Below are 57,671 nucleotides of genomic sequence, written 5' to 3'. Positions count from 1 at the left end.
GCTCGGGGGGCCAACCCGCGACGCGTTTCATCACGGCGGCTCGGGCTCTCCAAGAGCTATTAGGGACCCATCAGGACGCCATTCAAGCGGAACGGCAGCTCCGACAGTTCCTCCAGGACTCACCCAGCCCTCGCGCCGGGTTTGTGGCCGGACGCATGGTTGAACGGCAGCACCACCGACGCCAGACCGTGCGAGAGACGATGGCACCACTCGTGAAGACGCTGCTGAAACGGGGGAAGCAGGTCTGGGGATCAACAGGGTCAAGGCACCGACACACTTATTGATGAACAGCCCATGATAAGCCCACCGTCGGCTCTCAACCGGTAGCCTCCGACAAACCTTCACGCCTTTTGGCATGGGCTTGCTTACCGAAGGCCCGCAACTGCATCGGCTGAAGCCACCAGACGAGCCGCCCCTGGCTCACATTGACACGACCTTCCGATTTGACGCGCGCAGCCCCGGCCTTTTTCAGTGGAAAGTTCGAAAGGGGTTTGCCACAGAGCAACAGACTCACGACTTCGCCGAGCTGAGGCTCATGTCCCACACAGACCACGACCGCATCGGACGGGAGCGTGCGCAGAAACGTCACGACTTGCTCTGGCTTCGCTCCGACCGCCAACTCCTCTCGCGTCTCGATCTTGAGCGTCGGACCGATGACCGCCCGTAGGAGTCTGGCCGTATCGTACGCCCGCACGAACGGGCTCGTAAACAGATGGGTCGGCTGACAGACAAGTGCCGCCAATCCTTTGGCCATCTGTCGGACACGTCTTTTCCCTTTCTCTGTCAGGGGGCGATTCTCCTCTTCACCTTCCCATTCATCTGGCTCGACAGCAATCCCATGGCGAACGAACATGCAGTCCATAACCCCTCCTCCACATCCTGTGGCATGAGCCTACCACAGAGATGCCATAGAGTTAACACAGGTTTTACCTGGCCGTGACCGAGCCAGAACGATAATCGGATAATCTCATGTGTAGCTAGAATAGGACGAAAGGACCCCATGCCGGCACTCGAAGCGAATCATCTGTTTGACCGTGAAGTCCTGAGACAACGGCTCGCTCATCTCGATCTCCTAGAAGTCTGGAATCGAGGCATAAAAGGGGTGCTCAGTCTGGTGATTCTGACGCTGTTGACTGCTCTCGCCGGCGGCGCAATGAAGACGTTTTGGGAAATTCGACTCCTCATGGATCATTCAGCCGAAGTTGTCTTACGCCAGGTCATCGTCAACATCCTCATGCTGCTGGCCCTCGTCGAGGTTTTCAAAACCACCGTCACCTACTTCCGCGAGGGCCGTGTCAAAGTGACATTCATCGTGGATACGATCCTGGTCGTCATGCTGACCGAAGTGATCTCTCAATGGTTCAAAGGAGGGGACTGGCAACCACTTGCAGTCCTCTGTGGGGTTCTGCTGATTCTTGGCATTATTCGCGTCATGGCCGTTCGGTGGAGTCCAACGCTGAGGACAGGGGCTCACGATGCTGGGCGCGTCGATCTCTAATACGAGGAGGCACAATGAACCAACAACCTGCGAATAAACTACTGGCCATCGTTCACGAGCGGAAATGCATTCCACTTGAAGAACTTTTGGCCTATTTTCCTGAGCTCACCTGGAATCAGGTGTTTTCACTCGTGGATGACCTCAGTCGTCGGGCATTGATTTGTTTGCGACGACGTGGATTTGAGTATGAATTGCAAACGCTTTTGTGATTTCCCAAACGGCATCTGGTTCCCTTGGTCGTGCTGGAGGTCCCGCCCGTTTTGACACGATTGCCTGCGGCATCGTAGGTATAAGTCAAGGTCCCCAGCGTCGTGAGTTCACTCGCCGCGTTGTGGGCGTATTCCACTTTGTTGGTGTTGGGATCGGTCACACTGGTTCCGTGCTCGGCAATGTCATTGTCGAGCGTCACGACCTGATGCCTTGCTGAATGTTGGTCACGCATCGAGCTTCTCTTCAGTTTCAGCCACCTCCTCCTTCAGAATACTCGACACGACTCTACCCTAGCGCTTTTCCACCCACCTTTGAATGAGCTCTGTTGAATCGGACGCCATTGCGATCTCCTCGACCCACTCGAGGGTCCGGGCTTAGCAGAGGTCTCAATTGCAAGGAAGTGGGATTCACCTTTGCACGCATCTGACTTATCAGCGAGTAGCTGTGGCCGATACGCCAAGGATAAATACGAGAAGTTTCTGGCCAGAGAGAAGGCTCTGGAGTAGGGTGGAATACCATGCCCTTCCTGAGATGTCATGCTGGATGGGATGGTAACAATAGCAGTGGAGACAGTTAATGGGTTCTACTGCACAGGACGCTCCTAATCCATGCCCTAGAAGATCGGCAGTTAATCCCATTCCCTTCTCCCGTACCCACGTCACATGACTCGAGGGCAATACAGAATCATTGAGTCCAGAATGCTTTCATTGGCTTAGCTATGTGCGGAATAGCCGGATTCGTGACACAGAATAACGTGCCCTGTGACCAACAGGTCATCCAGCGGATGATTGCTCTCGTGAATCATCGTGGGCCTGATTACTCGGAAACGTATGTGGATGGTTCGGTTGGGCTTGCCCATGCGCGACTAAGCATCCTCGACCTTGGCGGGGGCAACCAGCCGATGTGTAACGAGGATAAGACCGTCTGGATCACTTTCAATGGAGAAATTTTTAACTACATTGAATTGCGTGAAGCTCTCATCAAGAAAGGGCATCGGTTTCATACTCAGTCAGATACGGAAGTGATAGTCCACTTGTATGAAGAAAAGGGGGAGTCCTGTGTCCAGGATTTGAATGGGCAGTGGGCTTTTGCTATCTGGGATTCCAGGCATCGGAGACTGTTCCTGTCTCGTGATCGACTGGGGGTCCGCCCGCTCTTTTACACCACAACCGGCGAGGGGTTTCTGTTTGGATCTGAGATCAAGTCGCTGTTTGCCGTCCCCTCAGTACGACGGACCATTGATTTGGAGGCACTCGACGAGCTGTTTACTTTTTGGGTAACGCTCCCCCCTCGAACGTTTTTTTCAGGCATCTCGGAGCTTCCTCCTGGCCATTCTCTGGTGCTTGAGCAAGACGAGGTGCGCGTTCAACCCTACTGGGCCCTGGATTACCATCCTTCCCAAAAAACGGAAAACGAAAAGGATGCCTGCAAAACATTGCTCGATCTCTTACTTGATGCAACCCGCATTCGTTTGCGGTCGGATGTGCCGGTTGGGGCTTATCTGAGTGGTGGGCTTGATTCGACGCTCATTACAGCTCTCGTGAAGAGGCTTGGGATGACTCATCTGAGGACCTTTTCCGTGGGGTTTGAGGACAAAACGCTCGACGAGAGCAGCTTCCAGAACGAGGCCAGCGAGTTTCTCAAAACGGAGCACCGGAGCATCTCTTGTTCCCCGAAGGACATCGGCCGGGTATTTCCTGATGTCATTTGGCATACGGAGAAGCCGGTGCTGCGAACGGCACCGGCGCCGCTGTACCTATTGTCAAAGCTGGTGCGCGAGCAGGGATACAAAGTCGTCCTCACTGGCGAAGGGTCGGACGAGGTCTTTGGAGGGTACGATATTTTCAAAGAGGCCAAGATCCGCCGATTCTGGGCCAGGTACCCGGAGTCGCAATTCCGTCCGATCCTGCTACGGCGGCTCTATCCCTACATGAAGAATCTGCAATCGCAGCCCGATGCTTACTTACGTGCCTTCTTCCATGTCAAAAAAGGCGACAGAGCCAACCCGTTTTTCTCGCATTTGCCTCGCTGGGAGATGACGTCCAAGCTCAAGAACTTCTTTTCGAAGGAGATCAGTGACCATCTCAAGCACCGTAATACGTTGGACCATCTGGAAGCGAAACTGCCCTCCCGCTTTTGGCAATGGGATAACTTCTCGCAATCGCAGTATCTCGAGGCCGCCTATCTGTTGCCCGGCTATATTTTGTCATCACAGGGTGATCGGATGGCAATGGCTCATTCTGTCGAGGGTCGATTCCCGTTCCTCGATCACCGGGTCGTTGAGTTTGCGTCATGCCTCTCTCCACGGTTCAAGATGAAAGTCCTGAACGAAAAATACCTGTTGAAAATCGCCGCTGGAGACTTGATTCCTCGCAGCATCAGATGCAGGCCCAAACAGCCGTATCGGTCGCCTGAGAGCCAAAGCTTCTTGGTTGGACCGCACACGGACAGGCTATTTGACTACGTAGAAGACTTGCTGGATTCAACAGCCATACGAGAGGCGGGATTGTTTGATGCTGGAGCCGTCGGAAAGCTGTTGGATAAGACGCGACACGGACACGTGGCAAGCGTCAAAGACAATATGGCGCTGGTGGGAATCCTCTCAACGCAGATCGTGGTGAACCAGTTTATCAAGAATTTTCCAAGGAGTCTGTGACATGGCCTCGATCGAAGCGGAAGTGCGGCGATACGTGATGGACAATCTGCTGTTTGGACGGACAGCGGTTGTGCTTAGCGGAGACACCTCGTTTCTTGAGTTAGGCATCATTGATTCAACGGGCGTACTGGAATTGGTCCAGTTTCTGGAAGAGACATTCCGCGTCAAAGTGGAGGACGAGGACCTCATTCCCGCCAATTTGGATTCGGTGAATGCGCTCACCCGGTTTGTGGAAACCAAACATGACGCCTCGGCACGAATTAGGAGTTAACTTCCCTTGCGGCTCACATTCTCCAGCCAAACAACGGGGGCTGTCGCTTGGTTCAGGACGCCGACGGTTGCTCCCAATGCGCCACCCATTATTCATTCAACGGAGATTCTGATACCAGATGCGCGTTGAACAGGTGATTAATGAAACGATAGCGTCTTGTGGTCAGAAGACAGCCATTGTCTATCAAGCCACTCGGTGGAGCTATGCTGATTTACGTGTTCTCGTCGACGCCAAGAAGATCCAGTTGGTAAAGGCTGGACTGTCTGAGCACGATCGGGTAATCGTCTGGATGGAAAACTCCCCGGAGTATGTCGCTGCCTATTTAGCGATATTGGAACTTAGTGGAATTGTCGTCGCGCTCCATCCTCTGACCACCGCAGAGGAGGTGGAACGGATCATCCGGCACGTTGGTGCCGCGGGACTGATCGTGTCTCCGACGGTCAAGCATTGGACGATGAGCCAATTTGAGTTGGCTGGCCTCCGGTTCATGCTCATCGAAGAGAACTTGTACCGCATGCACTATCGATATGTGGGACAGATGGTTCCAGAGGATGTGGCGCAAATCATCTATACCTCCGGGTCGACCGGGCGGCCCAAGGGAGTGGTGCTTACGCATCAGAATTTGATTGCGAATACCCGCTCTATTCTTTCTTACTTGCGACTGACCACCGACGATTCCGTCATGGCTGTACTGCCGTTCGTATACGCCTACGGCAACTCCGTCATGCTGACGCACTTATTTTCCGGAGGTACTCTCGTCATCGAGAATACTATGCTGTACCCACATGTTGTGTTGGACAGCATGATCAAGTCGGAGGTCACCGGATTGTCAGGGGTCTCCACCACCTATGCGCTGCTGCTGAATCACTCTAATCTACAATCGTATGCCTTTCCTACCTTGCGCTATCTGACGCACGCCGGAGGGCCGATGCCCTCAGAATTGTTGAGTCGCATACGGGCGTCGTTTCCTGATCGACGCATCTTTCTTATGTACGGGCAAACAGAGGCGTCGGCGCGTCTGACATATCTTCCTCCCGACCTCCTTGACTTGAAAAAGGGATCGGCGGGGCTGGCAATTCCAGGTGTGTCGCTGAAAATCATTAAGGAAGGAGGTGAATCGGCAGGGCCGGGGGAGGTGGGAGAAGTGTGGGCTTGTGGCGACAACATCATGCAGGGGTATTGGCAGGATCCGGAATTGACCGCCGGAGTGCTTCGTGATGGATGGCTCCGTACAGGAGATTTGGGAAGGCTGGATGCCGAAGGCTATCTGACCATCGACGGGCGCACTAACGAAATGATCAAGTCCGGCGCCTATCGAATCAGTCCACAAGAGATCGAAGAGGTCTTGCTGCAGCATCAGGACGTAGCGGAAGCCGGCGTGATCGGCATCGATGATGCCATACTGGGGCAGAAGATCTGTGCGGTCGTCGTGCTCAAAGCGACCGGGGCGCTGACGAATCAGGATCTGATGGCCTACTGCGCACAGCGGCTTGCGCAGTATAAGCGGCCAAAAGTGATCACGATCGTGTCAGCTTTACCCAAATCTCCGTCTGGCAAGACCTTGCGGCCACGCCTGCGTGAGATCGCCTCACTCACTGTTCCGGCGTCGGTAATTTCGTAGCACGCTGCCGGTCGAAAGTTTCCGCGTTGTACAGCATCAAGCCATGTAATTCTTAGGAGGAACGACATGGGGGAAGCAGAAAACCCATTGTCAGCCGATCGGCTGAAACTGGATGCCGTGGCCGAAGTCGAACGAATCGGCGCCTTTATCCAAAATGGCGTATGTACACAGCTTAGAAGAAAAGGACTGGTCATCGGTCTTTCAGGAGGCATCGACAGCAGCACAGTTGCCGCTTTAGCCGTCAGTGCACTGGGGCCTGATCGGGTGGTCGGCTTATTCATGCCTGAATCCGACTCATCGGACGACAGCTTGCGGTTGGGGCAACTGTTGGCGAAGCAGCTAGGCATCAAGACGTTCACGGAAGATATCTCCGGTATTCTCACCGGCGCCGAGTGTTACCGACGCCGCGATGCGGCGATTAGGGCGGTGGTCCCCGAGTATCACGCCGGATATAAATCGAAGCTGGTGCTCTCGTCGCTCGACAGCTCGGAATTCCGCATCTCCTACGTAGTAGTTCAGTCGCCGGACGGAGTGCAGCGCAAGGCGCGGCTAACAGGCGACGCCTTTTTGGCACTGGTGGCCGCAACGAATTTCAAGCAGCGCACAAGGAAAATGATGGAATACTACTATGCTGATCGCTTTCTGTATGCCGTCGCTGGAACGCCGAATCGCTTGGAGTATGACCAAGGATTCTTCGTAAAGAACGGCGATGGTTCCGCCGACATCAAGCCGATCGCACATCTCTATAAGTCACAGGTGTATCAACTGGCTGCTTTCCTTGGCGTCCCGGATGAAATCCTCACGAGGCCTCCCACCACGGACACCTACTCACTCTCACAATCTCAGGAAGAGTTCTATTTCTCTCTACCTTACGACAATATGGATCTCTGTCTCTACGGGAAGAATCACAACCTCCCGGCCAAAGAGGTAGCTGGGTATTTGGGGCTCACCGAGGCCCAAGTTGAGCGGGTGTACCGTGACATCGATGCCAAGCGCGCGGTCGCCCGATATCTTCATATGGAGCCGTTACTAGCGCAAAGCATCTGCGACGCATCCGTCTAAACGAGGGGGTAGAAGGCCATGACATGGAGAACGCTCACCTTTCTGGCAGGCGTTTTGGTTTTCGTAAGTGCGAGCGGCAGTCTAGGAGGAGACATGCAAGCAAGCAGAAATACATCTGCACAATCCGATGGAACTGTGACGGTCTCGGTGTTGCAAAAAGTGGCCGAAAAGAGAATCTATTTCGGCCATCAATCAGTTGGCCTCAACATCATAGATGGCATACACGACATTGAAAAAGACCATCAGGGTGTTGCATTGAAGATAGTGAAAACGACGGACCCGCTGGCATTGAACAGTCCGGTGTTTGCCCATTCAATGGTCGGTGAGAACGAAGATCCGATATCAAAAATCAATGAGTTCGTTCGTTCTATGGACTCTGGTCTTGGCGAGAAGGCAGAGATTGCATTTTTAAAGTTTTGCTACGTCGATATTACGAGAAATACCGATGTTGAAAAGGTCTTTGCTGCCTATAAGAGCGCCATGCAACGTCTCAAGGAGACGTACCCACACACCCAGTTTGTCCATCTTACCGCTCCTCTGTCGTTATCTCTTCCCTCTCTGAAAGGATGGATCAAAGGTATGCTTGGCCGGGAAGACAACAACGTGAAGAAGAGTGCCTTTAACGCCATGCTGAGACGTGAGTACGGAGGAAGCAATCTGCTTTTTGATGTGGCGGCAATTGAATCCACATATCCTGACGGGAGAAAGGCCACCTTCACAAGTAACGGAACCACTTACGATTCTCTCGTGCCGGAATATACCAATGACGATGGGCACCTCAATGAAACTGGACGAAGAATAATGGCTGGCCACCTGCTCAAGTTTTTATCCAAGTTGTAATAGGTAGGAATAGCGCTATGGGTAGCTTCCAATCAATAGCTGTGACCATGTGCGGGACCATTAAGAAAATCGCGGAAGATCCGCGATCGGCTATCAGCGTCCTTGAGGCGTTAGTGAGAGGCTGTTTTTATACGCTCTATTTTAGTGCGGTTCGACGGAATGTCCGGATTCGTTTGCCTTTTAAGGCATTTGCGAAAGTCACGATAATAGGACCTGGGACGGTTACTCTCGGCAAGAATTGTACTGTTGCTCATAGCGCGTTTAAGGGTCTGACGATCATTACATTGTCCGAACATGCCACCGTCCATATTGGGGAGAACTGTCATCTCGCAGGTCTAACCATCTCTTGTTGCAACCATATCGAGTTGGGCTCGAGATCCATGACCGCAGTATCTCTGATCCAAGATTGTATGTTTGTCAATCAGAGTTCCGTCAGGACGAGGAGTCAGCACTCTGTCAATGAATGTGGGCCGATAGTAATCGGGTCTAATGTATGGCTCAGCAATGACGCTATTATTTTATCTGGTAGTAAGATTGGAGCGGATTGTGTAGTCGGTGTTGGGTCTGTTTGTAGGGATATGGAAATCCAACCGTATTCACTTGCCCTGGGAAATCCTATCAAGAGGGGATTGCCCATAGCAAACGTGATAAGAATGGCAGGATCCTCATGAGAGATACGCTCGCATGTTTTCGAGGGTACCTATATCGAGTTATCTGTCGACTGTTTCGTCGGAATATTGAAATAGGGTCAGGTCTTCGTATGTACAAGAGGTTGAGCATCGTGGGGAAAGGGAAAGTCGTTCTTGGGAGCAATTGTTTAATTGGGGAAGCTTTGGGAGATAGTAGTCAGTTTGTCACCCTGTATACCCACGACGAGAGTGCAATTATTCAGATAGGTGCAAATGCTGCCTTGTATGCGGCAAGGGTTTCATCAAAATACGAAATCACGATAGGGGATGATGTATTGATCGAGCAGTCTGGCTTGCTCGATACCGATTTTCACTCCATTGATAAAAGCCGAAAACATCCGGAAGGTGAGACGCGAGAGCGATGTCGGATTGTCGTCGGAAATCGCGTGTGCATTGGTGCAAGGAGTTTTGTAACCAGAGGGGTTCAGATTGAGGATGATGCGGTGGTCTTTCCGGGGTCAGTTGTGACCTCTCTGATAAAGGCAGGATCGTGTGTTGGAGGCAATCCTGCCAAACCAATCATGTCTAACTCAGGACTTTCTCCGATAGGCTGCACGTCTTCCTTGGGTTAGGTCAAATGACGCCTGCCGCTCCTCCAGTGTAAGATTAATTGTGCTCTAGGACACTACACAAATTTGGCAAACCTGAAGAGGGCCCTCACACAGAACGTTGGACTCTCCCTACCATAGCAAACTGGTCAGTTGAGTGACACAAGAAGGGGGGAGAACTGAGCCTACTTCACTTTCGACAACTCGGCAGGAATTCTGATCTCTTGTCCGTCTTGAAGGTTAACAACAAACACTGAGGTCGCATTGGGATCGAACTGTTCATAGGCGAAGACAGAGGTGAAGCGGGATCGATAGGCTGGACCGTTACCTTCGTTCTTCCGTCCCCGTTCAGCCTTGCCGATATCGATAGGCTTAACCCGTTTCGAACCCTGGTGTAGCTCGATCAGAGCCCCTTCGGCGAAATACTCATCATCGCCGCACAACTGTACCTCCAGCTCCATATTCGGCATGTCCATTACTTTCTGAATAAACTCTTCGGGCATGCGCACATCCGTCTTTCGTTTCTTCGACTCTGCCGCCTCCTGTCGGCCAAAGGCTTCCAGTCGGTAGTGCTTGGTGCGCAGAATTGCGCTTGCCCCGCATGGCTCCTTCTCCGGATCGGCGCCGACGCGACTTTCTAACGAGGCTTGCTGCAAGACTTTTTTCACATCTTCTGGAGAATTGGCCTTCTCCATCGGCACTCGGCCGGTTTCGAGCGCCTTGCGCGCATCCTCTAACGACAGGTTCACCTCGATCGCCAAAACAGGATGGCTCCCGATCGACAGACCCGCCATCAGTCCGAGTATCAGCCCAATCTGCGTACGACCCGTCATACGTTCCCTCTCTTGCGCGGCCATGTGGACATTTTTATTGAAGCACCCAGACGAGATAGCCCTTGGCATTGTAGGCAAACCGACCAGCCTTTGCAATCACACCGCAAAGCGATTCCAGTTCGCATAGGGCTTGCGTTGGTACACGTCGTCGACATTTATGGAAACGGGATAGCCGGCCGATCGAAGGAGACGATCAACGAGTTTCAGCGGGAGTCCCACCACTGTTGTGTAGTCGCCATCAACGCGATCCACCAAGTCCCCGCCAAACCCCTGTATCGCATAGGCCCCGGCTTTCCCCAACGATTCGCGCGATGCGAGATATCGGTCATACAGGTCCGACAGATTTGATTTCATTTCCATGCGTGCGGTATCGATCTCGACGAACTCGGTGCCCCGACCACGGTTGCATAGAGCAACCGCCGTGTGGACCAGATGAGACCGGCCGGCCAACCGCATGAGCATGGTACGTGCCTCCGACAGATCGGCTGGTTTTCCCAGGAGCTGCCCATCAAGCTCAATGACGGTATCGCTGCCCAACACCAAGGCATCCGGCTGCCGATCAGCAACAACTCGCGCCTTGTCAAGGGCGAATCGCCTGACCTGCTCAATCGGTGATAACCCGGCCGTCGGGTGCTCCCGGACATTGGGCGACATGACTTGGAAGGATAAACCCAACAACACCAGCAGCTCTTGGCGGCGCGGTGAACTTGACGCCAGGACTAACTGCATCGGGAGACCAAGAGACTGGGGTCATCAATCACGTCGGAAGGAGGAAATGCGTTTCGATCTTGATCCGCGACTCGTCGTTGGAAGTCATCGAGCACCTGTTTCAACTCATCGACGGAAGAGACGCGCACCATCTGTGCGCGCAGTGATGCGGCATGTGGAAATCCCTTGCAATACCAGCCCAAGTGCTTTCGCATCCGATAGAATTGTTTCCGACCGAAGAGCTCCTGGAACTGTTGCGCATGGTCCATCAGAACGGCAAAGCGCTCTTCCTGTGGCATCACGAGCGGAAGATCCGTGATGTCCCCAATTCCGAGCGATCCGGACAGCAGCCTCCGAACCTGTTCATTGGAGCGAAAGAACCATGGCGCACCCAGAGCGCCGCGTCCCACTAACACGCCGTCCACTCCCGTCTCACGAACCCGCGCCATGATGTCCCCTTGGCTTTGAATATCGCCGTTCCCTAACAATAACGTCCCAGATCCCTTAACCAGGGCGGCGGCTCGCGCGATGGCTGACCAATCGGCTGCTCCTCGATACATCTGCTTGAGCGTTCGTCCATGAAGGGAAATCACGGTCGGCTGTTCTCGCAAGATCGTTTCCATCCACGCTTCGACCATCACCTCGTCGTAGCCAATTCTGGTTTTCACGGACAGCGGCAGCTTGTACCGCTGTGTGGGGCTGATGCTTCCTCGCCGCTGATTCAACCGGTGGAATGCCTCAATGCGGGCCTGCTTGAACCCGGCTTGCTCGAGCGTTTGTCCGTTGGTCCAATCATCGATGCCTTGCCTAGCCGCCTGGATGATGGCGCAAGCCAGTGCTGGGGTGCGAATCAGTCCCGCACCAGATCCTGAGGCAGCGACGCTCTTCGACGGGCAGCCCATGTTGATGTCCAACCCATCAAATCCCAGCTCACAGACGGCATGGGCGGCCTGGTAGAACAAATCCGGGTCTTTTCCATACAGCTGAGCAATAATGGGACGCTCGATGTCACTGTAGATAAGGGTCTCCAGATGGACCTCTGGTCCACGGCAGACGTCATGCACATGGGTAAATTCCGTAAAAGCGATATCCGGCTTCCCTCGACGGGCGACCACTGATCGGAAGCAGGCATCCGTGACGCCATCCATCGGCGACAACCCGATGATCGGACGTGGAAGATTGGACCAGAAACTCATCGCATCATAACTCGGCCGGAACGGTCGGCTCGTTGACTAGTTGATAGGAGCGGCGAAGCTCACTGGCTTCTCGATCGACCATGTCCTGTAGGTCGGGCGCGATCTCGCATACGAATTCCACAAACCGTTCGACTTTGAGCAAAAAGAAGTCATACGATCCCGACGGACATCGTGGTTCGCGAAACCAAAAAGACACAAATCTCTCGAGCAACAGTCCTCGTTCCCTGAGTTGACGGCAGGATTCGACGAACATATCCTCCACGTCTCCTCCCCAGTGAAGGATCTCATGCGGAAGATATTCGGTTCGATAGCGGTCCAACTCTTCAGCATACGCTGAAGCTTCTTCCCATTCAGGCCCAGCAGGTTCGGCCTTGCCTGTTAGCACACAGACATAGCGATCATAGCCAGCCTGCAGAACCTGCTTGGTCGTCGTTGCGCTCTGTTCCTCGGGCAATGCTGAACCTTCAGGACCAAACGGGGGAACATGGCTCATCGGGATCCGAGGAAAGGCCGACTTGTAACGTTGTGAGAACCGAGTGAACTCTTCCACGATCAGTTCAGCTGGCTTCATGTCCACTTCTAACGCAAGGCCTTTCAGGTTGGTGAGACGTGGAAGGCTCAAAATCTGATCGAGCATCTCGAACAACACCGCCGGAATGGGGGCCTCGTGTGCATCGATCCATGCAGGCAGTACCGCCTCGCTCGAATGGCCCGACGAAATTGAGACAGGACTTCCGCTTGAATCATGAACATTAAGACCTGCGATATGAATTTCTACCACACGTTCCAGGGGGAATTCGTCGAGAAACGTACTCACGAATTGCGCGCGCGACTGAGTCTGCCGTGCCCACGAATAGCGAAAAACGGTCCAAAGGTGACCGATATCCAACACCAGCCCACAAGGCGACTGGTCACAGACGGTCTTAAAAAATCCTGGGAGGGACAGAGTCCCGGCGACAAAGTAGGTGAGCGGGGGCATTTCGAGCAACAACAACGGCGTGTTTCCATTCGCCAGTCCACACCGTTGATCGAGCAGACGTTGGATCTGTCTGACATGTTCGCTCACCATGTCTGCGCTTGATTTGGTATAGAGGGGAGGCAGATAGGTCCCAAAGTAGTGGCCGGCGAGGAACTTCGCCGCACATTCGTGATTCAACCAGGCACTCTGCAATACAAGCAGATGTTCGACTGTTTCGTGGAAGGCTTTCTGGAAATCGCCCATTTCCGTCATCCCAGGTTGGGTGACCCACAACCCCTCACCGTGATACGCTATCGGGCCATTGTCTACGTCCTTCTTGACGCTTTCCAAGGCCGTCGTGGTCGTACGGAACACTTCAAGATAGCTAGGCGGAACACCACGGTCCCGGAGATTTTGCCGTAAGCTCGCAAGGGGAGGAGAATGAACGTCTACAGAAAGACCCAATCCATGCGCAGGAATGGCTTCGAGTCGACGCATGAATTCATAGTGGTACGCCCCTCGATCCATCACTTTTCTCCTCATTTCGGCGGTCGAAATATGCATCCAGTGTATGACTTCAAACCATTGAATAACAAGACTTTCACCTCTTCATGGCTGTACAAGACCTTCTGCTATACTTGGCATACGTTGCGGCGGCCAGGTGAACAAATTGCCGAAGAAAAAGGACCTGGCTGAGACATGCTGAATAAGGACGATCAGCGGCAGAATGAGACGGATCAGCAGGTTACCCTGGTTGCACACATGATGACACCCGGCGTTGTGCAGATTCCCGGAGATGTATCGGTCACTGAAGCCGCTTCTCTTCTCGCGCGTGAACGGATGCCCTGTCTCCTCGTCAAAGACTCCGAGTCGCGTTTCGGACTCATGACGCCGACCGACATTGTCAAGAAGGTCGTCGCTCAGGGCCTTGAGCCGGATGATATTGAAGTCCGAACGATCATGACCCGACCGGTCCAATTTATCGAATATGATCGGGCCATAGAAGAGGCATCGACTCTCATGATGTCCACCGGGATGCCGATCCTGATCGTCACCAAACAGGAGCAACCGGTCGGGGTTCTGACCGCACGGGACCTCGTGCTGTCGCCGAAGCGGTGCGTGACCAATATGGCAGCCACCATCAGCATTTTAGATGGAGGGGCGGTGAGTGCGGCCCATCAGGTGACCGTCACCCGACTCAGCCATGCCGGTGCGTCGGTGACCTCTCCAGCTCTCCTGCTTTCAGGAACAACAGTCATCCTGAGCTTTTCTCTCTCTGAAACCCTGAGTCCGTTGACGATCCGAGGAACAATCCTCAACAATGCTCAGATCGAGCAGGTCTCCGGCGCAATTCGTTCGCTTACCTCTTCTGGTATAGAGATCCAGTTCACCGAGCTCTCTCCTGCCGATCAGTCCAGAATCAAAGCGTGGGTGCTGGCAAACCTCCCAAAGTCGTTCGACGCGTCTTAGGCCGGTCCAGATCCAGTCATTCTTTGACCAACCCCTGATCCACTGATACAATTTCCCCACTCAGCATGAGGATGTACTATGAATACAACTGGTAGATCGCCACAGAATCGATCCCGTCCGGTCTTGTCGCGAGAAGAGATTCTCCATCAAATCAGCACTCTCCTAAATAGTCCGGAGGATGACCTGCATGCGGGACTCATGCGAGAACTTCTCACGGGGCTATTGAAGCTCAACGACGCACACCTCGACCTCCTTGATATCAAGATTGTCAATCGTGCTGTTAAAGAGTTACGCCATGCGTTCGGCGTTTTTCATGGCTATCGTAATCGCCAGAAGGTCAGCATCTTCGGCTCGGCGCGGACCCCATCACACGACCCCAACTATAGCCTCGCCTACCAGTTCGCCCGTGCGATTGTGCAAGATGGATTCATGGTCATCACCGGAGGGGCCGATGGGATCATGCGCGCCGCCCAAGAAGGTGCCGGGCGTGAGAACAGCTTCGGCGTCAATATCATGCTGCCGTTTGAGCAAGGACCGAACTCGACCATCGCCGATGACCAGAAGCTGATCACGTTCAAGTATTTTTTCACGCGAAAGTTGATGTTCCAAAAGGAAGCGAACGCCATTGCGCTCTTCCCAGGTGGGTTCGGCACTCACGATGAAGGCTTTGAGATTCTCACTTTGGCGCAGACCGGAAAGAGTGATCCTCAGCCCATCATCTGCTTACAGGCTCCAGGGTGCGACTACTGGGACGATTGGTCGGCGTTCGTGGTGAGACAATTGTTACGACGGAAACTGATCAACGAAGAAGATATGGATCTCTTTGCCATCGTGGACTCTGCGGATGCGGCCGTAAACCATATCCGCCGTTTCTATCGTCGATACCATTCGATTCGATTTGTCGGACGACAGCTTGCGATTCGACTCAAACAAACTATTTCTTCAGAGCAACTTGAGCAGATCCGTGAGCAATTCACAGACCTGCTTTCTGACGGCACCTTTGACTTGCGAGGCCCCCTCGATGAGGAGCTGGATGAACCGGCCTTATGCGACCTACCAAGACTCGTGTTCAACTTCAATCGACGCAGTGCCGGCAGACTGCGCCAACTAATCGCTCACCTGAACGGACTCTGATCGAACCCGCCTTCTCGTAGAGACTCGGCAAACACCTTTCCGTCGAGACCTAGTCATGATATCCTCTCCCACCACTATGGGTATTGTATCGTCTGCGCCTCCTTTTCGTGGCTCTCCCGACATCGTCCTCTACCATGCGGACTGTTCCGATGGATTTGGAGCCGCCTGGGCTTTGTGGAAGAAATTCCCAAACGCACGCTTTGTTTCGGTCAAACATGGACAGCCTCCACCACCCGACCTCACAGATCGCCGGGTCGTCATGGTCGATTTCAGCTATGACCGCCAGATTTTGGAAGCCATGGCCTCCGAGACCAAGGAACTCCTGATCCTGGACCACCACATCACGGCAGAGAGAACCCTCAAGGGCTTTCCCAATGCCTACTTTGATCAAACAAAATCCGGTGCCGTGTTGAGTTGGGAGTGGGCACATGGCACCACTGCACCCTGGTTGCTTCAATACATTCAAGATAAAGACCTCTGGACGTGGGCCTTGACGGGAAGTCGTGAGATCAATGCAGCGGTCGCCTCCTACCCATTCGATTTCACCGTGTGGGACCGCTTTACACAAGCCTCACTGGAGCAAGAAGGGCGGGCGATCTTGCGCTATGAACAAGAGCTGGTCGGCAAACTTGCGGCACAAGCGACAATGGTGGAATTCCAGGGCATGGTCGTTCCCTCTGTACAAAGTTCGATTCTGACGAGCCAGATCGGCGAACGGCTTTCACCACAACACCCGTTTTGCTTGATCTGGCATGATCGCGATGGTCGTCGCTATTTCAGCATGCGCTCCCGTAACGATGGGGCAGACGTGGGTACGATTGCGGCCTCATTCGGCGGCGGAGGCCATACCCATGCAGCGGGATTCTCTGTTCCTCTGCAGGATGACGGGACGCCGCTGGCTGATCCAAGATTGCCTCGCCACATCACCCCTCGCCGCCCAATTACCTAGCCAGGGGCTATCGTGATTCCCCTCCACGACGACAATCCCACCCGACTCACACCCCTCGTCACGATGACCGTTATCGCCGCCTGCGTGGTGGTGTTTCTTTATCAAGCAACACTCCCCGAAGAACCCGGTCAAGTCTTTGCCTTTCAATACGGTGCCATTCCTGCCGTCATCTTTGGACAGGCCTCGCTTCCGGATGAGGCGCAAGTCGCGTTTCCCTCCACCCTAACCCTGATCACAAGCATGTTCCTTCACGGAGGGTGGATGCATCTCTTGGGAAATATGCTCTATCTCTGGATCTTTGGAAACAACATCGAAGATGCGATGGGCCATGCGAGATTCGTGTTCTTTTACGTGCTATCCGGCATTCTCGCAGCACTGAGCCATGCCCTTACCGATCCTTCTTCCCACATTCCCATGGTTGGAGCCAGCGGAGCGATCTCAGCCGTGCTGGGCGCCTATCTCTTGCTCTTTCCACGCGCCCACGTGCTGGTCTTGTTGCCGGGTATCGGAATGACCCGGGTGCCTGCAGGCCTCGTACTGGGAATGTGGTTTATCACGCAGCTGATCAGTGGGGGAATGAGTGTCGGAGCCGCCGGAGGCGGCGTCGCCTTCTTCGCCCATATCGGAGGATTTATAGCGGGAATGGCGCTGATCGGATTGTTCAAGCGGTCCGACGTGAAGTTTTTTGCCCCAACCCGATCGACTTGGCATAACAGGTACTGAGTGCACTGTGCTAGTCGGAGGTTACGCTGCATCCAAGACTTCTCTCACCTTTTCAATGAGACCGAATTGGCGGTAAGGAGATTGGAGGACAAACCGCTGATTGATCCGATGTTGCTGAATCGTTTCATCATCGTAGCTGGACACAAACAGCGCCTTCATCTTCGGATGCTGATGTATGAGACGACGCGCCAACTCCCGCCCACCAAGCTCCGGCATCACCAGTGGACTCACCGCAAGATGAAGGATACCGTCATACCGTTGCGTCACCATCAGGGCCTCAACGGACGATGCTGCTTCCAGGACATGATAGCGACATCGTTGCAAGGCCGAGAGCGCCAGCTTTCGCCCAATCTCGTTTTCCTCCACAAGCAGAATCGTTTCATTTCCTTTGGCTGATAGGGATTTCGAACTGGGCTGTTCCCGTATGTTCGATGTCGAGACAGCGGGGAAGAAGAGACGGACGGTTGTGCCTTTCCCAGGTCGGCTATTGACATCGAGAGTCCCGCCGTTTTGTTTAACAATTCCAAACACCGCCGTGAGCCCAAGCCCGATGTTGGTTTCTTTCGTGGAAAAAAACGGTTCGAACATGTGGCTCTGCGTGTCCAGATTCATCCCAGTCCCTGAATCAGTGAGTTGGATGAGAATCTGCGGAGACGTCAGCCCCGTTGGGAAAGAACGATTCGATTGTGAATTCTCCTCAATCAGCCGGAGTTCGACCAGCAAACGCCCCCCGTTCGGCATGGCATCTCGTGCATTCACCACGAGGTGTAAGAGCACGGTTTCCAATCCTTCACGATCCACTTCGGCATAGGAGGCCCGTTGGTCTGTTCGAACAATGAGTTCGATATTCGCCGGAAGAAGACTCTTTATCGCGTCTCGTATATCCGTCAGAACCACGTGCACGGAAACCGTATGCCGAACGAGGTTCCCTTCGAGATTGAGTGCGATCAGCTGAGCCGTGAGAGTGGCAGCTTTTTCTCCGACCTTGAAGATCTCATCAGCCGACAATCGAAGTGGGTCCTTCGGCTCAAAGTGCGATAACATGATACCCGTATGCTTTCCGATGACCGTGAACAACGCTCCGAATTCCTCAGCGATTCTTCCTGCCACTCGACCTGCTGCTTCCATTTTTTGGGCATCCTGAAGTCGGCGCTCCAATCCCTGACGAGCCACTTGACCTTCGCGTAACTCTGTATTCGCCTTCGAGAGATCTTCCTTGAGGATCTTGATCCTTGTTTCCAACAGAGCCTTCTTGATCACCAACTCATCTTCGGTTTTCTTGAGGCCCTCCATGTCTTTAAGCAACGAAGCATTTTCTTCCTTCACGATCGCCGTCCCTTCCAAGGCGAGGCCATAAAAGACCGCCATCACGAGGAGAACAGGAATCCCCAATAATTGGCCCGTGACTAGCGTTCCCGATTGAAGACTAGTTTCGTAGAGGACGAGTGCATACCCGACGCTCAAGAGGAGAGAGAGACCAAGTACATGGCGCAACCGCCTGACTGAGGCCGCAATGAGCACCAGGACGAAGTACGTGATGTAGAGGTCCGATCTAGCATTCCCCGACAGATAAATAGTCGAGGTCACGAGCAGCGTATCGACTGTTACAAGACCGGCTGCGAACCACGTCGACGTGAGAACGGCGGCAGGGAGCATGGCGAGTGCAGCCATACCCAGCCATAGTCCCATCACAAGGGTATTGCTCATGACCCGACTAATCACGGAGTCGCTGCCGAAGAGCAATTCATAAGAGAGGATGATACTGACGAGGCCCTGTAATACGAGATATCGAGACGTTGTGTTAGTGAGTAACCGGTAGAGCCTATTGGAGGCCTGACAGAGCCCTGGGTTCTGTGTGATGTCTGACATGTCGCGAGGCCGTCTTCGTGGGACAAAACACCAAAACCAGCAACTTCCATACCGTTCGATACATACAAAACCACACCATTTGATGTGTATTCTTCTTGGACTATGGCCCAGTACAGACGATCGGGGGACAATTTCGGACGGATAGGTGACAGAGACGGGCCGGTGCATGACCGGCTGGTAAAGATGAGCTACGCGGGCCTTCCGAGGTTGACCATAAACTTCTGGGCCGCGGCTTCTACCAACTCCTCTTGTGGGCCAGTGAATGTGACGTGACCCATTTTTCTGCCTGGACGAATCATTTGTTTGCCATAGAGATGGAGCACGGCGCCTGACGTCGAGTGGAGGCTGGAACAACCCTCCGCCGACGTCACAGATCGGACCTCCTCACCGATGAGATTCACCATAACTGCCGGACTCAGGAGTCTCATCTCTCCGAGGGGCAGGCCACAGGTCACACGCACCTGCTGTTCAAATTGAGATACCGAACACACATCCAAAGTATAGTGCCCTGAATTATGGGGGCGTGGTGCGATCTCATTGATCAGCAGATTCCCATCTTCGGTGTGGAAGAGCTCGACACAAAACACACCGATGCCTTGCAAGGCCGCGACAGCTTGCAAGGAAAGTTTCTTGGCCTGTTCAGCGACGGCGGAATCGATGGGTGCAGGCACGTGTGTCGCGCGCAAGATGCCCTGCTCGTGCCGATTCTCAACGACAGGATAAAGTCGAAACTCCCCACTCGCATTCCGCACCACCAGAACGGAGAGTTCTCTGGCAAATACAATAAACCGTTCGACAATCCACCGCTGACTCGACCCGGCTTGTTTCAGAATCGTTTCCAGCTGTTTCACATCAGCGGTAGTTCGCAGAATCCACTGCCCCTTTCCGTCATACCCGCTTGTCGCCGTTTTACAGACAACCGGAAACCCAAGACAGGCGATCGCTTCATCCAACTGATCGTCAGATTCCACCATGGCAAATGGTGCGACCGGCAGTTGTCGAGACGACAAGAACTGCTTCTGTGCTATCCGATCTTGGAGTGTGCCGAGAACCGAGCTGGAAGGCATCATCGGGCGACGCTTCTCCAGCCACCGACACAGCTCTGCCGGAACGTTTTCCCATTCCATTGTCGTGGCTTGGACCATGCGTGCAAACTGTTCACGGCTGGAAAGATCGGAGAAGAGCGTCGTAAAAGAATGCCTGGCGATCTGATGCGCCGGAGCTTCAGCATCCGGATCCCAAACAGCCACATGATAACCCATTCGGCGTGCAGCCGAGGCGAACATTGCACCCAACTGCCCTCCCCCCAGCATACCGACCACAGCCCCTGGCTCAAGGATGTGTTTTGTCACAAGCGTTTCTTAGCCTCGACCTTTCCTTTGGCCTCCGGGGAATTCAAGACGCTCGCTGTTTGGTCTGCCCGATAGCGCTGAATACGCCGGACGATATCAGGATTACACAAAGAGAGAATTTGTGCAGCGAGGAGGCCGGCATTCTCTGCACCACCGATCGCAACCGTCGCAACAGGAATCCCCTTGGGCATCTGAACAATGGAAAGCAAGGAGTCAAGGCCGCGCAGGTTTTCCGTTGGAATGGGGACACCGATCACCGGTAGATGCGTCTTGGCCGCCAACATGCCGGGGAGATGAGCTGCACCTCCTGCTCCGGCAATGATGACCTTGATTCCACGACCGGGAGCACTAGTCGCATATTCAAACAGACGGTCCGGCGTTCGATGGGCTGACACGACTAAGAATTCATATGGAATGCCGAGTTGAGACAGTATGGTGCCAGTTTTTTCCAAGATCGGGAAATCCGATTTACTTCCTCCGAGTACGCCGACAACGGCCCGAGGACCCTGAACCTTTCGCGGAGATCGGCTTCCTGTCCGTCTCACCTTGGTCATGCTGTACGTCCTTTCTTTCTTGTTCGCAATCGTCACGACATGAAAGGCCTGTCTGCAGCACCTTATCGGGTCTGTCTGAGGTGGTCAAGAATGAGACTCGTGGTCGAACTATAGAAAACCATCATGAGGAGGCAACCGAGAACAGCTTCGTTGCGAGCATCGGCTGTCTCGTGTGAACAGTGTTCTGGAAGTCTAACGCACGCCTAAAATACAAAGATGACTCAGAGGAAATCCCCTGAGTCATCTTTGCGAATCTAAGTTCATGCGCCGCGGCAATGCCGCGGCACACTTTTTACTTAATTCCCTGGCCGGCTGACCTTGGAGCAAACATCTCAAAGATGCTCGGTTCACGCTCCGAGTAGTCAGGTGGGAAGAAATTAAACCTCCGCCAAAGCTCGTACCAGAGTGGAACACGATTCATGATCACCCAGCCCAAGACATTGGTCCCCTGTCTGACCTGGGCCTGATCCGGCCAAGGCTGGGGATCATCCGGATCAGGAACGACCCAGAACCGGAAATTCCCTTTTCCATCGTCGATCTGGTCAACCACCTTGATGACCCCGGCACGAGTCCCAGCCATGAGCCCTGGCCAAGCTGGCAATGGAATCGCTGGCACCCCGAAGAAGAGAATTTTAACTTTTCGGCCAGGCTTCAAAAGAGGTGCATCCAGTCCTTCAGCAAACATTTCGATGGCTGGATCACTTGCGAGTGGTGAAATAGTGACTAAATTATCACCCTGCTTGACCGTTTCGTTGAGGCCGACTCTTGCCATTCTGACAACAGTCCCGTCCATCGGCGCATAGAGTTTTGCGGCCTCGATCCGCTGTTGGACTCCCTGCTGCTTGTAAGACATCTCCGCCAGCTGCTCTGTGGCCTTGGCAGCCTCAGCCACCGCATTGTCGCGTGATGCCATGGCATCAATGAGTTGCTGATTCACATCAGCCGTAATCTGATCACGACCGAAGTTGAGTGCCGACCGGGATTGCTCAGCTGCCAGAAGACTGGCCTGGGCAGCCTGCAGAGCGGCTTTGCTTCCGATCTCAGTTTGGATCGTTAATTCGAGTTCCCGTTGCGAAACGAGTCCATCCCTGACGAGCTGTCGATGACGATCGACATTGAGCTGAGCAGTATCGACGTCTATTTTCGCTGCTTCTACCTTCTGTTGCGCTTCTTGCACTCTATTATCAGCTTCGACCACCCGAGCTTCCGCCGAAGGCACAGCGGCTTTAACCAGCTTCTTCATTTCTCCGATCCGCCGACTCAGTTGGTCAGCCCGACCCAGAGCAGCCTGACGTGTTTTTTCAAGCGCGTCTCGACGTTGCTCGAACAAAGGAAGGATCTCAGGCGCCATGTAGGTTGGGTCATAGTCCTCGAGCTCACCTACCAGGTCCCCTTTCTTGACCTGGACACCTTCATAGATATGCCACGCCTTGACTCGACCGGTAATCCGCGATTCGATCTGTTGCGGACGATCGTACGGAGTATAGGCGGAAACCTTCCCCGTCGCCTGGATCGTCTGAGTCCAGGGTACAAACTCTAGGATGATCAGAAACACGAGCAAGATCGTGAGGATCGCTCGCGAAGCCGTGAACATACTACCCGAGAGCTTAACGTTCTCCCAGCATGGCAGCTTTGACAATGCTGAGCCCTGCTCAATTGCGATTGCCTCTAACCCAACCCCCCTTGTTACGAGGGCACGTTCTCCACCTCTGTCGAGACCACCACCTAGGCTTGCCATGGAGCCTCCATAAATTTACCTGTGTTGATTAGCCAATGTATTACCCATTGCTCATTATGCATGGGCATGGTGCAGCATAATACGACGATCCGCATGATCCGTCAGATTTGGATCTGTGGATACAAAGATCACCGACCATGCTTCGTCCTTCGAGCACAAACGCCGCAGGATCCGTTCTCTCAACGATGGTTCAAGCGAATGAATCAAACCATCGAATATGAGCACTTGCGGACGCCCTAGGATGGCGCGGGCGAGCAAGATCTGCACAATGTGCGTCGGGGAAATGGATTCCCCGAGTGAGGAGATATCTGACTTGACTCCGCGCGGTAAGGCTTCGACATCTTCCTCTAGCTCGGTAAAGCGGAGGGCCCAGTTGAGGTCATCATAGGAGACATAGGACCGTCCCATGACGATGTTTTCTTCGATGGTCCCGTCGACCAAGGTCAATTGGGAATCGATCATCACGCTTCGGCATTGGCTGAGGCCATTGGGATCCATATACCGAAGATCCACCCCGTTGTACTGAACAACTCCGTTCGTCGGAGTTTCGAGCCCACCAAGGACACGGGACAACGCTGTTTTGGCTGCCGTGGTCCTGGCGTAGATGCCGAGCTTTTCCCCTGGCGCCACATCCAGGTTGAAACCGTCAAAGACGGAGTTTCCTCCATGGATGAGACTGACCCCTTTGCAGGTAACGCGAACACCCTGGGTCAAATGCTTCGGCATGCCCACCGGTGATTCGACTGAGACGTAATCTTGCTCCTGCTTAAAGACTTCATCAAGATGGGTCAGTGCCGTGAAGAAGTAGTACACGAATCCCATGTTCTTGATCAGCGTGTCAAAATTGATGACCAGAGCACCGACGACCGCTTGAACCGCGACGAGCTGACCTAAGGTCAGCTGGCCAATGGCCATAAGGTAACCCGATATACCAAGAGCTGCGGCCTGTGCAATGGCTTGCCCACCCACGGACCCGATGTATTGACGCACGAGGACCCGAAACCGTGCCTTTCGACAGTCGACATAGTGGTTGACGAGATCGTTCGTCCGTTGCAGGACAAAGGGGCGACTATCAGTCGCCTTGAACTGCAACGAATTCTGCGCCACCTCTTGGACCCAGCGGAAGACATCATACTTTGCGTGAGACATGTCGAGGGTCGTCTTCAGCGCACCGCGAGAGAGGATGAAGAACGTGATCGCGAACCCCGCCATCAGAAGCAAATTATACATGAGGAAATACGGATGGTAGACCATCAGCAAGAGCATCCCGACAGTGCCACCCACGATTACATTGATCAAATCAAACAGCAGCGTCGACAACGCCCGCTGCATGAAGACTGTTTCAATGAAAAAGTTCGAAAGATACTGGGCTTGTTTGGTCTTAAATCGATTACGAGGAAGCTGCTCAACCATCGCCACCGTAATTCTGGCGAACACTCTACGCTGGATGACGTCGATCGCGTAGAAGTGGAAGGTCTTGAACAGACCGACGAACAACAACACCGTCAACATAATGGCGGTCAATGTCCAGATCATGACCGGCTGAACTGCATAGGAGAAGGTGCTGACCATCTCCTGTACGGTCAATGGAACGATCAAGGAAAAGAACGCGACGGCCACGGCATAGGAAAAGATCAAATACATGATCCTTTTCTCAGCCTTCATGGACACTGAAAGCTGTTTCATCAATGCTTGAAACAGACCCGGATAGCGATCGCCCTGAGGTTCTTTCATGAGCACCCCCAGTTAAAAGTCAGGATGTGAATCATATTGGTCCCTTGCTGATACGAATTACCGCCGCACTTAACCACACTACGAATTCTTAAGCCAACCCACCGAACGTACTATCTCCCCCATCTGATCATTTAGTCACGTCCCAGCGCTGCACGACCCGATACGCCGGCCGCATGTATCGGATCTCCATATTTGGCGAGGATGTTATTCGGAATTGGCTTCGACAACGCACCCTTGGCCCACAACATCCCCCCTCGAGCTACGGCATAGTCGGCTTGCGCCCGATAGAGCTCGTATGCGGCTTCGACGACAGCGCGCTCTCGTAAGTTGACGAACAGCACACTTGTCGCCCCCATGTTGAACCGAGCCCGTTCACCTTCCTCCAACGTTTTAGCCAAGCGCAGCGATTCTGTGGCAGCTTTCACTCGGTCTCTGGCCCGCACAATCGCCGAGAGCCAGTTGTCGACATCGATCTCGACTTGACGCTCAGTATAGGCCTGCTTATACGCCAAGCGTGTCTGTTCAGCCTCAGCATGCAGGACCTTCCCGCGGGCACCTCGATTGAACAGTGGCATACTGAAGCGAAGCTGCATATTGTAGCCGAACCCTCCGACCCAATAGAGGGAGCCGACCGCCGGTCCACCTGAAAACGTCAGCTTTGGAAGGAGACTATTCTTCGCAAGCTTCACTTCGATATTGTTCAATCTTGCCTCAATATAGAGATCGCGCACTTCCGGTCGATCCTCCGCGGCCTCTAGCTTAAAGGCCGCCACATCCTCTTCGCTCGGCAGTGGCGTTTCTCCCTGAAATTCCGGGGCCCATTCAGGGCGAGGTGTCACGGGTTCGCCGTTTTCCCAAAGAAAGAGCGCCAGCTTATATTGTTCATACTCAACCTTCCGTTGCGCAGCTATTGCAGCCTCTCGACGACGCTGCACTTCTTCTTGGGCTTCGACCACGTCGATCGGAGCGACTGCTCCGGCTTTTGATCTCCCCTCAACCATGCGATAACGCTCTTCCGCCACAGCCAGCGTACGTTTCACCACATCAGCCTGCTTGACGGCGACTTGCCAATCCCAGTATTGAACCGCCCCGGCGAGATAGAGATCTTGCCGTTTCTGCGCCACCTTCACTTCAGCTTGCGGCCCGGCGAGCTCCGCCTGTTGAAACTCGGCGTACTCTTCGTTGATCATGAATCCTCTCAGGAGATTAAAGGCTCCACCGACGATCAACATTTGTTGCGGCCAGAATAGTTGGAAGTCTTGAGGGTGAGCGACCAAACTTCCGAAGGTTCCTGAAATGTGCCCATTGATAGTTTGACGATCACCGAAACCATTGCGAATACCCCCGAATACCTCAATGCCATAGGGATGCGCCACTTTGAGCATGGAATCGCTATAGCCGCTCGTTAGGTTAACCGGGATACCTGCAACGTTCGTCAGGTTAAACGTGACATACCGATCCATCTCGACTTCGTTCCGAAACCTTGGCTCCCATGCACCCAACGCTTTCAGCACCTTTGCTCGAGCCTGCGCCCGTTCCAGTCCAGTAGCCCGGAGCAGCGGATGGGTTAACTCAATCCTGGCCAGAACCTCTTCAATCGTCAAGGGAGCGGTCCGCACTGACTCAGCGCTTGACACATTCGTAGTGGCTTGGGGTTCTGCTACTACGGTCGCCGGCACAATCATCAACGAGAACAGCAATAGAAGGATCAATGGAGAATGCTCCTTTGTTGCTGAATTAATCACGTCCAGCCACCGGCAGACCTGAGAGACCGGCCGCCGTCTGCGGATCCCCATACTTCGCCAAGGACTCGGTCGGCCAGGGCTTCGACAGCACACCCCTCGCCCACAACATCCCTCCACGCGCCACGGCGTAGTCAGCCTGTGCCCGATATAATTGGTACGCCGATTCAACTACGTTGCGCTCCCGGAGGTTCACGAAGAGAACCGTTGTCGCCCCTAAATTGAAGCGGGTCCGTTCGCCTTCTTCCAACGTTTTGGCCAAACGCAGGGCTTCCGTCGCCGCCGTCACCCGGTCTCTGGCTCGCACGATCGCTGAAAGCCAGTTGTCCACATCGACACTGACTTGTTGCTCCGCGTACAGCTGGCTGAAGACCAATTGTTGCTGCTCCGCCTCGGCGGTCAGGACCTTTCCACGCCCTTCTCGTTGAAACAGCGGCATTGCAAACTGCATTTCAAAATGGTACCCCACACCTACCCCCCAGTCGCCAGGGGTATCCATCCGTCCTCCCCCAAAATTCAACTTAGGGAGAAGGTAGTTCTTGGCGAGTTTGAGGTCGATATTGTTCATCTTCGCTTCGATGTAGTAGTTCCGCACTTCCGGCCGGTCTTCCTTCGCCTCGACCTTATAGCCCGCGATCTCCGCCTTGGTCGGAATCGGAGTTTCCCCCTGGAATTCCGGAGCCCATTCCGGGCGTGGCGTCACCGGCTCGCCGTGCTCCCACAGAAAGAGGGACAGGTTGTACTGCTCATACTCCACCTTCCGTTGCGCGGCGATCGCCGCCTCCCGCCGATTTTGTACCTCTTGGTTCACCTCGACCACATCGAGCGGCGCCACCTTCCCACCCCTCGCCAACCCTTCCACCTGGACCAAGCGATCCTCAGCCACGGCCAAGGCGCGCTTCACAACCTCGGCCTGTTTGACGGCCACCTGCCAATCCCAGTACTGCACGGCCCCGGCGAGATAGAGATCCTGCCGTTTCTTCGCCACCGTGATCTCTGCCATTGGCCCCGCAAGTTGGGCCTTCTGGTATTCCGCGTACTCGTCGTTGATCATGAAGCCGCGCAGCAGCTTGAACGATCCGCCAAAGATCATTTGCTGCTGTTCATAGAAGAGATTGGCATCAGGGATGACGCCGGCAAAACTGTGCCAGAGCCGGTCCCCGAAACCCTGACGGATCCCGCCATGGACCGTGAAGCCCCAGGGATGCCCGACCTCGAGCTTGCTGTCGTTAAAGCCCACCGTGTGCTCATGTTGGGCGGACAGAAAGTTCCAATTCTGATAGCGATCGACTTCGGTAAAGTTATGGAACTTCGGTTCCCAGGCCCCGAGCGCCTTGAGAATTTTTGCCCGGGCCTGTATTCGCTCGACCCCGGTGGCCCGAAGCAGCGGATGGGTCAGTTCGATACGAGCCAGCACTTCATCGATGGTCAAGGGTTCGGTGCGGACCGACTGGGCCTGCACGACACTGTGATCAATCACAGGGGCCGTACTAGGTTCTGCCAGTGCTGTCACTGGGAGCAAGATCAGAATCGCAAATAATAGAGCGGCCATCAAAGGATGCTCCTTGTGCCTGTTGAATGTGCCTGACTAATCACGGCCCGGTTGTTGAAGCCCGTACGTACCGGCAGCCGTCACCGGATTGCCGTACTTCGCCAAGGATTCCGTCGGCCAGGGCTTCGACAACAGGCCCCTGGCCCATAGCATGCCTCCACGCGCTACCGCATAGTCGGCCTGCGCCCGATAGAGCTGGTACGCCGATTCCACCACGTTGCGCTCCCGGAGGTTGACGAACAGCACGGTGGTCGACCCCATATTAAATCGCTTACGCTCCCCTTCTTCCAGCGTCTTGGCCAATCGTAGGCCTTCCGTCGCTGCCTTCACCCGGTCCCGAGCCCGCACGATCGCCGAAAGCCAGTTGTCCACGTCGAGGTTGACTTGCTGTTCCGCATACTGCTGCTTCAACGCTAATTGTTGCTGCATCACTTCTGCGCCCATGACTTGGCCGCGCGCTCCCCTCTGAAACAGCGGCACCTCCAAGTGAAGATTGACATGGTAACCGACGCCTACAATCCAGTCAGTTGCGGCATCCGCCGGGCCTCCCTCGATATCCAACTTCGGAAGGAGTTTGTTCTTGGCGAGCTTGATGTCGATATTATTCATCTTGGCTTCGATGTAGAGGTCCCGCACTTCCGGCCGATCTTCTTTCGCTTCCACTTTATAGGCTTCGATCTCCTTCTCGGTCGGGAGTGGGGTTTCACCTTGAAACTCCGGCGCCCATTCTGGGCGCGGGGTCACCGGCTCGTTCTGCTCCCAGAGAAAGAGAGACAGTTTGTATTGCTCATACTCCACCTTCCGTTGCGCGGCGATCGCCGCCTCCCGCCGCTTCTGCACTTCCTGGCTCGCCTCGACGACATCAAGTGGCGCGACCTTCCCACCCTTCGCCAGCCCTTCGACCTGGACTAAGCGGTCTTCAGCCACGGCCAAGGCGCGTTTCACAATCTCAGCCTGCTTCACGGCGACCTGCCAATCCCAATACTGCACCGCCCCGGCGAGATAGAGATCCTGCCGCTTCTGCGCCACCTTGATCTCCGCCTGCGGCCCCGCGAGTTCGGCCTGCTGATACCCGGCGTACTCTTCGTTGATCATCAGGCCGCGCAGCAAGTGAAACGACCCGCCGACGACCAATTGTTGCCACGGATAGAAACCCTGCTGGTCAGGGATATATGTAAAAGGGTCGTTCCGCGATCCCCGAATCCGTTGCGGATCCCACCATGGACCTTAAAGCCCCAGGGATGCCCGATCTCGAGTTTGGTATCGTTAAATCCCGCCGTCAACCTTTGCGGCTGGAGCGGGCTGCACGCTTCAGCAGGAAAACAGAATAGGCCGGGGGCGGGGGCTGTCGTGAGATTCCACGTTTCATACCGTTCGGCTTGTACATTGTTATGGAACGTCGGTTCCCAGGCCCCGAGCGCCTTGAGGATCTTCGCCCGAGCCTTGGTTCGCTCGGCTCCGGTCGCCTTGAGCAGCGGATGCGTCAACTCGATCCGAGCCAGCACTTCATCAATGGTCAGGGGAGCGGTGCGCGTCGACTGGGCCTGCACGGCACGCGAGTCCATCATCGGTTCCGCCATTGCGGTCATTGGCAGGAAAGTCACAATGGCCAATACCAGAGCGATCATGTAGGATGCTCCTTTCACAGTGGGTGGCGGACGGCGCACACAGTAGCAATCTCCCGCTGATTTTTCAAAATAGATAAAACGGATTGGAGTTATCGGCTAATCCGATGTATAGTGGCTTCCCTAACTGGATGACTAGGGCCATATGGATTGGCTGAACTATCACCATCTTCTGTACTTCTGGTCTGTCGCCAAACACGGGACCATGACCAAAGCGTGCGAGGAGCTGCGCCTCGCGCAACCGACGATCAGCGGACAGATCCGTCTCTTGGAAAACACGTTGGGGGAGAAGTTATTTATTCGGACCGGACGCCGCCTGGCGTTGACGGAGATGGGCCACCTGGTCTTCAAGTACGCGGAAGACATCTTCGCCACCGGCCAGGAGCTCCTGAACACGGTCAAGAGCCAGGGGAATGGGCACCCTCCCACCCGGCTGGTGGTGGGCATCGCAGACGCGGTCCCCAAACCACTCGCCACTCAACTCCTCAAGTCGGCCCTAAAGCTGTATCGCCCGACCCGCTTGATCTGCCAGGAAGACAAACTGCGCCAACTGTTGGCCGATCTGACAGCCCATCGGTCCGATCTGGTGATTGCCGATACCCCAGCCCCGCCTGGGACCAAGGAGCAGATGTACAACCACCCCTTGGGTGAATCAGGGGTGACGCTCTTCGCAACCGCCAAGTTGGCCGCACAATACCGTCGAGACTTTCCACAATCGCTCCGGAGCGCACCCATGCTGCTTCCCACCCCCAACGCCATGCTTCGGCGATTGCTGGACCAGTGGATGGTCAACCGTGGCCTCCACCCGCTGATTGTCGGTGAGTTCGACGACAGCGCGACCTTGAAGGCGTTCGGCCAAGACGGATATGGCATCTTCCCCGGAGCCTCGGTGATCGAACAGGAGATCTGCCGTCAATACCGCGTGCAGGCGGTCGGACAGCTGGAAGGGCTCAAGCAACATTTTTACGCCATCACGGTGGAACGCCGCGTCAAGCATCAGGCCGTCTTGGCACTCGTCCGTACCGCCCGACGAGAGCTGCTCGGCTAATACCACCTCGACCCTGGCTACACTCTCCGTACCTCCGTCTCTGTTTTGGCACCGTACAGGAGCAACCTGGTCCTTGGTCTGGAGTCATCCCTTGTTTCTTTGTATAGTGCGGCACCATGGAATGGCTGAATTATCACCATCTTCTCTATTTCTGGTCGGTTGCGAAACACGGCACTGTGGCCAAGGCTTGCAAGGAGCTTGACTCGCTCAACCCACGATCAGCGCACAGATTCGGGTCTTGGAGGACAGTTTAGGGGAAAAGCTGTTCGTCCGAACCGGGCGTCAGCTTAAATTGACTGAAATGGGTCGTGTCGCCTTCAGGTACGCCGAAGACATCTTCTCCATCGGGCAAGACTTGATGAATACGATGAAGGGACGGGGTAGCGGCCGTCCGATTCGCCTGACGGTTGGCATTGTCGACGTGGTCCCCAAGCTGTTGGCCGCCCGACTTTTGGAGTCGACCTCGAGACAATCCCCATCAACACGCCTAATCTGTTGGGAGGATAAGTTGGACCAGCTGCTGGCCGACCTGGCCATCCATGGGCTGGATCTAGTCATCGCTGATACTCCAGCACCGCCGACGATTAAGGTGCGGACCTATAACCATCTCATGGGGGAATCGGGCGTCACCTTCTTTGCGACGCCCAAACTAGCGGTGCAGTACCGCCGCAATTTCCTCGATCTTGAGCGGCCCCTTTATTCCCCACCTCAAGGATGCTTCGCAGTGTTGGACGACTGGTTCGCACGCCACCACCTATCCCCGACTATTATTGGAGAGTTCGAAGATAGCGCGACGTTAAAGGCCTTCGGTCAGGAAGGCCATGGACTGTTCCCTGGATCACGTGATGAGAGAAATCGCCGCCATATGGTGGGAGGGGCGCTCGATTCCGTCAGGCAAAAATTTTACGCGATCACGGTTGAGCGGCGGCTCAAACATCCGGCAGTGGTGGCCCTCTTAGCCGCTGCCCGCCGTGATGTCCTGGCATGATCCGACTGCACCGCCTCCCACTACAAACAGTTCAAGCCCATTCTTACCGTTTAGACCGAAAGTTTGTGGGAACCCTGGTCGGCTTAGTATGATAGCAGGTGCCTGAGGAGGCTCTGACGCTTGAGGTCCAAAGGGAGGCGGCTTGTGGAGCCTGGGCCTTGGCCTGACAAGAAGCCCCTCTCTCGATCAGGAGGGCTCGGCTCCAGGAATCGCCATCGACGCTCGCCGCTTCCACCACTCCAGTCTTGGAGGAGCGCACAGCTTCCGGAAGGATGGAGATTTTCTTCTCGTCTCCCGATCCTCCTGTTCGCACTCTTCTTGCTCACCATCATCTTCGTCCCGTGGACGCAGACCGTGACCGTGACCGGCCAGATGTCCGCCTACACTCCCCACGAGCGGCCTCAAGACGTCGAGGCTCAGATTACCGGCCGCATCAAGACATGGCACGCATTAGAAGGTGACCTGGTTCAGAAAGGCGACCTCATTCTCGAATTGGAAGATACTGATCCTAACTTCCTGTCACCCGACTTACTCGCCTTTCTTGATCAACGGAAGGAGGCGCTCGAAAGGACCAAACGCGCGGCATTGGCCAGAGTCGACCAGCTCGACAAGCGCATCGTAGAAATGCGGAATCTGGTGAAGGCTGCCATCCCATCGGCGGAGGCCCGAGTCGTTGAGGCCGGAAACAAGGTGCGCCAAGCGCACCAGCAGGTGGAGGCAGCCAAGATCGCCGCCATCACCGCCGTGCTTAACCTCGAGCGGCACAAACAACTCCTCAAGCGAGGCTTGGTGTCTCAGCGAGAGTTGGAGCTGGCGGTCCAAACAGATACCACAAGCCAGGCGGATCTTGAGGGTTCGCAGTCGAATCTCCGAGCAGCGGAAGAGGCCATGAGATCATTAGGGTTCGGACGCGATCAAGTGAGCGCAGAGATGTTGCAGCGCCTGCTTGATGCGGAGGCGACTCGTGATGCATCGGTCGCCGAAGCCGCCAAAGTCGCCGACCAGCTCGCCGATGTCTCGCTGCGACGGTCAAATGCCGAGCACCGCCGGCTGGCCAGTAATATTTTGGCGCCGATCGACGGCACGGTCGTCAAGATGGCCAAAGTCGGGGTCGGCGAAACCGTGCAGCAGGGCGACACATTGGTGCGGCTTTCCCCCACCAGCACAGACAAGGCGATTGAGATGACGGCAGACGGACTGGATGCGCCTCTCTTGAACGTCGGTCGGAAAGTCAAACTCCTCTTCTATGGCATCCCAGCCATTCCTCTTCCCGCCTGGCCCGAATTGATGGCCGGGACCTATTCGGGCGTGATCAAGGTAATCGACCAAGTCGATGACGGAAAGGGCAACTATCGATTCTGGGTCGTTCCCGACCTCGACGATCGCCCCTGGCCGGAACAGTCACATGTCCGCCAAGGCACAAAGGCGATGGGGTGGGTCATTCTGAATCGAGTCCCACTCTGGTACGAACTCTGGCGACGATTCAACCTGTTCCCGCCTGACTACGAGGAACGATCACATACGATCATCGATACGCTTTTGCCGAAGGCTGGACGGGGATCGAAATAATCACCGGCCCCTCGTCAGGAAGGCAATAACGGCACCGATGTGCCCGAGTCCTCAAGAACAATGCGACGATCCACATAGGGCGTTAAGTTCGGGTCGGTCGAAACGAACAGGACCGTCCAGGATTCATCCCTTGAGCAGATTCGCCGAAGGATGGCATCCCGTATGGTCGGCTGCATGTCGTGAATCATCCCGTCGAAGATCAGGAGTTCAGGGCGTCCTACAATGGCACGGGCGAGCAAGATGCGCAGGATATGAGTTGGGGCGGGGATCTCCCCAAACACACTGATATCGGAGTCAATCCCTTGCGGAAGACTTGTGATCTCTTCCTGAAGTTGGGTCAATCTAAGCGCCCAACGGATATCGTCCTAGGAGACGGCGGAACGTCGCCACACAATATTGTCCGCGATCGTGCCATCCATCAATGCCAACTGTGAATCAATCATGAAGCCACGATGCTGATTGATACGGTTCAGATCAAGATGGCGGAGATCGACATCGTTATAGGAAACGCACCCGCTGCTCGGCGATTCGAGACCAGCCAACACCCTGGCCAGCGCCATTCTGGCCGCAATGGTCTTTGCATAGATGGCCACCCTCTCTCCAGGGGCCACCTCCAGGTCAAGGTTGGCGAAGACGGGGGTCTCGTCGCGAACCACACCCAATCCGACACCGGTTACCCGGATGCCATGATTCTTGGGATCACCAAGAGTCACGGTCGACGTCGGCGGAGGACGGCGTTCCTCTCTTGGGAGCGCGAAGAAGGCCTCGAGTTCCTCCAACGACGTGAAGAAGAAATATACATGCCCGATACTCTTGACGACCGCATCAAAGTTGAGGAGAAGGCTGCCCACTACGACCTCAACCGCGACCAGTTGCCCGAGGGTCAATTGGTCGATGGACAGCAGCCAGCCGGCCAGCGCCAGGTTACCGCTATGTGCCAGGGCTTGTCCTCCGACTGAAGCGATAAATTGCCGCAGGAGGACGGCAAAGCGTGCCCGGCGATACTCGATATACGTTGCCGTCAATTGGTCGGTTTTCTGAATAAGCAACTCTCGGCTGTCCGTGGCCTTGACGTGTAGAAGATTACGTGAAATTTCCTGCATCCAGTGTAGGACTTCGTACTTGGCGTGAGACATGGCGATGGTGGTCCGCAGCCCTCCACGAGACAAGACAAAGACAATGAGAGTGAATCCCAGGAGCAGCACCAAATCAAACAGGATGAAGTAGGGATGATAGAAGACCAAAATGGTCATCCCGACGAAGCCGCCGACAATCACATGGACGAGATCGACGAGGAGGACCGACAAGGCACGCTGCATGAACGACGTTTCCATGAACAAATTCGAGACCTGGGGTTTGAAGCCTTGAAGTCGGATATGAGGCAGCTTCTGAGCCATGGCAAAAGCTGTCCTCACAAAGAGACGACGCTGCAGTACCTCGACCGCATAATGTTGCAATGCTTTGAACAGCCCCACAAATGCCAGCACGACGACCATGATAATCGCCAATGTCACAATCATGACCGGTTGGATCGCGAAGGAAAACGTGTTGACCAATTCCTGGACGGTCAACGGGACGATCAGAGAGAAGAGTCCGATCACGAGCGAATACGACACGACAAGAACCAGAATTCTGCGTTCCTCTTGGAAAAGCGCCCAAGATGCCGTGAGACTTGAAAGAGGTTAGGCTGAGATGTACCGGGTGATTGTCCCATGTGTCAGCGGTCCACGATTCTCCGAGTCATGCGAGCGTTGACTTCAAGTCAAACGCAGGCCCAACATATCCGGAACCAGCATCCCATATTCATGGAGACCCTAGCACGATCTCGTTCGTTCGTCATGTCATCGCTCATTCACTTGCAGAGGATCGCTCGGGGTCTTAGCCCAGGCTCCGACAGCCCACTGGTACAGTGCCAAGGCCTTGTGGTACTCGGCCTTCGCCCGAACAACCTGAATTTCCGAATCCACGGTGTTGCGTTCGCGCAGATTGACGAATAGGACGCTACTGGACCCGACACCGTAGCGGTAACGCTCGCCCTCCTCGACGATCTTGGCCAGACGGAACGCCTGTGTGGCTTCTTCCATCCGTTCGCGAGCCCGCTCGATGGCAGACAGGGCATTATCGACGTCGACGACGATTTGGTTTTCCCGGTACTGTTGCGCCATGACGAGCCGTTCCGCCTGGCCCTGCGCTTGCAGGACTTCGCCGCGACTTCGGCGTTGCAGGAGAGGAAATCTCAGTTCGACGCCGAATCGATAGCCCAACCCAAGCACGAATTTCTCCGGAGAGCGTGCCGGTGCAGCCTCCAAGTTTAGGCTCGGAAGCAGGTTGTTCTTGGCCAGAGCGAGGTCGATGTTGTTGATTTTCGCCTCTACTTCAAGCTCTTTGACCTCTGGTCGTTCTGAGAGTGCCCTTACTTTTTGAATCAAGACGTCGTCCACGGTCGGCATCCGCCTTTCCACGGGGAAATCCGGGACACGATCGAGCGGCGGGGCCGACGGGGAGCCATTTACCCACAGGAACATGGAGAGTTTGAACGCTTCTTGTTCGAGCCCTCGCCGCGCAGCGATCGCGACGTCACGACGTCGGTGCACTTCCTGTCCGGCTTCCGTCACGTCGATGGCGGCGACTGACCCCGCGTTCGCGAGCTCTTGCACCAGCGTATGGCGGTCCTCCGCCACAACAACGGCTCGCTTTTGGACATCAAGCAACTTGGCAGCCGCAACCCAATCCCAGTATTGATGAGCCGCCGCCAAGAAGAGGTCTTGTCTGGTTTTGGCAATCCTGATGTCTGCGCGAGGAGAGGCCAACTCGGACCGCTGTTGCTCAGCGCGTTCTGGATTGATCATCAAGCCCCTGAGCAACGGCAGGAAGCCACCCAGGATGACCTGCTGATTACCGTCACCGAACGACAAGTCAGGAATTCTCGCCTCACCGATTGCTTGGCGAAATCCGGCGCTGCCTCTAAAACCCAACGGGTGAAGCGCTTCTACCAGTGTGTCGTTAAACCCAACGGTTTGAGTCCCTTTGCTCGGGTCCGCGCTTGAAATAAAGCGTTCAAGCTCTGTGTCGTTCACGAGAGTGGGCTCAAAGGCACCCAGTGCCTGCAACATCTTCCCCTTGGCGATCGTTTTTTCGGCTCCGGCTCCCCTCAGGAGCGGATGGGTCCGATCAATACTTGAATGAAGTTCCTCGAGGCCGAACTGAACAGGCGGGAGCGATGTCGCCGCCGATAATTCTTTGGCCTGTTCAGTGTAGCCGACCACCGGAAACATCAGCCAGCTGAGAACGAACGCCAGGACTTTCATTGAGCGGCTCCTTTCTGTTTACGGACGTCCGGTTTGATTTGGAGTTTTAAAAAGCCATGTCCCGTAGCGGTTTGAACGGGCGGTTTGGGATCGAAGAGCATAGATGCCGACGACGAATGTATGACTAGATGGTAGTTCGTAAGCCTACTATTGTTCTTACCCAAGCTTGTTGAATGCGTCCAATGCGGCGACCTTGTAGCATTCAGCCAAGGTTGCCCGAGCCCATCATTCAACTCGGCTCTGGTCATCACCGTGAGGACCGCTTCCCGAAACGCTTTACTTGGTATGGTACCTGTATTGGCACAAACTCCGCCGACGAAACGGCCTCGCTCGATAATGGCGGCCCGTTTTCCTGATTTGGCAGTCTGGACTGCAGCGCGCTGCACGGCTGGGCCGCTCCGATGCAAACAAGGTCGTAATCAAAGCTGACATTCTGTTCCAGATCCGTCTGGGCCTCCCTATCCGTCGTTCAAAGGCACTAAACATGCGCCACCGTCCGCCATTTGAGAACTCCGTAAGCACCAGGATGGGACGACCCGGACTAAAAAGATGGTGCGGATCCGTATGGGTCAGGCCCACTTCCATGACGATGCCGCCGCGACAACTCCTCACTCCTCGGACTGGTCCCATGTATTCATCGGGTCCGGCAAGCATGAGTAAACGTGTCCCTCGCTCATCTTGAAAGGCTACCTGCTTATGCGCCCTTGAGACCTCGGGGGCTGCAGATCCGACGACGATAACGAAGCTCAAAATGGCCACAACCTTGTTCATGATCATGCCTCCTCTCGCGTCCTGCAACAGGGAGTCGTTATCTCGCTCGGTCTTTTTCCGAATAGCTTCCAACGATCCCCGTCGCAGGGGAACCTGCGGCGGCAGACCCGTTCAGGATCAAATAAGCCGCCGCCGTTGCCATTCAGCGGTGCTCTTCTTGCTGGATTTCTCGCTCGGCCTGGAGCCAATCATCAATTTCGTTCCCGCTCACTCCGCCTCGTTCGAGATAGCGCTCATATGCACGTCTGGCGATCCTGCTTTGGATCGACGATTCAAGCCCCTCTGGCGAGACGCTATTCCCTTTCTTTCGATCACCCTTATGGCGCTCCATTTTCATCCTCCCTTGGGTGAAGGTTATTGTTCTAATCCCACCAAGAGGAGGGACAGCTTCCACCCCTCCTCTTGGCTCTCCGTTTAATTCCCAAGTCTTCCAGCATATGGATGCACATACTCCACAATGATCTTTCCGTCTTCCGCTACCACCGGCTTGTTTCCTCCGGTCGTCTTGAGTGGAATAAGGAGGTAGGCGTTTCCGTTCGAATCAATTACTTCCAAATGTGATACCTCCTCGTCCAGATCCTTCACGTTCAAATTCTTCTGTATACCAGGCTTGGCTTTTAGTTCCATGCCGCCACTGCCCTTGGATGGCTGATCGGCTGCAAACCCATTCGGCACGATGAGCAATGCCGCCGCCACGATAACGAACAGGACTCCTGCTTTCGATAGACCTTTAACGTTCATGACGCCCTCCTTATGGTTATGTGAGCAATACATTCCCATACTCCTGATGTACTGGATCGACCGTTCCATAGACAAATAGATAATGTATTAGTTAACCATCTAAAAATTAGATTGACGATTTCGTAACGCTCACGACGGTGTTCAGTGGGGGGACAAGCCTGAACCAGGCTTGGAATATGGCGTTCCAATAGCAGTCGCTGGTCAGACGGTATGTCGAATGGAGCGAGGCAAGACGGGCGAGACTACGATGATCCCTCAAGACCCGGTCTCTGCTCACGGCGTCTCACGGCTCTGAGCAGTTCCTCTCGCTCACCGGTCGTAAGTTCTTTCCATTCTCCCACGGCCAACCCTTCGACGGTGAGGTGCATGATCCTCGTGCGGTAGAGCTTGATCACGCGATAGCCGAGCACTTGGCACATGCGCCTGATCTGCCGGTTTCGCCCCTCGGTGAGTGCAATACGAAACCGATTTGGCCCAACTCGCGTCATCCGACACGGCTTCGTCCTACTCCCGAGGATGACTACGCCGCACGACATCTGATCCAAAAACGATTGGTCGAACGGCCGATCGACCTGCACCAGATACTCTCGCTCATGGCCGAATTCGGTCCGCAGGATGTCGTTGACGATGTCCCCGTCGTTCGTCAGTAGAATCAGGCCGGAGGAATCTTTATCCAGTCTTCCGATCGGGAAAATCCGCTCAGGATGTCCGATCTCTGCAATGATGTTTCGAGGAATATGAGCCTCACTCGTAGTCGTCACGCCGACCGGCTTATGGTACTTGATGTACAGACCAGCCTTACGCCAAGAGATCACCTCCCCCGCTCGGGCAATGACGTCGGTGGGCTCTACCTGATCGCCGAGTTTGGCCACCCGACCATTAATCGTGACGGCACCCGACCCGATCAGCCGGTCGGCTTCTCGCCGGGAGCAAATCCCCTGTTCGGTAAAAAATTTATTGATGCGGATGGTGTGAGCCACAGGATGAGGACGCTATCAATATAAAAGGCTGGCCCTAATAGACTCGTTTGCCGACCTTGATCCGACCGAGCATTCGATAGATCAACCGCGCGACGGTGAATTGCGGTGCGACAAACCCTTCAATGGGAGCGATTTCGCTGACATCCATCCCCACAATCCCTGGTCCGTTGGCAAGGGCCGTGATCAGATTGAGCGTATCATACCAGCCAAGTCCACCAGGCTCAGGGGTCCCGAGTGCGGGGACAAGCGAGGCGTCCAGCCCGTCGCAGTCGAAGGTGAGATACACAGGCGTTCGACAGGCCGCCACGACATCCGGTATCCATTTCGATGCCCTGCCTTCATAGGGACCAGACGGATCAAGAATCGTGGCGGCAAACCACGTCGTAATTCGATCCGTGGCATCGATACGGACCACCTCTTCCTGGCTGATCGATCGGATGCCTACCTGTACCAAGGACAACCCATCCTCCACCACTCGCGCCATGACGCTGGCATGGCTGAAGGGATTCCCTTGGTAGGCGTCACGCAGATCTCCGTGGGCATCAACCTGCACGACCGTCATCTGCTCGTACCGCTTCGCATGGGCCCGAATCGCCCCCAAGGCACCGGTATGTTCACCGGTCAACGTGACTACAAACCGTCCGGTTCCGACATGAGGTGAGACAAACGCCTCGATGGCATCGACTGCTGCTCGGTCGACCTTTCCCTCGAGATTCAGGGGTGTAGCCGTTGCAATTCCACCCCACTCGCGATAGGGCTCAACCCGAAGTTGTTCATCGTAGAACTCAACCTGGCTGGAGGCTTCCAGGATAGCCGATGGACCACGGTCTGATCCTCGGATGTAGCTGGAGGTATGTTCGTAGGGAGCCGGCAGGACATAGACGCCCGCTTGATCCGGATGGCACCAGGGTTCGTCGATGCCCAGAAAGTTATGATCGGCCCCCTCCCAACCGACGGGAAGCGTCATGGGCATTCTCCCCTTACGTGTGACGGGCAGCCAAAGCCGACACAGCCAATCCCTCAGCCCCTCTACTTACGAGAACGGCTGGGATCATTCTCCGGTGGAATGAAGACGGCCAGCGCGATGACCGTCGTCCACTTGCCCTTCTTCCCGACGGCCGACTGCGTGATATTCAAGGTTTTCACGATTTTTCCGCCCATCTTAAACACCTGTTCACGCTCTTTCCACGCCACATTCGGATCGAACTCCACCCCTAAGGTCGTTGCCAGCATCTGCGCGGCCAAATCTTCCGTATACTCTCCGGTCTCTTCATCCGTTTCGCCATGCGCATGGTGCTCCGAAAGATACCCATACGTGCCGATGTCCGTGGGTTTCGCCAGGCCGACGGAGGCCGACACCAGCTGGTTCCGTTCGTTGGTCTCTGATCGGGCCATCACGCAAAACGTGATCTCTCCAGGTTTCAACAGTTTTTCTCCGCGTTTTCGGGGAATGATTTTGCAATAGGGTGGAAGAATCGAGGACACACTGACGAGGTTACAGTAGGCGACACCCGCGCTGCGCAACGCTTCTTCGAACGAGGCCAGCTTTTCCTTGTGAACTCCCACACCTCTCGTGAGAAACATTTGCGTAGGTACCATCATCTCCCCTTTCGTCTGATAACCGACCTTTCAGGTTGCGTGGAGGTTGCTTCGTGATGTGTTCGCGAGCGGCCAGACAAACAAATTGAACCAGTTCAGCTACAGCATCGCGTGTGTTGTAGCAAGATTGGACCAGCTTCGCAATATCTTCTAGAGAGTTTTTTCAGTTGAAGGGACTGGTTCTTTGAGATTCATGATCAGCATGCGCGGCTCGGTCATGTCCTCGATCGCGGCACGCACACCTTCTCGTCCTAACCCGGAATCTTTCACCCCACCGTAAGGCATGTGATCCGCACGAAACGTGGGAATTTCATTGGCCAGGACGGCACCGACCTCCACATGACGAAATGCGTAAAAAATCTTATTAATGTCCTGCGTGAAAATGCCGGCCTGTAGTCCATAGTCGGATTGATTGAGCAAGGCGACGGCCTCGCTCAACTGACGATACGGCGTGACCGTCACGACCGGTCCAAACACCTCTCGGCATGACACCTTCATCTGAGGGTTCACATTCGAGAGTACCGTTGCCTCGACCAGTGATCTCATACGTTTTCCGCCCAATAGCACACGCGCTCCATCCGCCACAGCTTCGCCGATCCACGCTTCGACTCGTTGCGCCGCCGTCTCGTCGATGAGTGGGCCGATGCTCGTGGTCTCGTCGGTTGGATCGCCTGTCTTTAACCGAGCGACGTGCATGAGAAGCTTGGTCGTAAACAAATCGGCCACCGAGTGGTGTACGAAGATCCGCTGCACGGAAATGCACGTCTGGCCGGCATATCCGAATCCGCCGACGGCGCATCGCTGAGCGGCGAGCTCGATGTCGGCATCCGGTTCGATCACGACCGCCGCATTGCCTCCGAGCTCGAGCGTCACTTTTTTCTTTCCACACTTGGCCTTCAACATCCACCCCACGGAAGCACTCCCGGTGAAACTCAGCAACTTGAATCGTGGATCGACGACCATCCGCTCAGCCAGAAGGTTATCGCACGGTACAATATTCAGTCCCCCTGGAGGAACTCCCGCCTCTAACGCGACCTCTCCGAGCAAGAGAGCCGTCAGCGGCGTTTGAGGAGCCGGTTTGATCAAAATGGGGTTACCGGCAGCCAGTGCCGGCGCAACCTTGTGCGCCACGAGATTGAGCGGAAAGTTGAAGGGCGTAATGCCGAGAATCGGACCGATGGGGAACCGGCGGAGCAGGCCAAGATGCGTATCACATCCGGGGGTCCAATCCAGCGGAACCACGTCACCGGGAATTCGTCGTGCTTCTTCAGCCGCGACCGTGAACGTTTGAATAGCCCGGGTGACCTCCCGCCTCGCATCGGTGATCGGCTTGCCGGCTTCTGCCGAAATCGTCGCCGCGAACTCGTCTCGCTGTCGAGCGAGCAGGGTCGCAATCTGTTGGAGAATATCGTATCGAGCATGGGCCGGCAGCTGTCCCATGGGAGCAGCTGCGTGGGAGGTCGATGCGACGGCCTGTTCGATATCGGATTCCGTCGCTTGGGTCACCTGCGCAACCAGCTTTCCGGTAAACGGGTCAACGACCGGAGACGTACTGTTACCCAGTTTCCACTGGCCATGAACGAGGAATGGTCGCGGTTCCTTCACTGGACGACTCGCTGGAGTCCGTGATGAAGCTGATGTTAATCCGCCGCTTCAACCGGAGCGGCAGATTCAACGGGAGGTTGAGTAGTCGTGGCCGTCTCTTGTGCAGCGACTGCCTTCGCAATCAGTTCTTCCGTACCCCAGTCACGGATCGCTTCCAAGGTGAAGCCTTCATACGTTGACACGCCGTGGCAGGACGGACAATCCGGCATAGGAACTCTTCGGTAGAAGACTTCCGTGAGACAAGACATGCACACCCAAAAGTCATCGTCGCGATGGGACACGGGCCAGAACGATTGTATGGAATCCATAGGATATCCTACCCTTTCTGGTGAACAGGACTAACGCAACCGAATGCGCACGGTCAACAACACTCGCGGAGGACAGGCAACCGACACCTTCTCGGCTTACTTTTTGGTGCCTGCCAGAAGTCGCTCGATTTCATCCGAAAACATCTCGAACGGAAATGCTCCGGGTATCGCAATAGCGGGTTCGTGCTCCGTCGGCGCCATGGCCGTGCGTACGAGAATAAACCCCGGCGTTCCGTGAAAGCCCCACTGATTGGCTTCCTGACGATCTTCGAAGATCGCATTGGTGTACCGTCCCTCAGCCATACACTGTTCAAACACCGAACGATCCAAGCCGAGCGTCTTGGCATGACGGTTATAGACCTGCTTATCCAGTTGTCCGCCTTCGGAAAACAGGCGATCATGCATCGCCCAATATTGCCCTTGCGCCCCAGCACATCGCGCTGCCATTGCCGCATCCACTCCAGGACCTCGGTCGGCCCGTGGATAATCTCGATACGCAAACCGCACTTTCCCGGTATCGACATAACGGGCTTGTATGCGTGGCCAAGTATCCTTGAAAAACTTCAGGCAGTACCCACAGGTGAAGTCGGAGTATTCGATGAGCGTCAGAGGGGCATTGGCCTGCCCCCGCATCCGGACATCAGTCTCTGTTGAATCTCCGGCGGTAGCGACAGCAGACCATAGGAGGAGGCTGCCAAGACATAACCGGCCCACCCATCGTCCAATCATCCATTTCACGACTGGCGCACCACGCCGGATTTTTTCCTTTCGAGCAGTCCCATCATTAAGAGGGGCCACACAACGGTGGCATCACTCAAGACTTCGGCAAACCGTCCGCCGTCCTTCGGCGTCACAAATTTCCCCCAGGAGAGCCCCTCTTGATAGGTACAGCCGCTGAGCCCACCCCAGTAGTCGGGCTCGGGACAAATTCTCACTCCGTACTGAAAGCGAGGAGGTTTCACGGACAGCCCTAACCGTAGATTCCCGATTTCAATGTAGGGACCGACCTGTTGGGCCCAATTTCTTGGGACGCCCCCTCCGATCGTGAAGATCCCAAGACGTTTCGCCGAAAGGACGGTGTCCGCATAGCTATTGAGATCCAGATAGGGATTAAACGAGGGCCAGGAATGGAGAATATCCTGCAAGACCGACAGGTCGCCTTTCGAACCGGACTCGGATCGCGCCCGATCGAGTTCTCGGGACATTGCCCATATTCCCATATCGAGCCCGACCTCAGAATCAGTGAAGGCCGGGATGTACACGGGCACTTTTTTTAGGTAGGCACTTTTCAAAATCCCTTCGCCGTCAAACTCTTCGGCCAAGGTCTTTCCCAATTCCCGCGTAAGGATTTCCGATGAAAGCGGCCGATCTTGGTTAAGGCGCTTCACGGTCCGGGTGACGACATGCTCGACATAGTTGAGATTGGCTTCCATTTCGAGTGTGTCATAGACACGATTGTATCCCTTTCGAAAGAGCTCCTCATCGCTCATCGATGGGTCGTGCCGGTAGTGTGTCTTCCCGACAGACTCACTGAGGCCATGCGCCATCAGCGCCCCGGTCGAGATGATGCAATGCACCATGCCTTCATCGATCATCTTCGTGATGATCTTCCCCATCTTGGCAATGGTCATCGCGCCGGACAACGTCAGGACGACTCGGCAGTCCGGATCTTCGATCATCGCCCACAGCACCTCGAAGGCTTTGCCGAGGTGTCGTCCTCCAAAAGCCGTCTTCCCCATGGCTTCGAGCAAATCGCTAAACGAGGTGATCCGGTCGGGATCGAGCGGTTCAAGTGCTTCTAACCCATCCTTGGCGCCATCACGAAATTCACGTGCGTACATTGGATCCTCGAAAGGAGTTGATCATCGTCCAGTCGTTTATACACAACCGTGAACGGAGGCGTCAATGAAAGGTTCGCGCGTACGAATACACGGGTACCGATTCAGTCAACGACTGACTCTAGCGTTGTTAGGCAGGTACCGTTCCCGCTGAAGACTCCATAAGAATTCGGTCGATGTCTATCGCATCCAGCGATTCCTTGACCAACAGGGCCTCAGCTAACGCAGTCAAGCCGGCCATGTGTTCGGTCAAGACCTGCTTGGCGCGTTCGTAATTTTCAGTCACAAACTGCTTGATCTCGAGATCGATCTCCTTCGCCACTCGCTCACTGAGGTCTCTTTTGGCAGTCCAGTCTCGCCCGAGGAATACGGAGTCGTTTTTCTGTCCAAACGTCAGAGGGCCCAACTTCTCGCTCATACCCCACTCACAGACCATCTTGCGAGCAAGATCCGTCGCCTGATTTAAATCGTTCCCCGCCCCTGTCGTCACGTGGTTAAATACGAGTTCTTCCGCTACTCGTCCCCCCATCAAGACGGCCAGTCTATTCAACAGGAACTCTTTGGTATAGCTATGTCGATCTTCGGTCGGCAACTGCATCGTGACACCCAGTGCTCGTCCCCGTGGAATAATCGTGACTTTGTGCACCGGATCCGTCCCGGGCAAGAGCCTCGCCATCAACGCATGTCCCGCCTCATGATAAGCCGTGACCCGTTTTTCCTCTTCGGTCAGGATCATGCTCTTACGTTCGGCCCCCATGATGATTTTATCTTTGGCCATTTCGAAATCGACCGAGTCAACCTCCGTCTTGTTTTGACGAGCCGCCCACAAGGCCGCCTCATTGACCAGATTCTCCAAGTCGGCTCCTGAGAATCCAGGCGTCCCTCGGGCTATCTTGTTTAATTCTACGTTCGCCGCAACCGGCACTTTTTTCGTATGGACCTTGAGAATCTCCGCGCGGCCATGAAGGTCGGGTCGATCAACGACAACCTGTCGATCAAAGCGCCCAGGACGCAGCAAGGCAGGATCAAGAACGTCCGGCCGATTGGTTGCCGCGACCAAGATCACGCCTTCCGTCGTGTCGAACCCATCCATCTCGACGAGCAGCTGATTCAGCGTCTGTTCGCGTTCGTCATGACCTCCCCCCAGTCCGGCTCCACGCAGACGACCGACGGCATCGATCTCGTCGATGAAAATGATGCACGGTGCATGTTTCTTTCCCTGTTCAAATAAATCACGCACCCGCGAGGCTCCGACTCCGACAAACATCTCCACAAAGTCAGACCCACTGATGCTGAAAAAGGGAACACCGGCTTCACCCGCAACGGCTTTCGCCAACAGAGTCTTCCCGGTTCCGGGAGGACCGACCACCAACACACCCTTCGGAATACGTCCACCCAACGTCTGAAACTTGCGCGGATCTTTCAAAAACTCAACGATCTCCTGCACATCGTTTTTCGCCTCATCAACTCCGGCCACGTCTGCAAAGGTGACCTTCTTATGCTCCTCGGTCAGCATCTTGGCACGGCTTTTCCCGAACGATAAGGCGCCGTTCCCGCCGGATTGCATCCGCCGCATGATGAAGATGAACAGCCCGAGAAAGAGGATGAAGGGCCCCCATGTATACAGAAATGTGACGTACCACGGGCTCTCGCCTGACGGTTTCACCTCGATCTGGACCCCCTTCTCCCGCAACATCGCGATCAGGTCAGGATCATCGGCCGCATAGGTGTGAATGCGCGTGCTGTCTTTCAAGACCGCACTGATGTGATGGCCCCGTATGATGACCTTGACCACCGAGCCCTGTTCCACCTTCGCGATGAAATCGCTGAAATAGACCTCTTCTTCAGGCGCATGCGTCGGAACGGAGAACATATTGAACAGCAACACAATAAACAGGGCGATCATGCCCCATAGGAGTAAGTTTTTCATTCTGGTATTCATGGATTCCCCCTCGCTCTATCGAACAGCACGGCGCCCTGAGTATTCCTCGCTATTCGCCGTATCGTTGGACTATCGTCTACTTTCCGATTCTACGTCCTTAGCTTACCAGTAGTCAGCGCCTTACGCCAAGCGAGTTTCGCATCGTGATCGACGCCCCTGCAATTACGAGACACCTCTCTATCATTCCTGTGCCCAGCAAAACGCCTGAGTTTTTCCAGGAGCGGCGATGACTTTCACCCAGATCGGCCGTTGAGAGACACGAGCGAGACCCTAGAACAAAAATATTCGCGTGAGGTGGCTATCTGGCGTCGGTAATGACAAAGCAATTTCCAACGAGCTGCTACCATGCACGAAGTCAGCGAATGGGAAAGGAAATGCTAGCGGGTTTTCTCCCCATCCACCAAGCTGAATAACACGATAACGAAGCCGCTGCTCGCTTAGACTTGGTCTGGCCTACAACGGAATTCGAACCTGTGTTTAAATTCGACGAGCACTTGACCGTCAGGTTTCCCCTCACCTGTCCCCATGTCGGGCCAGCCTTTTACCGTTTCGTCTGCAACTCCACGTTGATGAGTTTTATTTCTGAAAGATCCGCGAGCCGTGGACACCACCGTGTGCCGGCACGCCACAAGGCCGAGTCCAACTGATCATAGATCGTTCCTGGGTGCTCATAGTGAATCCCATAGGCATGGGTGGCCGCATGTCGGCACGGAAACACGAACGACTTCGCCAAGTCGTCGGACTCCACCTCGAGCCGTGTCACGGTGAGGTCAAATGTGAGCCGGATCTTGAACCAACAATGTGCGTGATGATCGTCGACCTGCATTGAATGCTGATAGCACTCCAACACATCCCGGACGATCACCATCGTCAACGACGTATTTCCCCAGAAGACCTCGGCTCGCTTGTCAAGCACCAAGGCCTTTGCAAGGGACAAGGCATGTCGTACTTGAATCGGGTTGAAGAGATCAAACGCCGACTCATAAATGGTGATGTTCGGATGGACCTTGAATTCGCGTAGGGACCCTCGTTTGGCCAACTCGAGGTTCCAATAAAAATCGACGGCCGAGGACTGGCGGAAACGAAAGGTGACCAGGTTCATCATTCACCCCCGTCACAAGATTGAGCTATATAGGGAACCTCCAGGGAAGATACTCTGTTACGGTCAACCTACACGAGCCGCTGCAACAGGAACGGAATCGCTAAATGCGCCAGGCTTCCAGGGGAAGTGTGGCATCGAAAAACAACATCCCGAAGGATTTTACCCGTACCCATCAAATTCGATAAGACGTTAGAGAGACCGCTGCACGAGCAAGCTTTATTTGGTGGTCCCAACGGGATTCGAACCCGTGTTTAAGCCTTGAGAGGGCTCCGTCCTAGGCCAGGCTAGACGATGGGACCAACCTGTGCTTATTCGAGAGATTGGACCGTAGCATAAGCGGTTTTCGGTTTGCAACGAAGTGATGGCTGAGTATTGAGACCGCGCAGTGTGTGGGCGAAGCTTGCGATGTCCCCTACGCCTAGCCTATATATATTCAAGCCAGGGGTTGACCACGCCAAAACTGACCGGTTTCAAGGTTGGCTGCTGCGAGGAGATCGTTGGATTCGACTCCTCCTATGTAAAGGAGACTATGCGTCACATCACACCGATCCGATTCGCCTTGGTACTTCTTTTTTGCTTCACGACAAGCCTCTGGAGTTGTGCCGGTATCCACCAAGACACCCGCCCAAACACCCTTTCGTGCCCTGACACGATCCAGACAACAATGAGCGCGACGAAATCAACGGTTCATGTCTCCTACACAGAGCCATCCATGAATCTGGAAGGAGATCCACTCACAAGCCTCGCCAAGACAAGCATCTACTTCGATCTTGGTAATGGGCGTACCCTCGCCAAGGAAGTCCCGGCGACGCAATTGTCAGGAGGGGGCGAAATCTCTGAGACCATTACAATCCCGGTTAAGATACAACATGAACAACCGGTTAGAATCTGCGTCACCGCAACAGACAGCCATGGCAATGAAAGCCTATCGACGCCCTAAGCCCTCCTATTTGAATCATATCCCGCCGGAATACGTCGCTTTGGAAGAGAGTCACATACAGATAAGTCCACGGGCAGCCACCGGCTACTACTCCGCTGGAATGCGTCTTGAGGGGTCTACATGGTTAGGCCGTTTGCAGGGGGCCAAAATACCTGGTGACATCTGGCATGGCCGATCTTGACAGAAACCATCAGAAAGCCTAGCTTTCTCATGACTTTCTCACGGTACAGCGTATGTTTTGCGCCAATTCCGGACGACCGAATCACCATAGAGGTTTGAGGGTCTTGAATGGATGAACCGGCGGTGTCTGGTAAGACCAGGTCCTCGAGTCACGCCGTATCCGGCGGAGTCCTTGCCAAGCCAGGCCTTGAGCTGTGCATTGGATCCAACACCTTTCGAAATAGCAACGGGGTCGTCAGGATTCATGGAAAAGAACAACTGGTCATCGAGACCAACCGTGAACAGGGGGTGTTTCTCGTTACGCTCGATCTGTACGACGAGTACGGGGGCCGCATTGCGCATCTGCGCCGTAATGCCCTCACCCTGAACAAGAACGATCGTTTTGCCGTGGAAGCACACCTCGAGCAAAGCCCTTCTTCGGCTGAGGGCCCATCCGTTCGATTAACGGATCTGCAGTCCGGTGGGATAGTTCTCGCAGCAGCCATGACGGCAACGCATAGGGTCTCGCTCTTGTACGGGAAGTTGCACTCACATCGTGGCATTCAGGTGGAAATCACCCCCAACTATTGTCGGATTGGCTCAGGAATCACGCTGTTTGGAGACATCGTAGAAAGTCGCGGCGGGCCAGCTATTCTAGGTTGAGCCAGTTCACCACATAGCAGACCCATTGCGGTTCGTCCCCCGGTACCTGTCACTGATTCAGCTCCGCCGGGGATGGCCCATGCAGATGAATGGTCCCGGAGCACCTACGAGACCTCGCTTCGTTTTCGCGACAGCCGAGAACCAGGCGACTGTAATGATGATCTCCGGAATCGCGACATGACCGACATTCCAAGACCGACCGTGCAGGCATTTCTGGTCTGTGATCAAGTGATCGAAGACAGCCTGACGAAAAAGAAGAGCTTGATCGGAATTTTCACCCATCTGCAAGCTCCTTCCTTTCCCTTTCAGCATCAGCAAATGGGCCTCTACTTCTGCTTAACCGACGCGGAGGGCCCCTATCATTTCGATATCGACTTGATCTATCTCAACTCCGAACAACTGGTTTGCCGTGCCACGCTCCCGAACATTGAAATCGGCGATCGCCTCCAGATTTCTGACTTTGGCATTAACGTTCCGTTGTTGATCTTTCCGGCACCGGGTCGATATGAATTCCGGCTCCGAATGGAAGGACACCTCATCGCACAAAAGGATTTCAGCGTCATGCCGCCGCCGGACCCTTCCACCGCCGAACCGTCCGCTTAAGCATTCCCCGTTTCTCTCATCACCCAGTCTATGATAGAACTCCTTCATGCCGTTCGCCTGTCCCCATGACCGAACGTAGATCATTACCGAAGACTTCTTGATGGCTTCCGAATTCACAACCGCATCGAATTTCATTCGAGACATCGTCGCCGCCGATCGCGCTTCCGGCAAACACGGAGGCCGGGTCGTCACACGATTTCCCCCCGAACCCAACGGGTACCTCCATATCGGACACGCCAAATCCATCGTCCTGAATTTTGGAATTGCGAACGAGACACCGGGTGGAGTCTGTCATCTGCGATTCGACGATACGAATCCCACCACCGAGGATCCGGAGTATGTTCAGGCCATTCAGGAAGACGTCCGGTGGCTGGGATTCGATTGGAACGGAAAGATCTTCTATGCCTCGGACTATTTCGAGCAGCTCTATGCGTTCGCCGTCGTTTTGATTCAGAAAGGCAAGGCCTATGTCGACAGTCTCTCCTCTGACCTCATTCGCGAGTACCGTGGCACACTGACGGAGCCTGGTCGCAACAGCCCCTATCGGACTCGGTCTGTGGACGAGAACTTGGACCTCTTTGCACGCATGCGAGCCGGAGAGTTTGCCGATGGCACTCATGTCTTACGCGCCGCCATCGAGATGGAATCACCGAACATCAATCTGCGCGACCCCATCCTCTATCGGATTCGACACGCTACTCATTATCGGACGGGATCCGCCTGGTGCATCTATCCCTCGTATGATTTTGCACACCCCCTCTCCGATGCCATCGAGGGAATCACCCATTCTCTCTGCACGCTGGAATTTGCGGATCACCGCCCATTGTACGATTGGGTTGTCACGGAGTCCGAGGCTCCGCATCGTCCTCAGCAGATCGAGTTCGCGAGACTCAATCTCACGTCCACCGTCATGAGCAAGCGCAAGCTGCTTGAATTGGTTACCAAGAAACTGGTGGCCGGTTGGGACGATCCTCGCCTTCCCACCCTCAAGGGCCTTCGTCGCCGAGGCGTGACGCCGGAAGCCATTCGTGCCTTTTGCGACCACATCGGGGTCGCCAAGCGCGACGCCGTCGTCGAGATGCAGTTGCTTGAACACTTCATCCGAGAAGACTTGAACAAACGCTCACCGCGCGTGATGGCGGTCCTCCGACCGTTGAAAGTCGTGATCGACAACTATCCGGAGGGCGTGGTTGAAGAACTCGACGCCGTGAATAACCCGGAAGATGCTGCTGCGGGAACTCGCAAGGTTCCGTTCTCACGGACACTCTACATCGAGCAAGACGATTTCCGAGAGGATCCACCGAAACAGTTTTATCGCCTCGCGCCTGGCCGGGAGGTCCGGCTCCGCTATGGATATATCATTCAATGTGTGAGTGTGACGAAGGATCCTCAGACTGGGGCGGTCACTGAACTACACTGTACGTACGACCCTGAGACAAAAAGCGGCTCGGCACAGGAACAACGCAAAGTGAAGGCCACCATCCATTGGGTATCGGCTTTACAGGCACTCAAGGCCACCGTCCGCCTTTACCATCCGCTTCTTCTCCCTGATGAGGGCCGGCATCAGCCCGACCGGGACTGGACGCATGCGCTCAATCCTCAATCTCTTGAAACTCTCAACGGGTGCGTGGTTGAGCCAAGCCTTGCCTCCGCCGCACCAGGTTCCCGTTTTCAATTCGAGCGGCAAGGGTACTTTTGTGTCGATCTCGAATCCTCTCCCGAGTCCCTCCTCTTCAACCGAACCGTGTCTCTCAAAGATGCGTGGGCCCGTGTTGAGAAAACCCAACCAACACCCCGCCGCTAGCACTCGTTAGGCCTTGGCGATCGACCGTGTCCTGACACGCAGATTTTGCCTCAACGCGTGCCATGGAGCACCTCCCGATCTATACTATCCCTCCAGGAAGCTCAGTGGATAACGATCGCGCACGACTATCATCACGCGTCACTCACGTGTGGAGGTCACCATGATTGAATGTCGAGAACACCCAAGAATTCCCGTTGAACTGCGTGTCCTCTTTTCCACAACCGAGCAGACCGAGATTCGCCAGGGCACAATGTTCGATATTTCCGCCGGTGGCGGGGCGGTTACCAGCACGGTTTCGATGTCGGCTGGAACGGGAGTCAAACTCCTGATCCATGCGACCGACTTGGCCGTCCCGATTACGATCCATTCCGCCGCCGTTCGATGGGTGAACCACGGTGAGTTCGGCGTCGAGTTTTTACGCCTCACAGACTTGGATCGAAGCCGATTACAGCGGTTGCTCCGTCTCGCCAGGCCGCGATCGGTCCCTCAAGACTGACCGACCTCGCCACGACTTTTCTTCATCCGGCCACCACGCTACACTACCTCCATGACCTGTCCCCTCTGCCACCGACCCACGACCTGGGAAGGAAACCCCTGGCGCCCATTCTGTTGCGAGCGTTGTCAGGTCACGGACTTGGGAACCTGGGCCGCAGCGCAATACCGTATTCCGGGTGTGCCGCTCACAGCAGAAACAGGCATACGAGAGTCTCTGGCTACGGACGAGCAGCACGACGACAGTGGAGAAGAAGCTGCTGACGGTTCGTCGACTAACTGAGCGACAGCACGATCACTCAACTTCCGGGTACAGCCGGAAAACCTCTTTCAGCCGGCAATTCGGATTCTCACTGACAGACACCCCTGCATTTGCTGTTGGCAAGTCGGATTGAACTTGCTAATGTCTCACATCCATCCGTTCTACAGAAGGAGACCCTCCATGCTCCCGACCAAAGGTTATGCGGCGATGGCCGCGAAGGAACCGTTGCAGCCATTTTCGTTTGAACGCCGTGATGTCGGTCCGCAGGATATCTTGATTACGATTTCCCATTGCGGCATCTGCCACTCAGATATCCACCAAGCCCGTGATGAATGGGGCATTTCCCTGTTTCCGATGGTCCCTGGACATGAGATCGTCGGAACCGTCGCGCAAGTCGGCACAGCGATCACGGCCTTCAAGGTTGGTGATCGTGCCGGCGTCGGCTGCTTTGTGGATTCATGTCGAACATGCACGGCTTGCCGCGAGGGGCTGGAACAGTATTGCGACGGTGGCACTGTCTGGACCTACAGCGGGCAGGATAAAGCCGGCCAGATCACTCAAGGCGGTTACTCAACCCAGATCGTGGTCGACGAACACTATGTCCTTCGAATTCCTCCAGCACTCTCATTAGCTGGAGCCGCGCCTCTACTCTGCGCCGGCATCACGACCTACTCTCCGCTCCGCCAATGGGGCGTCGGCCGTTACCACAAATTGGCGGTTGTCGGCCTCGGTGGGCTCGGTCATATGGCGGTGAAGATCGCCAAAGCGATGGGAACGGAGGTGACGGTCTTAAGTACGTCCGAGGGTAAACGAGAAGACGCGAAGCGGTTAGGAGCTGCGCACTTTGCCGTGACGTCGGATCCTCACACGTTGACGAAGCTCCAAGGGTACTTCCACTACATCCTTGACACGGTCTCGGCTCCGCACGACTACAATGCCTATTTGAACCTGCTCAAGACCGACGGCACCATGATCTTGGTCGGTGCACCGGAAGCGCCGACGCCGGTCCAGGCATTTTCGCTCATTTTTAAACGACGACGCCTTGCCGGCTCACTCATCGGCGGGATCAAAGAAACCCAGAAAATGCTCGACTTCTGCGCCCAGCATCAGATTGAGTCAGATGTTGAGGTGATTCCAATTCAACAAGTCAACGAAGCCTATGAACGGGTCCTCCGGGGCGATGTGCGGTATCGATTTGTCATCGATATGGCATCACTTAAATAGCGTATCGAAGCATGGACGGTAACCAATGTCATAGAGAAATGGCTGACTTCTTAAAGATTTTCCACGGGACCACACGATGATGCTCTGCTCCCGCGTAGTACTGATGAAACGGCCTGTCATCGGTTACGAAGAGTCGATTGCTATCCTGGAGCAGTAGCAGCTGGAGCATGTCATAGAAATCGTTGCTATCCTCGTGCTTTTGGTCTCTAATCGTCTTAACAAGCAAATGCTTAAAGTGAGTAAGAAGCATCTTTCCTCCCGGCCCTTCGAAAAACTTGACCACCCGCTTCTGTTCACCCTTTCCAAGGGTGGACATAGTCTTTCTTGTACTACTTGCTCGAAAAACGAGATAGCTATAGAAGTGCCCGAGCCAATTTGCCCAATTGTCCGAGCCATCTGGCAGGCCCCCAATCTCCTTGGCCTTCACCACAAAATCCAAGAACCACTCTCCGTCAAGCTCGCGAAGCTTCATATAATGCTCTGGACTGAACCCTGCCTTCCTCAGCTCAGCTAGATCGTTTGCCTGTACAAAGCTCTTGAGAGTGCCGGCAATCTCACTCTCGTTGGCAATCCATTTGGGGCCCAGGAAGTGGTAGAGCCCGACAGCTTTCATGAAAACCATTTCTGCCGAAGGGAGCGGTCGAGGATCGCAGAGAGATGCTATTTTCTTAAAAGCTGACTGATACTTTTTGAACGGGTTTGGTGTATTGCTATCTGGCTCATCCCCCATGTGGGAGGCCAACTCCACAAAATTCAGCATCGAGTAGCGATAAATAAACCCCTGCTGGCTCTTGAGCCTGTTGAGGGCATCCATCGATTCTGCATTCAGCCCAATCACTACGTTGGTATCAAAGAAGACGTGCGGAGGAAATTTGGGATGATAGTCAATGTTTATGTCACCATTGGAAAGTCTAGTGACTGTGAGGATCCTCCGATCTGTTTCGACATTTTTCCTTACCCTCTTCATGCATGCGAATGATGACCTGAGATTCTTTCAGCCAAGAAAAGAACGATCATTAAAAGATTACAAATCCGCTACCCTTGGGGAAAACTCACAATTCATTGAGCTAACTTCAATGGAAAATGGCTGGGGGACTAGGAATCGAACCTAGGTAGCCGGCTCCAAAGGCCGGCGTCCTACCGCTAGACGATCCCCCAGCGCGGTATGAAGATATGACTTCGAAAGGAGTTTGGCTGGGGGACTAGGAATCGAACCTAGGTAGTCAGATCCAGAGACTGACGTCCTACCGCTAGACGATCCCCCAACCGGGGTTCACAGTAATATATCGATCGCAATTCCGTCAAGATCGACGCGGGTTTGGCTCAAGGAGCCATATTCGCTCGTTCGATCCCTTTTCTGAGGCGGAAGAGAGTCCGTTCACGCCCCAGGACTTCCATCACCTCAAAGAGCCCTGGACTTGCCGTTCGCCCGGTCAAGGCCACGCGAACCGGCTGGGCTAACGCACCCATCTTCACACCCTCTTCCTCGACAAGCTTCTTAAAGCTCTCTTCCCACGCTGGTTTGGAAAAGCTTGGAAATGCCTCGAAGCGGCTGAGCAGCTTCTGCAGCAACGGAGCCGTCGTTGGTGTGAGAAATTTCTTGGCCGCTTCCACTTCGTATGTTGCCTCTTGCCCAAAATACGGCTTCGCCCACTCCACCATGTCGACCAACGTCTTCGTCCGTTCCTTCACCAGCACAACGACCTGCGCCAGCCACTCTTTCGAGACGGTCCTGACCTGTTCCTGTAATCCCGCCGCGTTCAGCAACGGCACCAACGCTTCGGCGACCTCCAACGCTGAGCTGGATTTGAGGTATTCGGCGTTGATCCAGAGCAGCTTGTCGGGATTGAAAACCGCTGCAGAAGATTGCACATGCTTCCAGGAAAACTTTTCGATGAGTTCCCGGCGGGTAAAGAGTTCTTGATCCCCGTGCGACCAGCCGAGCCGGACCAGATAATTGACCATGGCATCGGGGAGATACCCCATGTCCTTGTAGGCCATGATCGAGGTCGCACCATGCCGCTTGGAAAGCCGCGCCTTATCAGAGCCGAGAATCATCGGCAAATGACCGAACTGTGGGACGGGAAACCCCAGGGCTTCGAAAATCGGAATTTGCCGAGGTGTGTTGGTCAAATGGTCGTCTCCTCGCACCACATGCGTCATGCGCATCAGCGCATCATCGACCACGACGGAAAAGTTGTACGTCGGATACCCGTTGGACCGCAGAATGATGAGATCGTCGGCAACACTGGTATCGAAAGTAATCTTGCCCTTGATCAGATCGTCAACCACGATCTGCCCCTCCTGCGGAGCCTTGAACCGGAGTGCGGCATCCTCCGTAGGGTTCGCAATCCCCAAGTTTCGGCAGCGACCGTCATACCGAGGCGACAAGCCTTTCGCTTCCGCTTCCTTTCGACGAGCCTCCAACTCTTTGGCCTTACATACACACCAGTAGGCATGCCCAGTCTCACGCAACTTCATGGCATGTTGGCGGTACAGGTCTATCCGTTCGGTCTGGCGAAACGGACCTTCGTCCCAATCAAGCCCGACCCATTTCATCCCTTCGATGATGGCCTTGATGGATTCATCGGTTGAACGACTCTGGTCAGTATCCTCGATCCGAAGGACAAATATCCCTCCTTGCTGACGGGCAAAGAGCCAGTTGAAAAGCGCGGTACGGACTCCACCAATGTGCAGAAATCCCGACGGACTGGGTGCGAATCGGACACGAACTTGGTTCATATGCGTTTGGTCTCTTCCCTATAGTTGATCGATATCTATACCACGCTGCAAAATTCCTTGTACATCGCATCCAAGCTTCCATCTCCTGACGACTTCTGCTAAGAGGGTGCAGGGAGGTCTCATGGCAGAACCTACACAACGTGCCACGGTGCTGTCGATTGCTGATCTCACACCTCACGTCCGCCAACTTGTGATCAGACCCCAGACAAGCAAGATCTCGTTCCAACCGGGACAATGGGTTTCACTCAAGTTACCCGTAGGACCGAAGCCACCACTCAATCGCGCATACTCCATGGCCGCCCCCGCTTCACCGACTGGAGAGTTGACGTTGGTCCTCGATCGTGTTCCCGGTGGGCTTGGATCAAACTATCTTTACCAATTGAACTCGGGAGATGAAATTCCACTCTCAGGTCCGTATGGAAATTTCATGCTGCCTCACACGCTCGATCGTGAACTTATCATGATTGGTCGCTATACAGGCCTCGTGCCGCTGCGATGCATCCTCAAGCAGATGTTTCTTTCCGCCATTCAAACTCCCATTCGCCTGATTGCGGTGGCCCCGAACGAAGAGGAGATCCTGTTTCAGCAGGAATGGCTCAGCATGGCAGCGCAACACCCCTTGTTCCGCTATCTTCCTTTGGTCGCTCAGAGCGGTGAAGTGGAAGCCGTGGAAAAGACGTTAGGGATGCTGGCTTCGTTGATGGGGGAACAGGCGAAGGTCATACCCTTGCTGTGCGGAACGAAGGCTTTTGTCCGGCCCCTCAGGGCCTATTTCACGGAACAAGGCTACGAGCGAAAAGAAGTGAAGGTCGAGACCTACGACTGAAGGCTCTTCAGAGAGCATTATCGCGGGGCTCGTCTCACCCTTTCTCTCGCACGACAGTTGACAAACGAGGCAAGAACTCCAACGGCTCAGCGCCCCTCCCTCACCAGATTCTTGTTCACGGCTGGGATCTCAACGACGATGTCCTTCGTTCCGTTGGGCACACATTGACACCCTAGCCGAGACTGTAGCGTCGTCATGGGCGCCTCATCCAACTGATCATACTCATCATCCGTGCCTTCGTTGCACGTTTCCAGCCCCTGCTTCACGATCACGTGGCAGGTCGAACAGGCGCAGACCCCACCACACACATGCTCCAGATCCACTCCGTGACCCATTGCAATATCCAGAATGCTACCGGGGAGGCCAGTCTCTCCATGGGGAAGCTTTTCAGGATCGACGGTAACGGTCGTTGAGTCTCCGTTCGGCTGTATAAAAGTGAGCGTGTACGAAACCTTGGGAAGCTCGTAGTCCGTCTTTTCAATATAAGGATTAGTCCCGCCCATGTCCCGATTCCTTTCTACGCCATTGTTTGAGTCTTATCCTGCCTTGACATCAGATAAATTTGCATGCTAATCTTTATACGACCATATTGATCGGAGATCATTATAGTCTCCGATCGTAACGA

General features: G+C 54.8%; 55 protein-coding genes, 3 tRNA genes and 2 pseudogenes (1 of these 60 running past the window's edge). 25 read left to right on the top strand and 35 right to left on the bottom strand.

Going from position 1 to position 57,671, the window contains the following annotated elements; genetic code table 11:
* On the top strand, positions 1–284 hold the 3' end of the coding sequence (locus tag IPM58_09110) for a CYTH and CHAD domain-containing protein (protein MBK9307228.1). The gene continues 1,225 nt to the left of window position 1, outside the view; only the last 284 of its 1,509 coding nucleotides appear in the window; its start codon lies off the left edge, out of view; the stop codon is at positions 282–284.
* A gap of 32 nt (positions 285–316) precedes the next feature.
* On the opposite strand, the gene IPM58_09105 is transcribed toward IPM58_09110, so the two are convergent.
* Complete coding sequence (locus IPM58_09105; GenBank protein ID MBK9307227.1) at positions 317–862, bottom strand: histidine phosphatase family protein; 546 nt, start codon at positions 860–862, stop codon at positions 317–319.
* A gap of 138 nt (positions 863–1,000) precedes the next feature.
* On the opposite strand from IPM58_09105, the gene IPM58_09100 reads away from it, so the two are divergent.
* From IPM58_09100 to IPM58_09060, 9 genes are all read left to right on the top strand, one after another.
* A complete protein-coding gene (locus IPM58_09100; protein ID MBK9307226.1) occupies positions 1,001–1,498 on the top strand; it encodes a phosphate-starvation-inducible PsiE family protein in 498 nt (165 codons plus the stop codon).
* Between the two features lie 14 nt (positions 1,499–1,512).
* Complete coding sequence (locus IPM58_09095) at positions 1,513–1,707, top strand: hypothetical protein (GenBank protein MBK9307225.1); 195 nt, start codon at positions 1,513–1,515, stop codon at positions 1,705–1,707.
* 719 nt (positions 1,708–2,426) lie between these two features.
* Positions 2,427–4,364: an asparagine synthase (glutamine-hydrolyzing) gene (asnB, locus tag IPM58_09090; GenBank protein MBK9307224.1), complete on the top strand. Its 1,938-nt coding sequence runs from the start codon at positions 2,427–2,429 to the stop codon at positions 4,362–4,364.
* Between the two features lies 1 nt (position 4,365).
* Entirely contained in the window at positions 4,366–4,635 is a 270-nt protein-coding gene (locus IPM58_09085; protein MBK9307223.1) for an acyl carrier protein, read from the top strand.
* A 118-nt stretch (positions 4,636–4,753) separates the two neighbouring features.
* Positions 4,754–6,256: an acyl--CoA ligase gene (locus IPM58_09080; protein MBK9307222.1), complete on the top strand. Its 1,503-nt coding sequence runs from the start codon at positions 4,754–4,756 to the stop codon at positions 6,254–6,256.
* A 66-nt stretch (positions 6,257–6,322) separates the two neighbouring features.
* Positions 6,323–7,318 (top strand): NAD(+) synthase, encoded by a 996-nt coding sequence (gene nadE / locus IPM58_09075; protein ID MBK9307221.1) that lies wholly within the window; start codon positions 6,323–6,325, stop codon positions 7,316–7,318.
* Positions 7,319–7,411: 93 nt separating this feature from the next.
* On the top strand, positions 7,412–8,158 hold the full coding sequence (locus IPM58_09070) for a hypothetical protein (GenBank protein MBK9307220.1): 747 nt from the start codon (positions 7,412–7,414) through the stop codon (positions 8,156–8,158).
* Between the two features lie 380 nt (positions 8,159–8,538).
* Positions 8,539–8,829 carry a hypothetical protein gene (locus IPM58_09065; GenBank protein ID MBK9307219.1) on the top strand — a complete coding sequence of 97 codons (291 nt, stop codon included), beginning with the start codon at positions 8,539–8,541 and terminating at the stop codon, positions 8,827–8,829.
* Between the two features lie 110 nt (positions 8,830–8,939).
* On the top strand, positions 8,940–9,419 hold the full coding sequence (locus IPM58_09060; protein ID MBK9307218.1) for a hypothetical protein: 480 nt from the start codon (positions 8,940–8,942) through the stop codon (positions 9,417–9,419).
* Between the two features lie 161 nt (positions 9,420–9,580).
* Here the strand turns inward: IPM58_09060 and IPM58_09055 are convergent, their stop codons facing one another.
* The 4 genes from IPM58_09055 to IPM58_09040 all read right to left on the bottom strand — a co-directional run bounded on the left by IPM58_09055 (position 9,581) and on the right by IPM58_09040 (position 13,618).
* Positions 9,581–10,228 carry a hypothetical protein gene (locus IPM58_09055; protein MBK9307217.1) on the bottom strand — a complete coding sequence of 216 codons (648 nt, stop codon included), beginning with the start codon at positions 10,226–10,228 and terminating at the stop codon, positions 9,581–9,583.
* Positions 10,229–10,324: 96 nt separating this feature from the next.
* Positions 10,325–10,957, bottom strand: coding sequence for a septum formation protein Maf (gene maf / locus IPM58_09050; protein ID MBK9307216.1), 633 nt, complete (start codon positions 10,955–10,957; stop codon positions 10,325–10,327).
* The gene (locus IPM58_09045; GenBank protein ID MBK9307215.1) at positions 10,948–12,132 is read right to left on the bottom strand and encodes a tRNA-dihydrouridine synthase; all 1,185 of its coding nucleotides are present in this window, start codon (positions 12,130–12,132) and stop codon (positions 10,948–10,950) included. The genes maf and IPM58_09045 overlap by 10 nt, the downstream gene beginning before the upstream one ends.
* A 4-nt stretch (positions 12,133–12,136) precedes the next feature.
* Positions 12,137–13,618 carry a DUF692 family protein gene (locus IPM58_09040; GenBank protein ID MBK9307214.1) on the bottom strand — a complete coding sequence of 494 codons (1,482 nt, stop codon included), beginning with the start codon at positions 13,616–13,618 and terminating at the stop codon, positions 12,137–12,139.
* A gap of 171 nt (positions 13,619–13,789) precedes the next feature.
* On the opposite strand from IPM58_09040, the gene IPM58_09035 reads away from it, so the two are divergent.
* The 4 genes from IPM58_09035 to IPM58_09020 all read left to right on the top strand — a co-directional run bounded on the left by IPM58_09035 (position 13,790) and on the right by IPM58_09020 (position 17,366).
* Positions 13,790–14,560, top strand: a complete 771-nt coding sequence (locus IPM58_09035) for a CBS domain-containing protein (GenBank protein ID MBK9307213.1) — start codon at positions 13,790–13,792, stop codon at positions 14,558–14,560.
* Positions 14,561–14,638: 78 nt separating this feature from the next.
* Positions 14,639–15,694, top strand: coding sequence for a TIGR00730 family Rossman fold protein (locus tag IPM58_09030; GenBank protein ID MBK9307212.1), 1,056 nt, complete (start codon positions 14,639–14,641; stop codon positions 15,692–15,694).
* 55 nt (positions 15,695–15,749) lie between these two features.
* Positions 15,750–16,643: a phosphoesterase gene (locus IPM58_09025; protein ID MBK9307211.1), complete on the top strand. Its 894-nt coding sequence runs from the start codon at positions 15,750–15,752 to the stop codon at positions 16,641–16,643.
* A 12-nt stretch (positions 16,644–16,655) separates the two neighbouring features.
* The gene (locus IPM58_09020; GenBank protein MBK9307210.1) at positions 16,656–17,366 is read left to right on the top strand and encodes a rhomboid family intramembrane serine protease; all 711 of its coding nucleotides are present in this window, start codon (positions 16,656–16,658) and stop codon (positions 17,364–17,366) included.
* A gap of 21 nt (positions 17,367–17,387) precedes the next feature.
* On the opposite strand, the gene IPM58_09015 is transcribed toward IPM58_09020, so the two are convergent.
* From IPM58_09015 to IPM58_08975, 9 genes are all read right to left on the bottom strand, one after another.
* Positions 17,388–19,235 carry a hypothetical protein gene (locus IPM58_09015; GenBank protein MBK9307209.1) on the bottom strand — a complete coding sequence of 616 codons (1,848 nt, stop codon included), beginning with the start codon at positions 19,233–19,235 and terminating at the stop codon, positions 17,388–17,390.
* Between the two features lie 188 nt (positions 19,236–19,423).
* Positions 19,424–20,587, bottom strand: coding sequence for a 5-(carboxyamino)imidazole ribonucleotide synthase (locus IPM58_09010; GenBank protein MBK9307208.1), 1,164 nt, complete (start codon positions 20,585–20,587; stop codon positions 19,424–19,426).
* Positions 20,584–21,141 carry a 5-(carboxyamino)imidazole ribonucleotide mutase gene (purE, locus tag IPM58_09005; GenBank protein MBK9307207.1) on the bottom strand — a complete coding sequence of 186 codons (558 nt, stop codon included), beginning with the start codon at positions 21,139–21,141 and terminating at the stop codon, positions 20,584–20,586. Before purE ends, IPM58_09010 begins: the two co-directional genes overlap by 4 nt.
* Before the next feature lie 292 nt (positions 21,142–21,433).
* Complete coding sequence (locus tag IPM58_09000) at positions 21,434–22,879, bottom strand: HlyD family efflux transporter periplasmic adaptor subunit (GenBank protein MBK9307206.1); 1,446 nt, start codon at positions 22,877–22,879, stop codon at positions 21,434–21,436.
* Between the two features lie 54 nt (positions 22,880–22,933).
* Positions 22,934–24,613, bottom strand: coding sequence for an ATP-binding cassette domain-containing protein (locus IPM58_08995; GenBank protein ID MBK9307205.1), 1,680 nt, complete (start codon positions 24,611–24,613; stop codon positions 22,934–22,936).
* A gap of 131 nt (positions 24,614–24,744) precedes the next feature.
* A complete protein-coding gene (locus IPM58_08990) occupies positions 24,745–26,325 on the bottom strand; it encodes a TolC family protein (protein ID MBK9307204.1) in 1,581 nt (526 codons plus the stop codon).
* Positions 26,326–26,350: 25 nt separating this feature from the next.
* Positions 26,351–27,907, bottom strand: a complete 1,557-nt coding sequence (locus tag IPM58_08985) for a TolC family protein (protein ID MBK9307203.1) — start codon at positions 27,905–27,907, stop codon at positions 26,351–26,353.
* Positions 27,908–27,943: 36 nt separating this feature from the next.
* Complete coding sequence (locus IPM58_08980) at positions 27,944–29,002, bottom strand: TolC family protein (protein ID MBK9307202.1); 1,059 nt, start codon at positions 29,000–29,002, stop codon at positions 27,944–27,946.
* On the bottom strand, positions 29,002–29,535 hold the full coding sequence (locus tag IPM58_08975; GenBank protein ID MBK9307201.1) for a hypothetical protein: 534 nt from the start codon (positions 29,533–29,535) through the stop codon (positions 29,002–29,004). The genes IPM58_08980 and IPM58_08975 overlap by 1 nt, the downstream gene beginning before the upstream one ends.
* Positions 29,536–29,677: 142 nt before the next feature.
* On the opposite strand from IPM58_08975, the gene nhaR reads away from it, so the two are divergent.
* The 3 genes and pseudogenes from nhaR (at position 29,678) to IPM58_08960 (ending at position 33,137) form a co-directional block, all read left to right on the top strand.
* Positions 29,678–30,580, top strand: coding sequence for a transcriptional activator NhaR (gene nhaR / locus IPM58_08970; GenBank protein ID MBK9307200.1), 903 nt, complete (start codon positions 29,678–29,680; stop codon positions 30,578–30,580).
* 116 nt (positions 30,581–30,696) lie between these two features.
* A pseudogene (locus IPM58_08965) lies at positions 30,697–31,568 on the top strand (LysR family transcriptional regulator).
* Positions 31,569–31,688: 120 nt separating this feature from the next.
* Positions 31,689–33,137 (top strand): HlyD family efflux transporter periplasmic adaptor subunit, encoded by a 1,449-nt coding sequence (locus IPM58_08960; protein MBK9307199.1) that lies wholly within the window; start codon positions 31,689–31,691, stop codon positions 33,135–33,137.
* A 14-nt stretch (positions 33,138–33,151) separates the two neighbouring features.
* Here IPM58_08960 and IPM58_08955 read toward each other — a convergent pair whose 3' ends face one another.
* The 16 genes and pseudogenes from IPM58_08955 to IPM58_08880 all read right to left on the bottom strand — a co-directional run bounded on the left by IPM58_08955 (position 33,152) and on the right by IPM58_08880 (position 47,630).
* A complete protein-coding gene (locus tag IPM58_08955) occupies positions 33,152–33,478 on the bottom strand; it encodes a hypothetical protein (GenBank protein ID MBK9307198.1) in 327 nt (108 codons plus the stop codon).
* 24 nt (positions 33,479–33,502) lie between these two features.
* Positions 33,503–34,753, bottom strand: a complete 1,251-nt coding sequence (locus IPM58_08950; GenBank protein MBK9307197.1) for an ABC transporter ATP-binding protein — start codon at positions 34,751–34,753, stop codon at positions 33,503–33,505.
* A 225-nt stretch (positions 34,754–34,978) separates the two neighbouring features.
* Positions 34,979–36,445: a TolC family protein gene (locus IPM58_08945; protein ID MBK9307196.1), complete on the bottom strand. Its 1,467-nt coding sequence runs from the start codon at positions 36,443–36,445 to the stop codon at positions 34,979–34,981.
* Positions 36,446–36,699: 254 nt separating this feature from the next.
* A pseudogene (locus IPM58_08940) lies at positions 36,700–36,852 on the bottom strand (Si-specific NAD(P)(+) transhydrogenase).
* Positions 36,853–37,358: 506 nt separating this feature from the next.
* A complete protein-coding gene (locus tag IPM58_08935) occupies positions 37,359–37,553 on the bottom strand; it encodes a DUF2934 domain-containing protein (protein MBK9307195.1) in 195 nt (64 codons plus the stop codon).
* 77 nt (positions 37,554–37,630) lie between these two features.
* Positions 37,631–37,957, bottom strand: coding sequence for a hypothetical protein (locus tag IPM58_08930; protein MBK9307194.1), 327 nt, complete (start codon positions 37,955–37,957; stop codon positions 37,631–37,633).
* A gap of 242 nt (positions 37,958–38,199) precedes the next feature.
* A complete protein-coding gene (locus tag IPM58_08925) occupies positions 38,200–38,925 on the bottom strand; it encodes a pseudouridine synthase (protein ID MBK9307193.1) in 726 nt (241 codons plus the stop codon).
* Positions 38,926–38,971: 46 nt separating this feature from the next.
* Complete coding sequence (gene speB / locus IPM58_08920; protein ID MBK9307192.1) at positions 38,972–39,904, bottom strand: agmatinase; 933 nt, start codon at positions 39,902–39,904, stop codon at positions 38,972–38,974.
* A gap of 62 nt (positions 39,905–39,966) precedes the next feature.
* The gene (locus IPM58_08915; GenBank protein ID MBK9307191.1) at positions 39,967–40,539 is read right to left on the bottom strand and encodes an arginine decarboxylase, pyruvoyl-dependent; all 573 of its coding nucleotides are present in this window, start codon (positions 40,537–40,539) and stop codon (positions 39,967–39,969) included.
* A gap of 147 nt (positions 40,540–40,686) precedes the next feature.
* The gene (locus IPM58_08910; protein MBK9307190.1) at positions 40,687–42,141 is read right to left on the bottom strand and encodes an aldehyde dehydrogenase family protein; all 1,455 of its coding nucleotides are present in this window, start codon (positions 42,139–42,141) and stop codon (positions 40,687–40,689) included.
* Between the two features lie 35 nt (positions 42,142–42,176).
* Complete coding sequence (locus tag IPM58_08905) at positions 42,177–42,449, bottom strand: hypothetical protein (GenBank protein ID MBK9307189.1); 273 nt, start codon at positions 42,447–42,449, stop codon at positions 42,177–42,179.
* 96 nt (positions 42,450–42,545) lie between these two features.
* Positions 42,546–43,187: a thioredoxin domain-containing protein gene (locus IPM58_08900; protein ID MBK9307188.1), complete on the bottom strand. Its 642-nt coding sequence runs from the start codon at positions 43,185–43,187 to the stop codon at positions 42,546–42,548.
* On the bottom strand, positions 43,184–44,290 hold the full coding sequence (locus IPM58_08895; GenBank protein MBK9307187.1) for a deoxyhypusine synthase family protein: 1,107 nt from the start codon (positions 44,288–44,290) through the stop codon (positions 43,184–43,186). The genes IPM58_08900 and IPM58_08895 overlap by 4 nt, the downstream gene beginning before the upstream one ends.
* Before the next feature lie 127 nt (positions 44,291–44,417).
* Complete coding sequence (gene ftsH, locus IPM58_08890; protein ID MBK9307186.1) at positions 44,418–46,229, bottom strand: ATP-dependent zinc metalloprotease FtsH; 1,812 nt, start codon at positions 46,227–46,229, stop codon at positions 44,418–44,420.
* A gap of 541 nt (positions 46,230–46,770) precedes the next feature.
* Positions 46,771–47,334, bottom strand: a complete 564-nt coding sequence (locus IPM58_08885; GenBank protein ID MBK9307185.1) for a hypothetical protein — start codon at positions 47,332–47,334, stop codon at positions 46,771–46,773.
* 218 nt (positions 47,335–47,552) lie between these two features.
* A tRNA-Glu gene (locus tag IPM58_08880) sits at positions 47,553–47,630 on the bottom strand.
* A gap of 413 nt (positions 47,631–48,043) precedes the next feature.
* Between IPM58_08880 and IPM58_08875 the strand changes: the two genes are divergently transcribed.
* From IPM58_08875 to IPM58_08845, 7 genes are all read left to right on the top strand, one after another.
* Positions 48,044–48,271 (top strand): hypothetical protein, encoded by a 228-nt coding sequence (locus IPM58_08875; protein MBK9307184.1) that lies wholly within the window; start codon positions 48,044–48,046, stop codon positions 48,269–48,271.
* A 288-nt stretch (positions 48,272–48,559) separates the two neighbouring features.
* Positions 48,560–49,093 (top strand): hypothetical protein, encoded by a 534-nt coding sequence (locus tag IPM58_08870; protein ID MBK9307183.1) that lies wholly within the window; start codon positions 48,560–48,562, stop codon positions 49,091–49,093.
* A 177-nt stretch (positions 49,094–49,270) separates the two neighbouring features.
* Positions 49,271–49,696 carry a hypothetical protein gene (locus tag IPM58_08865; protein ID MBK9307182.1) on the top strand — a complete coding sequence of 142 codons (426 nt, stop codon included), beginning with the start codon at positions 49,271–49,273 and terminating at the stop codon, positions 49,694–49,696.
* A 100-nt stretch (positions 49,697–49,796) separates the two neighbouring features.
* Positions 49,797–51,500 (top strand): glutamine--tRNA ligase/YqeY domain fusion protein, encoded by a 1,704-nt coding sequence (locus IPM58_08860; GenBank protein ID MBK9307181.1) that lies wholly within the window; start codon positions 49,797–49,799, stop codon positions 51,498–51,500.
* 160 nt (positions 51,501–51,660) lie between these two features.
* The gene (locus tag IPM58_08855) at positions 51,661–51,996 is read left to right on the top strand and encodes a PilZ domain-containing protein (protein ID MBK9307180.1); all 336 of its coding nucleotides are present in this window, start codon (positions 51,661–51,663) and stop codon (positions 51,994–51,996) included.
* Between the two features lie 51 nt (positions 51,997–52,047).
* Complete coding sequence (yacG, locus tag IPM58_08850; GenBank protein MBK9307179.1) at positions 52,048–52,275, top strand: DNA gyrase inhibitor YacG; 228 nt, start codon at positions 52,048–52,050, stop codon at positions 52,273–52,275.
* 159 nt (positions 52,276–52,434) lie between these two features.
* Positions 52,435–53,478 (top strand): NAD(P)-dependent alcohol dehydrogenase, encoded by a 1,044-nt coding sequence (locus IPM58_08845; GenBank protein MBK9307178.1) that lies wholly within the window; start codon positions 52,435–52,437, stop codon positions 53,476–53,478.
* A 28-nt stretch (positions 53,479–53,506) separates the two neighbouring features.
* Here IPM58_08845 and IPM58_08840 read toward each other — a convergent pair whose 3' ends face one another.
* The 4 genes from IPM58_08840 to gltX form a co-directional block, all read right to left on the bottom strand.
* Positions 53,507–54,445, bottom strand: a complete 939-nt coding sequence (locus IPM58_08840; protein ID MBK9307177.1) for a hypothetical protein — start codon at positions 54,443–54,445, stop codon at positions 53,507–53,509.
* A 117-nt stretch (positions 54,446–54,562) separates the two neighbouring features.
* Positions 54,563–54,636, bottom strand: a tRNA-Gln gene (locus IPM58_08835).
* A gap of 33 nt (positions 54,637–54,669) precedes the next feature.
* Positions 54,670–54,743, bottom strand: a tRNA-Gln gene (locus IPM58_08830).
* A gap of 58 nt (positions 54,744–54,801) precedes the next feature.
* The gene (gltX, locus tag IPM58_08825; GenBank protein MBK9307176.1) at positions 54,802–56,220 is read right to left on the bottom strand and encodes a glutamate--tRNA ligase; all 1,419 of its coding nucleotides are present in this window, start codon (positions 56,218–56,220) and stop codon (positions 54,802–54,804) included.
* A 121-nt stretch (positions 56,221–56,341) separates the two neighbouring features.
* Between gltX and IPM58_08820 the strand changes: the two genes are divergently transcribed.
* Complete coding sequence (locus IPM58_08820; protein MBK9307175.1) at positions 56,342–57,046, top strand: FAD-dependent oxidoreductase; 705 nt, start codon at positions 56,342–56,344, stop codon at positions 57,044–57,046.
* A gap of 86 nt (positions 57,047–57,132) precedes the next feature.
* Here the strand turns inward: IPM58_08820 and IPM58_08815 are convergent, their stop codons facing one another.
* The gene (locus IPM58_08815) at positions 57,133–57,549 is read right to left on the bottom strand and encodes a 2Fe-2S iron-sulfur cluster binding domain-containing protein (GenBank protein ID MBK9307174.1); all 417 of its coding nucleotides are present in this window, start codon (positions 57,547–57,549) and stop codon (positions 57,133–57,135) included.
* Positions 57,550–57,671 lie beyond the last annotated feature (122 nt).

It is taken from the genome of Nitrospira sp. (assembly GCA_016715825.1).
GTDB lineage: Bacteria > Nitrospirota > Nitrospiria > Nitrospirales > Nitrospiraceae > Nitrospira_D.
Note: the sequence above shows the minus strand (reverse complement) of the source record. Positions and strands in the feature narration are given on the sequence as shown.

What these genes read in the sequence shown, in the direction of transcription:
- IPM58_08930 (MBK9307194.1), bottom strand. Translation starts at nt 37,957, where the DNA reads ATGAACGTTAAAGGTCTATCGAAAGCAGGAGTCCTGTTCGTTATCGTG.
- IPM58_08875 (MBK9307184.1), top strand. Translation starts at nt 48,044, where the DNA reads ATGAATCTGGAAGGAGATCCACTCACAAGCCTCGCCAAGACAAGCATC.
- IPM58_08935 (MBK9307195.1), bottom strand. Translation starts at nt 37,553, where the DNA reads ATGAAAATGGAGCGCCATAAGGGTGATCGAAAGAAAGGGAATAGCGTC.
- IPM58_08985 (MBK9307203.1), bottom strand. Translation starts at nt 27,907, where the DNA reads ATGGCCGCTCTATTATTTGCGATTCTGATCTTGCTCCCAGTGACAGCA.
- IPM58_09055 (MBK9307217.1), bottom strand. Translation starts at nt 10,228, where the DNA reads ATGACGGGTCGTACGCAGATTGGGCTGATACTCGGACTGATGGCGGGT.
- IPM58_09000 (MBK9307206.1), bottom strand. Translation starts at nt 22,879, where the DNA reads ATGGCAAGCCTAGGTGGTGGTCTCGACAGAGGTGGAGAACGTGCCCTC.
- IPM58_08995 (MBK9307205.1), bottom strand. Translation starts at nt 24,613, where the DNA reads ATGAAAGAACCTCAGGGCGATCGCTATCCGGGTCTGTTTCAAGCATTG.
- ftsH (MBK9307186.1), bottom strand. Translation starts at nt 46,229, where the DNA reads ATGAATACCAGAATGAAAAACTTACTCCTATGGGGCATGATCGCCCTG.
- IPM58_09045 (MBK9307215.1), bottom strand. Translation starts at nt 12,132, where the DNA reads ATGAGTTTCTGGTCCAATCTTCCACGTCCGATCATCGGGTTGTCGCCG.
- IPM58_08845 (MBK9307178.1), top strand. Translation starts at nt 52,435, where the DNA reads ATGCTCCCGACCAAAGGTTATGCGGCGATGGCCGCGAAGGAACCGTTG.
- maf (MBK9307216.1), bottom strand. Translation starts at nt 10,957, where the DNA reads ATGCAGTTAGTCCTGGCGTCAAGTTCACCGCGCCGCCAAGAGCTGCTG.
- IPM58_08820 (MBK9307175.1), top strand. Translation starts at nt 56,342, where the DNA reads ATGGCAGAACCTACACAACGTGCCACGGTGCTGTCGATTGCTGATCTC.
- gltX (MBK9307176.1), bottom strand. Translation starts at nt 56,220, where the DNA reads ATGAACCAAGTTCGTGTCCGATTCGCACCCAGTCCGTCGGGATTTCTG.
- IPM58_09035 (MBK9307213.1), top strand. Translation starts at nt 13,790, where the DNA reads ATGCTGAATAAGGACGATCAGCGGCAGAATGAGACGGATCAGCAGGTT.
- IPM58_08855 (MBK9307180.1), top strand. Translation starts at nt 51,661, where the DNA reads ATGATTGAATGTCGAGAACACCCAAGAATTCCCGTTGAACTGCGTGTC.
- IPM58_09100 (MBK9307226.1), top strand. Translation starts at nt 1,001, where the DNA reads ATGCCGGCACTCGAAGCGAATCATCTGTTTGACCGTGAAGTCCTGAGA.
- asnB (MBK9307224.1), top strand. Translation starts at nt 2,427, where the DNA reads ATGTGCGGAATAGCCGGATTCGTGACACAGAATAACGTGCCCTGTGAC.
- nhaR (MBK9307200.1), top strand. Translation starts at nt 29,678, where the DNA reads ATGGATTGGCTGAACTATCACCATCTTCTGTACTTCTGGTCTGTCGCC.
- IPM58_09105 (MBK9307227.1), bottom strand. Translation starts at nt 862, where the DNA reads ATGGACTGCATGTTCGTTCGCCATGGGATTGCTGTCGAGCCAGATGAA.
- IPM58_08870 (MBK9307183.1), top strand. Translation starts at nt 48,560, where the DNA reads ATGGATGAACCGGCGGTGTCTGGTAAGACCAGGTCCTCGAGTCACGCC.
- IPM58_09065 (MBK9307219.1), top strand. Translation starts at nt 8,539, where the DNA reads ATGACCGCAGTATCTCTGATCCAAGATTGTATGTTTGTCAATCAGAGT.
- IPM58_08945 (MBK9307196.1), bottom strand. Translation starts at nt 36,445, where the DNA reads ATGAAAGTCCTGGCGTTCGTTCTCAGCTGGCTGATGTTTCCGGTGGTC.
- IPM58_09080 (MBK9307222.1), top strand. Translation starts at nt 4,754, where the DNA reads ATGCGCGTTGAACAGGTGATTAATGAAACGATAGCGTCTTGTGGTCAG.
- IPM58_09040 (MBK9307214.1), bottom strand. Translation starts at nt 13,618, where the DNA reads ATGGATCGAGGGGCGTACCACTATGAATTCATGCGTCGACTCGAAGCC.
- speB (MBK9307192.1), bottom strand. Translation starts at nt 39,904, where the DNA reads ATGACGCTTCCCGTCGGTTGGGAGGGGGCCGATCATAACTTTCTGGGC.
- IPM58_09095 (MBK9307225.1), top strand. Translation starts at nt 1,513, where the DNA reads ATGAACCAACAACCTGCGAATAAACTACTGGCCATCGTTCACGAGCGG.
- purE (MBK9307207.1), bottom strand. Translation starts at nt 21,141, where the DNA reads ATGACCAAGGTGAGACGGACAGGAAGCCGATCTCCGCGAAAGGTTCAG.
- IPM58_09025 (MBK9307211.1), top strand. Translation starts at nt 15,750, where the DNA reads ATGATATCCTCTCCCACCACTATGGGTATTGTATCGTCTGCGCCTCCT.
- IPM58_09070 (MBK9307220.1), top strand. Translation starts at nt 7,412, where the DNA reads ATGCAAGCAAGCAGAAATACATCTGCACAATCCGATGGAACTGTGACG.
- IPM58_09085 (MBK9307223.1), top strand. Translation starts at nt 4,366, where the DNA reads ATGGCCTCGATCGAAGCGGAAGTGCGGCGATACGTGATGGACAATCTG.
- IPM58_08915 (MBK9307191.1), bottom strand. Translation starts at nt 40,539, where the DNA reads ATGATGGTACCTACGCAAATGTTTCTCACGAGAGGTGTGGGAGTTCAC.
- IPM58_08885 (MBK9307185.1), bottom strand. Translation starts at nt 47,334, where the DNA reads ATGATGAACCTGGTCACCTTTCGTTTCCGCCAGTCCTCGGCCGTCGAT.
- IPM58_08975 (MBK9307201.1), bottom strand. Translation starts at nt 29,535, where the DNA reads ATGATCGCTCTGGTATTGGCCATTGTGACTTTCCTGCCAATGACCGCA.
- IPM58_08980 (MBK9307202.1), bottom strand. Translation starts at nt 29,002, where the DNA reads ATGATCAACGAAGAGTACGCCGGGTATCAGCAGGCCGAACTCGCGGGG.
- IPM58_08865 (MBK9307182.1), top strand. Translation starts at nt 49,271, where the DNA reads ATGACCGACATTCCAAGACCGACCGTGCAGGCATTTCTGGTCTGTGAT.
- IPM58_09015 (MBK9307209.1), bottom strand. Translation starts at nt 19,235, where the DNA reads ATGTCAGACATCACACAGAACCCAGGGCTCTGTCAGGCCTCCAATAGG.
- yacG (MBK9307179.1), top strand. Translation starts at nt 52,048, where the DNA reads ATGACCTGTCCCCTCTGCCACCGACCCACGACCTGGGAAGGAAACCCC.
- IPM58_08905 (MBK9307189.1), bottom strand. Translation starts at nt 42,449, where the DNA reads ATGGATTCCATACAATCGTTCTGGCCCGTGTCCCATCGCGACGATGAC.
- nadE (MBK9307221.1), top strand. Translation starts at nt 6,323, where the DNA reads ATGGGGGAAGCAGAAAACCCATTGTCAGCCGATCGGCTGAAACTGGAT.
- IPM58_08815 (MBK9307174.1), bottom strand. Translation starts at nt 57,549, where the DNA reads ATGGGCGGGACTAATCCTTATATTGAAAAGACGGACTACGAGCTTCCC.
- IPM58_08840 (MBK9307177.1), bottom strand. Translation starts at nt 54,445, where the DNA reads ATGAAGAGGGTAAGGAAAAATGTCGAAACAGATCGGAGGATCCTCACA.
- IPM58_09030 (MBK9307212.1), top strand. Translation starts at nt 14,639, where the DNA reads ATGAATACAACTGGTAGATCGCCACAGAATCGATCCCGTCCGGTCTTG.
- IPM58_08860 (MBK9307181.1), top strand. Translation starts at nt 49,797, where the DNA reads ATGGCTTCCGAATTCACAACCGCATCGAATTTCATTCGAGACATCGTC.
- IPM58_08895 (MBK9307187.1), bottom strand. Translation starts at nt 44,290, where the DNA reads ATGTACGCACGTGAATTTCGTGATGGCGCCAAGGATGGGTTAGAAGCA.